Origin of the sequence: Agrobacterium sp. ST15.16.055 (assembly GCF_027956555.1) — a bacterium.
In the GTDB taxonomy this organism is placed as follows: Bacteria; Pseudomonadota; Alphaproteobacteria; order Rhizobiales; family Rhizobiaceae; genus Agrobacterium; species Agrobacterium salinitolerans.
The window spans coordinates 1-55,580 of record NZ_JAQKGN010000019.1 but is presented as its reverse complement, the minus strand read 5'-3'; the positions used below and the strand labels follow the sequence as shown (position 1 = coordinate 55,580).

Sequence of the window (55,580 nt, the reverse complement as noted above, 5' to 3'; positions counted from 1 at the left end):
TTTCGTTTCGTTGACGGTTCCCGCTCAGGCCCAGATGGCGTCTGGCCTCGATGGCCTGTCCGACGAACAGCTTCAGCAGGCGGTCAATTTCGTCATCGGCAATGCGATTTTCTCGCTTTATCACGAGGGCGCGCGCATGCTGATCTCGGATTTCGGAACGGCGCAGACGGCAAGTTCCCAGGCCCCGGCGGATCAACTCGCAGGAACGCTTATCCTCCAGGCCAACGAGGAGTGGCTCGACACCGCGCTCGTCAATGCCACGGACAGCTGGTATCTGGCGCGTGAGGCGCAGACCCTGCCTGAGCATGAAGCCCCGGTCTTCTCTTTGCTGGTGCCAGACAGGAGCCGTGATCGCAAAATGGCCTGCCTGATGGTTGGCCGCGACAAGGACGGTTACGGCGATCTGGCCGCCATGATGGGGCTCAACAATGCCGAATTCGACAAATGCGCCGCCGCCTATCCGGGCGTTGCGTCGGCGTGGGAGAATTTTCTCGCGCCCCACCGCAGCCAGGCGCCTTCCAGATTCTCCATCAGCTACATGCCGCCGCGCGACCCGGAACTTGAACCATACGCCATCATGATCAAGGAATCCAAAGTTCTCGATCTCATCAGCCGCAGTTTTAGCAGCTATGGCCTGAAAGGGGACGTCAAGCTGACGGCCAAATCCTGCGGCCGTCCCGACGTCTTTTGGTCGGCGGAAAAGCGCGAGATCACCTATTGTTATGAACTCGGCAAGTTCCAGGCGGAACTGATTGCCGATCATCTGCAGAACACCGTCACGGAAGACAAAGGTGCTGTAGGCGGGAAAATACCGACGGCAGCCGTTAATCTGGAGCGGGAAATCTGAGGGCAGATTGTCGGCCGCTGGCGATCTGGCTTCCTGATATGGGAGGAAAGTGCCGTGCTGCTGCGCCGTAAAAAGTATCCCCACCAACATTGCGCAGCGGTTCCTGCGCTGACATTTCCCTCACCCCCTCATTCCTGTTGCTTGTCACGGCAATCTAGCTGACGCGCGTCTGCGCGGCGAGAGAGTCTTTTTCAGCCCAAGGACTTGGGCTGGCTGGACTCCTGTGACGAGCACAGGGATGAGGGAGCGGGGAACAGACACTCCTTATCGGAGAATGGCACGCGTTACTCTCAATGGCGCTACTCAATTGCGCAGCGATATCTCCAAAAGCTCGGTATCGGCAAGCGGCTCCACCCAGGCCTCATAGGTGCCGACGGGCGAAAAACCCATCATCTGGTAAAGCTGCAATGCGCGCGGATGGTCGAGCGTATTCGTGGTCACCGTCACCCGCTGCGGATTGTCCTGCCAGGCGGCGTAAAGCGCTTGCAGAAGGAACCATTTGCCGACGCCCGCGCCGATCGCCTCTTCCAGTAGACCGAAATAGGAAAGCTCGGTCACCTCGTCGCTCGCCCTGTTCAGTTCGAAGAAACCGGCGGGCGCACCGTTCATATAAAGAACCGTAACGCTGTTTTTCGGATCGCGCAGAATGGCGGAAAGCTCGGCGTCGCTCATGCGCATGCGTTTTTGCCAGTGCCAGCGTTTCCCCACCCGCCAGTAGAGATAGCGGTAGAAGTGCAGGGGGATATTGTTGACCCGCATCAGCGCCGTCTGGATGTTCACGGGGATCGGCAGGCTGACCTTCGGCGGCGTCGTCATTTCGAGCTGCGTCACATGCGCCTTCAGCGGTCCGTGCGACAATGTGGGGATTGCATCCGCCGGACCGGTCACCACCGGCGTATCCTGCAATCCGCCCCATTCCGACCATGAGCCGTCATAAAGCGAATTATCCTTATGGCCGAGCGATTCCAGGGCTAGGGTGATGACAGCGGCGGTGACGCCCGAGCCGCAGCTCGTCACCACCGGCTTGGAAAGATCGATACCGGCATCGGTGACCATCTTGCGGATGGCGGTCAAATCCTTGAAGTGGCCGTTTTCGGAAAAGGCCGTTGCGGGCAGGCTGCGCGCGCCGGGCATGTGGCCGGAGCGCATGCCAGCACGCGGCTCGGCCTCGTCGCCGGTAAAGCGTCCGGCGCCGCGAGCGTCGGCAATCTGTTTTTCACCGCTTTCGACGATGCCGCGCATGGCGCCCAGCGACGTCACTCGCTTTTCGTTGAAGTCAGGCGTAAAGGTCGCCGGCTCGATTTCCGGCGTGCCGGTTTCGAGCGGCCGCCCTTCGCGTTTCCAGCCGTCGAGGCCGCCATCCAGCACATAGGCTTTGCGCACGCCCATCACCCGCAACATCCACCACACACGCGGCGCGGAAAAGAAGCCGGGACCGTCATAAACCACGATCGTATCGGTGTCGCTGAGCCCGAGCGAACCGGCCTGTTCCGCAAAGAATTCCGGCGAGGGCAGGGAGTGCGGCAGGCCGGTGGTGTGATCGGCGATCTTGTCCTGATCGAAAAAGACCGCACCGGGCAGATGGCCGGCTGCGAATTCTTCCACACCGTTGCGTTTGTGCGCCGGCAGATACCATGAGGCATCAACGAGACGAAACCCGGTCGTGCCGAGCTGCTTTTCCACCCAGTCCGACGAAACGACGAAACGGCTCTTATCCGTGCTCACGATGTCTCTCCTGATTTCAGGCAGCAGCTTCAGGCGCGCCGAAACGAATGCGGAACCGCCTGTTCTCCTTGCCCTTCTTTTCTATCTTGGCAATGTGAATATCGCCCACTTCCTGCGTTTCGGAAACATGGGTGCCGCCGCAGGGCTGGCTGTCGATACTGGAATTTTCGCCGATGCAGACGAGGCTGACCCGGCCAAGACCCATTGGCGGGCGCACATTCTTGGATTTGACGATGCCCGGATTGGCGGCAAGCTCCTCGTCGGTGATCCATTGCAGGAAGACGGGGTGGTTGGCTTTCACCAGCTCCATCAGCTTTGCGGTCACCTCGTCCTTGTCGATGGTTTCCGACATGTCGAAATCGACACGCGATTCATCCTCGCCGACCGCCGCACCGGTGATCGGCCATTGGCAGACGACGGAGAGCAGGTGGCAGGCGGTGTGCATGCGCATCAGCTTGTAACGACGCGGCCAGTCCACATGCAGCGTCAGTTTTTCGCCGACCTTGGGTGAAGGTTGGCCTTCGAGCGGCACATGGACGATCACGCTCTTGTCGGCACCGTTTCTGGTGATGCCGAGTTCGATGCGCGACCCATCGGCCCGCTCGAGAAAGCCGCTATCGCCCGGCTGGCCGCCGGAGGTGGCGTAAAAGCAGGTCTGGTCTAGCTCTATGCCGCCATCCTCATGCACCGCCGTGACGATCGCTTCTGCGGTGGAAAGATAAAAATCGTCACGGAACAGGGCATTCACAGGCATTTCGGCATTTCCTTAAACGGTTTCGTAGGGAACCGGAATCTCGCTCTTGGTCGCCAGCCACTGCGGCACGGGAAGCCCCTTTGAGCGCAGGAAATCCGGATTGAAGAGCTTCGACTGATAACGATTGCCGTAGTCGCAAAGTATCGTCACGATTGTATGCCCCGGACCGAGCTCGCGGGCAAGGCGGATTGCACCGGCAATGTTGATGCCCGAAGAACCGCCGAGGCAAAGGCCTTCTTTCGTGACCAGATCAAAGAGAATGGGCAAGGCTTCCGCGTCTGCAATTCGATAGGAAAAGTCCGGGGCGAAACCTTCCAGATTGGCGGTGATGCGGCCCTGGCCGATCCCTTCCGTGATGGAAGAACCTTCGGATTTCAGGACGCCGTGCTTGTAGAATTCGTAGAGGGCGGCACCTTCAGGATCGGCAAGACCGATCTTGATGTCGGGATTGAAATCGCGCAGGCCATCGGCCACGCCCGCAAGCGTCCCGCCGGAACCGACTGCGCAGATGAAGCCATCCACCTTGCCGTCTGTCTGGTCCCAGATTTCCGGGGCCGTCGTCTCAATATGCGCCTGGCGGTTGGCGATATTATCGAACTGGTTGGCCCAGATCGCGCCGTTCTCATCCGTTGCGGCAAGCTGTTTTGCCAGCCGGCCTGAAACCTTCACGTAATTGTTCGGGTTGGAATAGGGTGCTGCCGGAACCTCGACCAGCTTGGCGCCGAGAAGTTTCAGCGCATCTTTCTTTTCCTGGCTCTGCGTCTCGGGAATGACGATGACGGTCTTGTAGCCAAGCGCATTGGCGACCAGCGACAGGCCGATGCCGGTATTGCCGGCCGTCCCTTCCACGATGGTGCCGCCTGGGCGCAACTGTCCGCGCCGTTCGGCGTCGCGGATGATGTAGAGCGCGGCGCGATCCTTCACCGACTGGCCGGGATTGAGGAATTCCGCCTTGCCGAGGATTTCACACCCCGTTGCTTCAGAGGCAGCTTTCAGGCGGATGAGCGGCGTGTTGCCGATAGCACTGAGCGCAGAGGGATGAATGGTCATGATCGAGCCTTCTTGTCTGAGCGGAAATTAGGTGCCGTTATGTCCCGTTACAACCGCTTCAAGACAAGAAATTATCTTCCCGGCTTTGGCTTAGCCACGCAAAATTTTGCCGATACCCAGTTTTATGTGGCCTTCTTCACTGCGGCGTAGGCGGCGAGCGCTCTTTCGCGCGCCTTTGCGTGGTCGACGATCGGCAGCGGATAGATCTTGCCGAGTTCGATGCCCGCCTTTTTCAGCACATCCTTCGGCGCTTCGAACGGCTTGTGGATGTATTTCCGCTCGAGCTTTTCAAGCTCAGGCACGAAGCGGCGTACATAATCCCCGTCGCCGTCGAATTTCTCTCCCTGCAATATGGGGTTGAAGATGCGGAAGAACGGCGAGGCATCCGCCCCCGAGCCCGCCACCCATTGCCAGTTGGCGGCATTGGACGCCGGGTCGGCATCGACAAGCGTATCGCGAAACCATTTCTCGCCCTTGCGCCAGTCGATCAGCAGATGTTTGATGAGGAAGGATGCCACGATCATGCGCACCCGGTTGTGCATGATGCCGTGTTGCCACAATTGTCGCATGCCGGCATCGACAATCGGGTAACCCGTCATGCCGCGCGTCCAGGCCGTGAAGGACGTCTCATCATCCCGCCAGGGAAAGGCGTCGAAACTGTCGTTCCAGTTCTTTTCGTCCAGTTCCGGGAAATGGAACAGCAGGTGGTAGCAGAATTCCCGCCAGACGATTTCCTTGCGGAAACGGCTGATATCATTGGAGGCAATATGCCGCGAAAGCCCTTTCGTGGCGTGCCAGACGGCCGCCGGCGATATCTCGCCCGCGGCAAGATGCGGTGAAAGCAGCGACGTCGCGGGTTTTGCTGGAAAATCCCGGCCTTCTTCATAACCTTTCAGGGCACCATCGATGAAATCATCGAGTTTTTCCTGCGCACCGTTTTCACCGGGGGTCCAGATGTCACTGAAATCCTTTGCCCAGTCCGGCGTGGTGGGCAGCAGCTTCCAGTCGGCGAGTTTTTCGGACTTCGGCCAGACCTTGGGCGCCTTCAGGCTCTTTGGCGCATCCGCTGGCGCGTGTGGCTCTTCGCCGCCCTCCAGCGCCCGCCAGAAGGGCGTATAGACCCGGTAAGGCCCGCCGGATTTCGTCTGCAGCCGTGATGGCTCGTGCAGGAGATGCCCGGAAAAGCTGCGGACGGTCAGCCCGTCGTCGCGTAGCTTCTGTTTGAGCGCCTTGTCCGTGGCCATGCCGGCCGGATCATATCGGCGGTTCCAGAATATCGCGTCGGCGCCGGTTTCGGATATTAGCGCGCGCAACGTCTTTTCGGCCTCGCCGCTTAAAAGCAGAAGACGGCTGCCGGTTTTTTCCAGTGCGGCGGAAAGCGAGGCGACCGAATGATGAAGCCACCATTCCTGTGCGCCGCCCAGCGGGCCACATGATTCTTCCCTGATATAGACGGGGATGACCGGCCCCCCGTGCTCCACGGCGGCAAGCAAGGCGAGATTGTCCGAAAGGCGCAAGTCCTTGCGGAACCAGACGATTGCGGGGGAGACTGTTGTTGACATGAAGGGTCCCGGTTCACTTCCGCTTGAACGAGTGTTGAACCGCTTTGTTCCGCAAATCGGCTACAATGAAAAGATGGGGGCGCACGGTTTCTAGGGGGTTATTTTTTCGCCCTTGAAACCGCTGATAAAGGGAACCAACTGGAGGAGCCGGCGTTTGTCGCGGGTTAATAGAGCATGGAAGTGCAATCAATGTTGCTGAATGACGTTAAGTGGGAAAAGCCCGTTACCATCTCTCTTGAAAACGGCGCTCCCCGGATTTTCAACGGCGTTTACGACGCTTTCGATTTTCTCCAGCATGAATGGCCCAAACGGGGCGACAAGGTACATGAACAGGCGCTGCGCCTGTGCCGCGCCTCGCTGATGGGCGACGTAGCGGGAGAAATCGCCCGCACGGCCTTCGTCGCCGCCAGTCGGCAGGCGCAGTGCCTGGTGGAAGAGCCGGACAAAATCGCATCCTGAACGGATTTTCGGAACTGACGTGTAAAAGGCCACCCGCCAAAAACGGGTGGCCTTGTGTGTTGAGAGGGTGGGAACGGGGTTGTTTCGAATGTGGGATATGGCATCGTGCATACGAAAAGGCGAATGAGTGACGGCGATGAGCAACCACCACGGTTATATTGTTTTTCCCACGGCCCTCGGCCATTGCGGCCTGGCATGGGCGGGGCATGGTATCGCGCGTCTGCAATTGCCCGGCCCTGATGCCGGCGAGACAGAAAAGCTTCTCCTGAAGCGCCTGCCGTCCGCCTCTCTCGCTGTTCCGGAAACACGCACGCGTGAGGTGGTTGCAATGATCACCCGTTATTTTGGCGGCGAGGAAATCGATTTTACCACAGTCGAACTCGATCTCGCCGGGCAGGATCGTTTTTTCCTCGATGTTTACGCCGTTGCGCGGCAGATCGGCTGGGGCAACACGACGACCTATGGCGGCATCGTAAAGACGCTTGGTCTTGGTATGGAAAAGGCCCGCGATGTCGGTCAGGCCATGGCGAAAAATCCGGTGCCGCTGATCATTCCCTGTCACCGGGTGCTTGCCGCCGGCGGCAGGCTTGGCGGCTTCTCTGCGCCGGGTGGAACCACCACCAAATTGCGTATGCTGGATCTCGAAAATGCCGGCCGCAGCCGGGCCGATGAGGCGCAAGGCAGCCTGTTTTGAAGCAATGACAGATGAGCGCGCATGAATAGGCGTCTGATTTCTGCCCATTTCTCGTCAAATTGTCGCTAAATTGTCACAATACACGGGCGCCCTCTAACATAAGGGCGAAACGTTTGAAAGTATCCGCGTTAATTCTATCGGTTGCCTTGTCTTTTACAGTCGTTGCATCGGCCTCCGCCGGCATGCTGAACCAGGCAGAAAAATACACCGGGCTGCATGAGTCCAAAAATAACAAGAGCCTCAAGAACATTCTTGGCGCAAATCCACGTAGTACCCCTTGGTGCGGCCTTTTCCTGCATGCCGTCGCCAGCAAGGTCGGGCGGAAATCTCCAAAATCCTATGGGTTTGCGAAGTCCTGGAGATCCTTCGGCTATGCCGTGCCTGTCAGTCAGGCCAAGCCGGGCGATGTCGTTGTCATTCGCAACGGCCGTGGTTACCATGCCGGAATATTGAAAAGCATGAGCGGCAAGACGGCCAAGATTCTCGGCGGTAACCAGTCCGGCCGGGTGCAGGTGTCGAACTTCAATCGCAAGGCCATCGTTTCGGTCCGCCGATAAATCTCCTTGCATTTTTTGATAAAGGCGGGCTTTGACCCGCCTTTTCCTTTTTCAGGTCTAAGGCTGCTCTCTTGTGCCTGGTGCCGCGTCTCGCTGATCGTCGTCTTCCAGGTCGGTCGCCACGATAAAGGCGTCCTCATGCTGCCGCGCCGCCTGCCTGCGCGCGCGAAGGCTGATCGATTCATCCGGATAGATTTCACTGTCTTTAGACTTCAGATCGCTGTCGGTTTCAAAATCCGCCACGTCCTTTTGTCGAATATCGAGAGGTTCGGGACTTTTATGCCTGGCGCCGGTCATCGGAATTCTCCTGTTGTTATCGTGGAGCAAACGATCGGCCGCCGGGGCGGTTCCTTCGATGATCGCGAAATCCGCATCTACGGCTTTCGAAGGCGGAACAAATTCTAGCTTTTTCGGGTTTTCCATGGGCAGAATAAAGCCGGTGCCACGAAAAGAGGGAGGCCGTTATGGACCATGATCACGAAGCCGAAATCCGGGAAAGAGCCCGCGCAATATGGGAGAAAGAGGGAAGGCCGGAGGGTCATCACGAACGGCACTGGATGGAAGCGGAGCAGGAAGTCTCCAACAATGCCGGCAAGGCGAAATCTGCCAGCAAAAGCGGCGCAAAAAAATCCCCCACCGCTAAAACGCCGGCAAAGAAAACGAAGTCACCGGCTGTAAAGTCGCTTCAGAAAGAGCAGACGGCATCTCAGATGGACAAGGACGATGATTTGACCGAAAGCCTTGAAGAAAGTTTCCCTGCGAGCGATCCGCCAGCGCTTACCACGACAACCCGGGCAACCAAACGCGCACCGAAAAAAGCCTGAAGCCTTCAGGTATAAAACGCGATGCGTCTATCCGGCCGGGCGGAAAGCCATTTTAAGCTCTACATTATATGTTTTGAGAGAAAATGGCTCCCCGGGCCGGATAAATTTGAGCAACTTTAACGACCATAACGAAAACTATCCGTCAAGAAAGTACTTATCTTTCAGATGGATGCTTGACCATTTTGCCCATAGCGCTGAATATTAGCGCACACCCCAATAGCGGGGAAATTGTGGGGAAAGAAAATGGGGAGCCATACTAAGAACGTTCTAACCGTCAAAACGATCGCGGCGAGCAAGTCAACGAAGCTGCGCGACGGAGGAGGTTTGTATCTAGTCTCGAAAGGTACAGGCCGCTATTGGATTTTCAATTACACCTTCGCCGGCCTGCGCCGCGAGATGGGTCTTGGGCCGCTCCACACCGTCGGCCTGGCTGATGCAAGGGACAAGGCTGAGGCGGCGCGCCGGATGGTTCGCTCTGGTATCGATCCGCTCGCAGCCAAGCGCGAAGCCGAGGAAGTTTCACTGAAAGCAGTGACGTTCGGGGCATACGCCGACGCTTTTATCGATGCTGCGGTTAAGGCCGGTCGTTGGCGAGGCGCCAAGACAGAAGCCAGGTGGCGAAACCTTCTCACAAAACATGCGAGCCCGATACGGCCCAAGACGCTCGCGGCTATCCGCGTGCGGGACGTCGTCCAGGTGCTAGAGCCAATATGGGGCGATAAGCAAGAAACCGCTGAGAAGCTTCGTGAAGCAATTGAGCGTGTTCTCGATGCGGCGAAGGTTGAGGGTCACCGATCTGGCGACAATCCGGCAGCCTGGAAAGGCACGCTTGAGCACGTGCTACATAAACCCAACGAGCTTTCTAATCGCAATCATCATGCATCCCTGACTCATGCCGACGCGTCTGCATTCATGAAGAAGCTGGCTGAAGTGAGGGGTGTCGGCGCTCGAGCATTGGAGTTCACGATACTTACGGCAGCGCGATCTGGGGAGACGCGCGGTGCGGTCTGGGATGAGTTCGACCTTGATGCGAAGATATGGACTGTGCCGGCCGTGCGAATGAAGGGAGGCAAGTTGCATCGCGTGCCACTTTCGGAAAAAGCCGTTACGCTTCTGAAGGCGATGAAAGCTCAAGCTGTGAACGATCTCGTATTTCCTGGCGTGCGAGACAAGCGGCCTCTCTCAGACATGACGCTGGCTAAAGCACTAAAAGCCGCGGGGGCAGGGGCTTACACAGTACATGGCTTCCGAAGCACATTCCGCGATTGGGCAACCGAGGTCGCTCACGCGCCTAGGGAAATTGCAGAAGCTGCCCTTGCCCATGCTGTAGGAGATGTTGTGGAAAGGTCGTATGCGCGATCGGACGCCCTTGAGCGACGGCGCGCATTAATGGGGCAGTGGGCAGATTATCTTTACAAATCTTCGGCTACCGCTTCCCCTACGAACCCGACCGTAATCTGACTGAATTCCACCGTCCGACGGAGATCTGTGGAACCAGAAGCTGCGGGGCCGAACTCAAACGTGTTGGATCTGCCTTCCTTCACAAGAGTTATGGTCGCCCGAGGTTCCGGGCCAAACATTTTCACGCGGAGAGACATGTGCCCCGGAGCATCCTCGTGCGAACTGAATGCCGCTCGTTCTTTTGGGACTGATTCCAACATGTTGGCTAGCGCTTCCCCAAACGTGGATCCCAACGCATCAGCAGATATGTGCACTGTTTCCGCGACGCGACTAGGCGGAAGGCCACGGTAAGCTGTCACTATGCTGACTGCATCTTTGGGGTTGGCATCCCATGCGGTAGCAATGATCATGTTGGCAGCGTCCTGGTATGTCATCGAAGTGCTTCCGCGACCTCGCAACGCCCTGGTGCGATACCCTGCTTCCGCGAGGTATCGGTCGATAACTGTCACCGTCTCGATCGACGCCCCTATAGTGTCAGCCACCAATTCAATCAACTGTTTCTGCGATACCATCCAAGCTCTCCTTTGCGCCGTTTTTGCATATTTCATTAATGCGCGCAATACGGTATTGACTTTTATGTCAATAATGCGCATATTACATTAATAGAATGTTTTTGACCGAGAAGGGGGAACCATGAAGCACCAAAATGATAATGCACCAGCGCTCATTTCATTGAATGATGCGTGCAAAATGACATCCATGTCGCGGACAATGCTCAATCGCTATCGCTCTGAGGGGCGATTCCCCGTTGCGGTGGAATTGGGAGAACGCCGCGTGGCTTTCGTTCGCAGTGAAGTCACCGCGTGGGTACAAGCTAAGATCGACGCACGGGCGAGGGCGGCAGCATGAGCGACCAGTCAGCAAAGCTCGCCGCGTTCCTGTCCAAGGTGGGCCCCGATGCGGATCTCGCAGCCATGAAAACCGAGATCGCTGCGCTGTTCCCAGGCATCACGAAGGAGGAGTGGATGCGCGGATTTGCCATCCACGATGAATGCGTCATTCTTGATGCGGCAGAAACTTCAGGCCACGCCATCTCATTGAGTAACGAGATGGCAGCTATCGGTTGGCCGATCTAACGGCCGCCTAAACCAACCCCAAAATCATCATCAACTGCAACGTCCGGCGCTGCCGGCGAGAGGAGAACTATGATCTACGACATCGCCTCCATACCGACGCGGTATAACCATGTTCAGTTTCGATCGCGCCTTGAAGCTCGATGGGCCGCATTCTTCGACATTGTGGGGTGGAAATGGGATTACGAACCCCTAGACCTTCGTGGATGGACGCCGGATTTTCTAATCAGGGGGAAGGTTCCAGCGCTTGTCGAGGTTAAGCCCGTGCATTTCGCTGGTTTCGAACGGGTGGCAATGAACCAGGCGAAGGTGGCGGCAGAGAAGGCATTCAAGACGGCAAAATCGTTCCGTACCACCCCGGGCCATCAACCGTTTGAAATAATGGTGCTTGGCGCGGGACCTTTTATTAGTGAGAGCGCGTGGGCGCTGGGTGTGCTGGCTCTGGAACGGCAGCTGTCCGGCGTTGATATTGCCGACCTGCACAGTGGCTACGGACCTCGTGTCTTTGATTACGCAGCAAGATCGGGAAGCTTCCAATATCGCGTTGGCGGGCAGCACGATGGTGACCACCACATCAAACGGGTTGGCGATGATCGTCCTGTCGATCTTTGGAAGGAGGCAGGAAATAAGGTCCAATGGCATGCTCACCGATTGCGGGAGGTGGCTGCGTGACCGGCCTGTCGATCCAGTCCATCGAACCGGTCGAAAGGCCGGCTTCGTTTCCAGGCGCTGCCCGGACAATTGCGAAATTCACGGTCGAGCTCGACGGCGTCAGATTGTTCGGCTTGTTGCTGCGTGAATCGCCCGACGGATCACGCAGAATCGTCGCTCCAAACATCGCCGGTCGCCACTCAGTGACTTTCCGCCGCGATATCGCAGAGCAAATCACAGTAGCCGCATCGAACGCGCTTGGGGGCCGAATTGCCGAAACTGCCGAAAATCCAAATCGCTGATACTACGCCTTCATTCGATGAGGTCGCAGTTCGCGAGCACGTCATGATGCTCCATCAACTGGCGTCCGGTCTATCTGGAAAGTTTGTCGTCTCCACGTTCTTCGCGAATCCCACCGGGGAAGACAAGGCTGGTGGCGTCATCAGTCACCACGTAGTCGGTGACGTCGAAGGAACGATAGACGCTGTGATGGCGCACGCTGAAACGCCTAACGCGAATACCTACATTTGCCCGAATCTAATGAGGCCGACACTTGAGCGAGGCAAGAAGGGGGGCGAGAGCGACGTTATTGCAGTCCTGGCACTCGTAGCTGACCTGGATGATGACACGGGCCGTTCCGGCACAATGCCGACCGACCCGAACTACGTCGTAGAAAGCTCTCCCGGTAACTATCAATGTTTTGTGCTTCTCGATTCGCCGTTATCTGTTGCTGACGCAAAGCCTCTGGCTCGGTCGCTAAAGGTCGCCGCGAATGCAGATCACTGTACCGTCGACATGGCCCATGTTTGGCGCGTGCCAGGGACTTTGAACTGGCCGAACGCTAAGAAACTTGCCCGCGGGCGCCCCTCAAATCCAGCCCCTGTGGCTATCGCAGAGCTATGGGACGGCGAGGTAACAAAAGTCGAAGGCCTTCGCATCGCGCTTCAAGCGTGGTCGACGACGGAAACTTCATCATCGACTGTAACCATAGGCGAGCTGCCGAAGGCGTCCGATGTTGAAGTGAGTGAGACGTCTGCGGAAATGCTGGCCGCTGATGACGTCGGCGATCGTTCGGCACACGCCGCCAAGGTGGTAGAGCAATTGGCATTTGACGGCCTGGCGGCTGAGCAAGCGTGCGCGGCATTCCTGGCAGCTACCGGTGATTGGTTCGCCCGCTACGAAGGAAAAGACGCAGCGGCGGATTTTGCCCGACTTTGGGGAAAATTCGGTGCTCACCATGCAGAGGAGCGTAGGGCGGGAGCCGCGGCGGTTGCGGGTTTGGTGGCCAAGCGGACGGGAAAAGACCTCGTTGCCGCGAACGACAACGTGCCGAACGGCCCGACTTTTAGCATATTTGATTGGACCGTCGACCGCTTCAAAGGCGAGCCGCCGCAAGTTGAGTATCTCGTCGATGGTGTTATGCCTACAGGTGTGCCCGGAATGGTGTCGGCCATGGGCGACACCGGCAAATCCTACGCGATGCTGGAGCTACATCGGCGCGTCTCTTTTGGGTCGAGCATCTACGACAGTCCAATATTCGGCGGCAAGGTATTGGCGCGCGGCACATCGGTCATGATCACATCCGAGGATGACGCTGGAGAAGTTCATCGGCGCATCGCCGCTTTAGACCATAAGGAACACAGGTTTACGGAACTCGGTCGGAAGATGATCGTCGTGCCGCTTCCATCCGCCGGCGGCGCGCAGGCGTTTTGGAAGGATGACAAAAAGAAGGGGCTGCAAGAGACGGACAACTATCGGAGGATCTGCGATCAACTATTGGAAATCGATGATCTCCGGCTGGTGACATTTGATCCTTTGGCCAGCTTCGCGCATCTCCCACTCAACGAGGATCCTGCCGCAGGGCAGTTCGTTTGCTCGTCCATGTCCCGGCTTGCTACGGAGACGGGCGCAACGGTTTTGGTCGCGCACCACATGCGTAAAACGCAAAAACCTATCGAAACGCTGGGAGATGCGCGCGACAGCATTCGCGGCAGCACGGCCTTGGTTGACGGCCTTCGCCTGGCATACGCTATGTGGCCAGCGGAGGAGGTGAGGGCGCGGAAGGTCTGTAAAACAGTCGGCGTCGACTTCATGCCTGGAAAGGTCGTGTTGGGCGGCGTTGTGAAAGCAAACGGCGCCGCTCGGCGCGTCATCTCAACATATGTGCGAAATGACCATGGGCTGCTCGTCGACAAGACGGCGATGCTTGGCTCGGCGACGCCGCCCACCGGTGACCTAATCGGTGCCCTTGTCGTGACGATCGAAGCGGCAGCAAATGCCGGCGCGCCATTCACAAAGACAGGCGGAAGTGGCGTCTTCGAGATGCGTGAACGACTTCCAGACGAGTTGAAGGCTCTGTCGAAATCACGGCTTCACGGCCTAGTTGACGACGCCCTCGGCAAGGGCATGCTTGTCAGGGCGGCAGCGAAGGGCGAGAAGATCGCAAAGTGGCTTGATGTGCCGGGCGGATATTTCGCGACTGGGCTGGGTTCGTTCACAACCGGGGCAGTGCGGATTTGAAAGGAGAGGGTGGTCGAGAGGCCGCCCTTTCTCCTATGCTGGTCGGACGCCAGCGGCGATCTGTTTCGCCTTCACTGCCGCAATTTTTGCCGGGCGAACGAACAGTCGGTCTAGAAGATCAAGGGTAAGATCCTCGAGCGCCTCGGCCTCGTCCTTCGTGTATGGGTCAACTTCGTGCGTCGCATCGTTTCCGTCGAGGGCGGCGACGTCGGCTAATTCGACAATGTCTTTTTCGAGGATACCCATCTCGCCCAATGCTTTGATGCGAGGACGGAGAGCTTGCGCAGGCTGTTTTTTGGCCAATCGTTCGTCGTGCGTGTAGATATGCTTCGAGGCGACATCAAGCGTCTTCCGATACATTGCACCCGCGGCTTCGTACCACGTCATCTGGCGACATTCATTAGCCTCTCGAAAAAGACTGGCGATGCGCTCGGGAATGTATTCGCTCAGCTCCAGCGCCGTAGTTGCAATCCTAACTGCTGACTTTCCTACGCACAGATCCGGCAACTCGCCGCCATAAGCACTCGGTTTGTTTCCTGTGCCACTCATGTCAGCTTTGTAGACCGAAATGAGAGAGCAGACAGAGCACCTAGCCGAAACTTCCCAGAGATCACTTTTCGCATCGTGGCTCTCACCAACCTGGAAGTGCTGCGATCCTCTAACACCACATCTTACACAAGTCCTAACGAAAAAACCCATTATTGCGATCCTAAATTTTACGGTTGCGTGCAGTATTGAATCTGTCGCGCAAACTAGAAGTCGATATCGTCGGGGATCGGGTTCACCGGCGAGTAAACCCCGGATTCAGTCAATCGCTTTGCTATCAGGATATCGTCCCAGTTGAAGCAATCCTGATAGATCGGCGGATTGTCTACGTCATACCAATTCGAGTGCTTCTTCAATTTCAGCTCTCTGTCTATGATGTAGGGGTCGTCCTGAAATTCACACCCCGAAAAATCGCAACGTTCAAATCGATGCTTATCCACGGTCACCATGAATTCGTCGACAGTTCTGACCTTACAGAACTTGAATAAGCACGTGTCAAAAAGTCCCTTATTATGAGGAACTTCGATACCATGAACTCCAGCATCCTGAACCGAGAAGCGATCTTTCTCGATGATCGCTAAAGCGGACCGAGTAATTATCCCCCCAACGTAGAACTGATGGAGGAAGCCGCTGACGCCGACCCAGCGAAATTGTTTGGTAGGGGACGAAAATTTCGTGCGAATTGAACTCTTCATTCCCGACGCTGATGCTCTTTCAATCACTGCTCTTGCGAAGGAGATCACCGCATTCGAAGAATAATGCCGTGCTGCCTCCTCAGTCATTTCATTGTGGATGGAGCTATAGAAGTTGGCGGCCACATCGAGCGCCTGCGGCGAAAACCGTCTTTTGGGCTCGTTTATTACCACCTCAAGGCTCGCGAGGCCCGCTAATTGGTCATGTGGTTTGGAGTGGTCTCCAAGAAGCTTAGCGCCCTCTTGCAGCAACTTTGCGTAATTCGCATCGTCATTGGCATCATTCTGCGCCTTTTGCTGGTCGGCTTGCCTGGCGCTGACCAGTCCTCGCCATGCTATTGTAGAAAAAGTCACAAGTGCGAGATAGACGGTTGCGAACGGGACCACGATGTCAATTCGTTGTTTTGCTACCGCGAGATCATTCGGCGTTAATACCCAGGTGGCCACGAAAACGAACAGCACCAATCCGACAACGACAGAAGCAACAGCCAGTGAAAACCAGTTGTTCTCCGAGACGGTCGACCATTCGTTACTCTTCTCGTCTGGCGGCATAGCGGTTCCGGTTGATTCACACGTAATCTTGCTAGCGATGATAGCAAACGCGTTCGGAAGATGTAGCCGGATCGCCTCCGCCCTCCACAACAAAAACCCGTTCCCGGAAATTTCAGAAATGCCCGTTCCCATGGAAACGGGAACGGTAAGCTATTGATATCATTGAAAAACACGTTCCCATTCCTGGCGTTTCCAGCGCTTCCGGAAATGGCGTAACTATATGAATTCATTGACGTTCCCGCGTTCCCGGTCTCTACCCCTCCTACGGAGGGGAGGCGTCTGGGAACGCCATCCCCCGTAGAAGGATTAGAAACGAGCGCGACCTCGGTTCACTTGTCCTTTGCTTTTTCTCGATTGAGATACCAACCGAGCAGCACGGGTACGAGCGCCAAGACAAAGGGGTGAGCGAAAAATGCACTGATAGCTTCGGAGAATTCAGAATAGGACATTGCTGCCACCGCCTCTTGGGAAAGGTGTGAAGACCGATGTTGCTCAAGGCAGGTCTCCTGGCTCACGGATCACAGCATCAATTCCGGCCTTCCCAAAGCTTGCACTCTAGTGACCCAAATCGGAATTGCGCTCACCGCTTACAGTTGCGGGGGCAGCTTCGGCACTGCGCTAAGGCGCTCACCGAATTCCCGTCTTAGCTCCCGATCCTTGCGAATCGGAAGAACCTCGAACAGGTGATAGGAAAGGTGCGTCGCATCGATTGTCAATCATCGTGTCTCTTCAGCCGTAGCAACGTGCACCGGGCAAAAGGGCAGTAGTGGTACAACCCGGAACCGACATCACCCCATCCGCATTTTCGCAGATGAGGAGAACGCAGATGCCAGACAATGAAACGCAGCCATACACCGTCGAGCAACTGCAACAGGAATACTCGGTCAGTCTGCCAAAGGCTGTCGAGGTGATGGAACAGTTCCGAGGTGACCGGTCAAAAATAGACAAGTTCATGAAGCGGTGTCCGCACCGCGACGAGAACGAGCGCCAATGACAGAGGTCTGCGCTTAGCCGGTTTTTTGCGGCTCCGGTCTTGAACCCGGATTTGCTCCCACCAATATTTTTCGTGCTTCTTGTTCTGTTTGGATTGGAGGTAAGAAATGAACAGTCAAGACGTTTTGTTTCGAGCACCAGTTCGCGTCCGGTTACAGTGCGGACTCGAGAGAACATTCTTCAGCGTATATGATGCACTGGATTTTTTGGAAGCAGAGTGGCCGCTCCGACGCGGAGATCGTTACAAGAGGGCAGTTAACCGATGCAGGGCGGCTCTGGAATGGGCGGTGCCCTCCGAGGTCGCTCGTGAGGCTTTCATTTCGGCATGTCTTGAAGCCGGCATGCCGATGGTGTCAGCAAGTCCGGCGCCAATGCGCGAACACAGCCTTCACGCCACTGGATAGCAACACAGCCCCGCGGAAAGCGGGGCTTTTTTTTACGCCCAAAAATATTTCGCAAATCGACTGGCCGTTTTCGGCGCGTCCTCGGAAAGTATGTGTGTGGTTCACGTCGTGGCGCCTTTTTCTGTAGGCGTGGATCACAGAACCCGCCCCAAAACACTATATATATTTGCGCTGTGTGGAGCGCATCCTAATCATCGGAGGCTTCATGATCAGAACTCGCATCCAGAACATAGGTGGCCCATTTCCAGGCGCCGGATCGGCGCCGACGATGGTTCGCGACAAATGGCTGCCAAAGGACGGCCGTGCGGCTTTCGAGCGGCTGAACGACGAAGCCGCGATGCGCGGCACTGTTATTGATGCTGGCAGCCTCGTTGCCGCGAACGACAACTGTTTCGGGTTCGCGCCGGGCGGGTACGCGTGCAAGTGCATCGTATGCGATCGGGCATTCACTGGGGACAAGCGGGCATGGTGCTGTCAGCCGTGCAGCGTATCAAGCGGGGAGAACGCAGCGTGAAGGCAAAAGACTTTTCGAAACTTGCCGACCTTATCGCCGGCTATACCGCACCGGCTGCCAAGGCCGAGAATAAGGTTCGCCGTGCGGCCAACGACAACAAGCCCGTGCCCGACGTGCTGGCCTGGCCTGCATTGGAGAGGTTGGCGCATCGAGGCGATCTAGTTCGCGTGAAGGGGCTGCAGCGGTGGCGTGACCTAAGACATCCAGAAGACATTGTGACCCCCGATGAGGATGAGCAGTACGAGCCAGAAGTCACCATTGAGACCAGACCTTCTGAATCAGAGTTGATGGCTGCTGTTGTCCGCTTCCCCTAAAGTTTCCCAGCTGGCCTTTGACATGCAAGGCCAGCCAACTTGCCCCTGAGCGCCCTACGGCGACGGGGTCTTTTATCACCACAGGCCAGCGGGGCTTTCCGCTACCAACGGTTCCGAGCACCTAGTCATGCGCTCGCCTGCTGGCCGTTCATTGACTCTCGCTGCGCAAAATGAGAACGTAACGAGAACAAACGCGCATAAGCGCACAACCTGAGGAGAATGAAATATGAGAGACTTGAGTCCTGAGAAAAAACAAACGGTCGCGTTTGCGTTGATGGCCTTGTTTCATCGCGACCAAAATGACGAATTCAAAAGGGAAGAAGAAAAAATCAGCACTGATCGGATCGCTTCGATCGCCCACGATCTAGGTATTCCAGCAAAGATACTCGCAGGGGCGTACTTTGTCGAAGGATGCGCCAGCCCCAGTGACGGCTCGGATGTGGTCGACTTGTTTGACAAGGCTGTACTTGATGCCTGCGGCGACGAATATGCGATGGAGTTCGTGTCAGAGGTCTCTGGCTTCATCCAGCGCGTCCGTGAGTCCATTGGTCGGAAATAGCCGACATCGTATCCACGCCACCACAGCGCCAAGAAGGCCCGCCAGAATCACCAACTGGCGTGTCATCAAGGCGCAGACGGACCTGAACTAGAGGCTAACCCCTTCAAATAAGCCGAAGCGGGCTGCAGCCATTCAGCGCCCGGCACCTTAGACAAAGCTGGCACTATAAATGTGGCAGCCGCGCCGATAAGTAGCCATGCAGTACCACTTACCGCTCTTTTCCGAACCACTGTCCCAACGTCTTTCGCGAAATGCAAGGCGGACCTGATGACCACGGACATGGCGTTCTCAATTGTTCTAGCCAGAGACAGGAGGTCACGTTTATCAGTTTTTCCATCCTCCGCCCAACTAGCAACCGTTTCAAGCGCTTGGACGACGGCAGGGGATACGGATGGACTTTCGCGAAAGCTGACAATGAGTTCGCGGGTGCCGACGAGCATCCCATCAACAGTCTCACTGGTAAATGCAGACGAAGCTGCGTTTTCGCAGAAAACTCTCCAGTCCTCGAATTGGGACAACGTATTGAAAACCATCTCTACGTGACCCAACAAGAGGCCTGCTAATGATCCTGACAGTTCTCCTATGTCAGCGTTCACCATTCTTCCGCACAATTGGGCTTGCTGGCCGACTTGAACGACATTGCTATGCGATTCCAAAGTTTTTTGGAGGACTGCAAAGGCGTGCCGAAGCCTTGGAGATACGTTCGTTCCTTCAAGATCAGTATTTATGTGTTCGCCATGCTCGGCGGCAGATTGAAGCGCTGCCAGAGCTATATCGCGATCTCGTTCGCTTGACTGAAAAGGCTGGTCGATGACGACTAAAAGGTCGTTGTTGTAAGCAAATTGGAAAGCCGCGGTTTTTTGCCCTGGTGTCGATTCAAGCAGGTCGTCAGGTGTGACTTGATTGAGGCCAATCTTCAAGCCTGATGTAAGCCGTGAAAGGTAGGCGCTGTCTTCAAAGATTTCCGCCATTACTCGATACAAAGGGTCCGACGTCAGCAGAGTCGTTTTAGTACGAGCTGCGGCGTCGCCCAATTGGTCGATTTGAAAATCTAGCGCCTGTACCTCCGCGAAGCTTAACGCATCAGGTTTTGAAGATAGCCTACGGATATTCGATCTTAAGTGAGAAAAGCGCGTGAGCATACCACGAGCTGAATCTGGATTAGATGATGCTGACAGCACTCTACCCTCGGAACGACGCAGTCGCTCATCCAAATCGCGTAGGATATTCTGGAGTTTGTCCGTTTTCATTCAACCATCGCGCTCACGACACGTGAGCCACTATAGGCTAACGGAACAACACAAGTCACAACTCGTTTAATAACGCGAGCTTATCCACAAAATAAATCGCGCCAAAAGCGGGGAGAGAAAGTGGGGAATTTTTCAGAGGTATCAAAATCTTCAAGCAAATCATGCGCTTGCAAGAATAAATGGCTCCCCGGGCCGGATTCGAACCGGCGACCTGTCGATTAACAGTCGAATGCTCTACCGCTGAGCTACCAGGGAACGTCCACCGCTTGGCGCGGTGTGAGCGGGGTAATACAAATGCTTTTCCGATTTGCCAAGCGGTTTTTTCAAAAAAAACGCATTCCTCTTGTTTTATCTCGTCAGAGTCCCGATTTTCCGGGCTTATCGCCGATGAAAAAAATATCCACAGGCCAGATGTTAAAGGGCAGGATGGAATGAAATTTGGAATCGACCACAGAACACAGCGCCTCCATGTCGGAAAATGGAGCCTTGCCATGCCGCGTTCCCGCGTTGGCAGGATTGCGACGGGCTCGGCGCTGGTGGTGGGCGGAACGCTGGGTTTCCTGCCCGTTCTCGGATTCTGGATGATACCGCTTGGGCTCATTGTGCTTTCGCACGATCTCCCTGCGGTTCGCCGCCGGCGGCGACGGATGGCGGTGTGGTGGGCGTCGCGACAGAACCGCCGCGACACTCGCAATAACGGTCGGCACTAGGTCTTATGCGCCGATGGAGCTGCTGATCCCTTGGCCGGCCCACAGCGCCGCATAGGCGAGCGCCGCGAAATAAATCGATGTCAGTCCCAGGAAAAGATAGCCGCCAAGCACGGTGACGCCATCCCGCTGAATCATCCCGGCCGAAAAAAGCAGGATCGCAACGCCTGGAAGGGTGTTGGAGAAAGGAATGAAGCCAAGCGGCATCATCAGCAATACGCCCGCCGTCATCAGCGCAAGTCCGTTGATCCGGTTGGCGATGATGCCCGTCGTCAGCGCGGGAATGCGCGGGCGGATGAAAGCATCGAGCTTGGAGACAATGGCGATACCTTTTTGAAGTGCCGGGACGAGCTTTGCCGTCTCCATCTTCCGGTCAAGGATTTTCGCCGGCAGCCATGGCAGGCGGTTGAGGGTAATTGCCAGGCTGACAAGGATGATCGCCGCGCCAAAGACGGTGCTGACGCCGGGAATGGAAACCGGAATGAGAAAGGGCAGGGAAGCGATAGCGCAGATGAGCAACAGGCCCTGTTCGCCGATCGCTTCCATCAACTCGCGCAAAGTGATCGTCTGGCCCTGCAATTTTCCTATCAGCTTCTCAAGCGTCGTGCTGAGCTTTTCAGACGTATCAGTGAATGCGAATTCGTTCGTCATGCGTCGTCCCGGAAGTTGATTTAACTCCGGGATTGATACCATTCATCCGGCCCGATGCCTATCGCTGATAGAAACGAGCCTCTTCACATTTGGTCGTGCGGTTTCGCCCTGTTTAGTGCGAAACCCAGCTGCTGTATGCGCCTGCAAGAAGAACGACCAGCAGAATGACAAGTATGACCGGATTGATCGATGTAACGAAGTTTACATAGTCCATGATAACTTCCTCCTCTTTCCTCCACCTCTTATTCTACAGCAAAAAGGCGAGTTAATCTACCGCAGGGTGAAATTTTGCATTGCAACAACCGGCCTTCGGAATAGGCCGGAAATGCGCGTCTTTATGATTTTTTGCGATGCAAAAATAAATCTTCCAACATTTGCCATTCTCTTGCGTTGTCTCTAATCCTCATTCAGGGTTCGGTTCTCCGCCCTCCGGCAGCTGTCGGTAAACCGCATCAATAACTGCCGATATGCCTTGGCTCCTGCCTGCCTTCACTCCGCAACACTCTTCCCGGAGAAACCACATGCTGAAAAACATCTATGCCTGGACGATGGCGCTCGCCGCGCGCAAAACCGCCGTGTGGTGGCTGGCAATCGTGGCTTTCGTGGAGAGCTCCGTCTTCGTCGTGCCTGCGGATGTGCTTTTCCTGCCCATGGTGCTGGCAAAGCCGAAAAAGGCGATGTTTTATGCGCTCGTGGCAACTGTCGCCTCGGTTCTCGGCGGTATCGCCGGCTGGTTCCTCGGTCATTATGCCTTTGAGAGCATCGCCCGGCCCATTCTCGAATTTTACGGCAAGCTCGACAGCTTCGAGCATCTGAAGAACTCGGTGGACTACGAAACCATCGTTCTCCTGCTGGTGACATCGGGGCTCGCGCATCTGCCGCCGATCAAGGTCGTGACGATCCTTTCCGGCGCGGCCAATATCAGCCTTGGCCTGTTCATTCTTTCTGCCGTCGTCACGCGCGGCGCGCGCTTTTTCATCCTTGCCGGATTGCTGCAGAAATACGGGGAATCGGTACGTCATTTTATTGAGAAACGCCTTGGCGCCATCACTGCGGCGGCGGCCGCCGCACTCATCGCGGTCTATGCAGTTTACGTTTTCGTGCGTTGATCAAGCGCAATTTTTCTACTCTTACAATACTGTCGCAGAACTTTCAGCTTACTGTCAGAATCCACCTGTATCGGTTCTCTCGTCGAATAGGGGAACCGTTTTATTATGCGAAGATTCTGGAAGTGCTCGCTTTGGGGCATGGGTTTTGTTGTGCTCGCGGCAGGCTGTTATCTCTACGCCATTCAGCTCATGGGCAATTTTCACGAGGTTGTCGCAGGGCAGCTTTATCGCTCCAATCAGCCGAGCAATGAGCAGCTCGTCCGCTATACCAAAGATCACGGTATCAGGACGGTCATCAATCTGCGCGGCGCGAACGAATCCAAGGCCTGGTATCGCGATGAGGTCGAAACCGCCCGCGATCTCGGACTTAATCATATCGATTTCGGCATGTCGGCAAGCCAGGAGCTCGATATGAACAGGGTCAACGAACTGGTCGCCATCATGCGCGATGCGCCGAAGCCCATTCTCATTCATTGCAAGGCCGGTGCGGACAGGACAGGCCTCGCCACCGCGCTCTATCTCAGCCGCGTGGCAAAGCTTGACGAGGAACAGGCGGAAAGCCAGCTTTCCTTCCGCTTCGGCCATATCGGCATTCCCTATCTCTCGCAAACCTACGCCATGGACCGGACCTGGGAAAACGCGGAAAAGATGCCCATCGTCGACGATTTCGCCATCGCCTCTAACGAATATTGAATGTGTTATTGGCAGGCGACGCAGGCAAGGATGCCGGGCCGCCTGTTTCCGGTCTCCGGTCAGTTATTAAGCAGCCTATGACTCATCCCTTCGCCTCGGCAGCATCGGGACAAAATGGCGGGGGCGCGACGCCTTAGGTCCAATCGTCCCCCAGAGCACGTCCGGTTTAAGCGGAATCTGTGGACGTGCTCTCCCTTTTTGTTTTCACGCATTTCCGGACGTAAAACCGCTTCGCACTTTTACGGGAAATGCTCGAGCTCGCCGCATGTATCGTCGCGTCCAAAAGAGGCTGGCGAAGACGATTCTAATCGCGTCCGATATCCGGCGTCCATCCGCGCGTATATCCCTTTCCCATAATGGCGACCGCCAGGGAAAGCTGTTCCTGTAGATGCTCGATTTCGCCGAGAAGGGCTTCGACAGCCGCTTTCGCATTGCCGTCGTGACACTGGATGACATAGCCCGCTATGTCGTCAGGCCGTATGGGGGTGATTTTTCCAGCGTTGGACATATCGGATGACCTCTCTTTTGTTCACTAAATGTTCTAGTTTTAGCGAGGAGTCAACAACGGAGAGTCGACAAGGCAGTAGGGATTGCCTTTCGGTGGTCGGCGGCTTTACAGTGAAGACTGTATTTTCAAAAACTATGCGGAGAATGTTCTCCCTCACCACAATGGTCGCAGTACGGGATTTTGCCCCGGACCCCCAACGGTCCGGCGTCGAGCATTCGAACGTTAGTGGATGGACGGATCCTCGCCATCCAGAAAGCTGCGAATTCCGTCCTTCTCACACGTTGCCAGGAATTCTTCCCAGGCATCTTTATCGGTCGCGAAGGGTTCGTCCCAGGTGGTGACATCGTCATGCTCGCTGATGACTTCGAGCGTCCAATCCTGCTGGGTGCCGGCGGGCCGGTAGATATCAACCAAAACCGTGACGCCGTCGTCTTCAAACTCGCCCGAGAATTCCGAGTGTTCTATTTTCGTTTTTTTGGCCATCTCGGCGCACCTCATTCTCAGGCCTGGACAAATGTATAGCCGAATCCGGTCTTTTAAATTCGCGCATGGCGCGGGTTACCAGATGGCTGAAACAAATATAGCCAGCTCTGGGGGAACTGGCTATCTATCTGATTTTAATGGTCGGAGCGGCGGGATTCGAACCCACGACCCCTTGACCCCCAGTCAAGTGCGCTACCGGGCTGCGCTACGCTCCGAACCTGAAAGCCGTTTATATATAAGCCTGTTAGGGCGCAAGCGGAAAATGGTCTTTTCATAAAAAAAGGAGCAAAGGATGTGGATGGTAGAAGGGCTGAAGCAGTCCGGACGGGCGGTCGTCAAACGCATGACACATCCTCTTTCCATCATTGCCGGAACAAGCCGCCCGCTTCGGCGTTCAATCGCAGCGGAATTGAAACTCAGGGAGACGAACTATGTCTGAACTTGTCGTTGTTGGTTTTGACGGAACGGAAGTGGCCGACAGGGTGCTTCTGAAGCTTGCTGGCCTGAAAAAGGAATATCTGGTCGATCTGGAAGATGCCGTGGTTGTCGTTCGCGATGAAGACGGCAAGGTGCATCTGAAGCAGAGCGTCAATCTGACGGCGATAGGTGCAAGCTCCGGTTTCCTGTCCGGCGGCCTCTGGGGCGGCCTTGTCGGCCTGCTGTTCCTCAACCCGCTGGCGGGATTTGCCATCGGCGGCGCGATCGGTGCGGGCACGGGCGCTCTTGCGGGTTCGCTGACGGATTTCGGTATCGATGACGATTTCATCAAATCGCTCGGCGAGACCATTCCCAATGGTTCTTCGGCGCTGTTCGTGCTGATCCGCAAGGTGCAGCCGGAAAAGGTACTGGCGGAATTCGAAGGTCTGCGCGGACGTGTCATCAAGACGTCGCTGTCGCCGGCGCAGGAAGCGCAGTTACAAAAGGCGCTTTCCGGCGGAGCCGAACCGGCTGCCGCGCCTGCCGCCTGAACGGGCGTTGAAAGCGAGGCTGCGGCATGTTCCATGTCGCAGCCATCCGGGAATGCGGCTTACACGGTCAAAGTGCCGTTTTTCGCCTGTGGCCAGGTGAGATAATAATAGCGGCTGCCGACGCTGCCGAAAAACGCGTTGTCGCCAGAGATGGTATCGACATAGGCGCCGGTTTCGCTTCTCGCATAGGTCGAGCCGTCGCGTTTGAGATGGTCTTTCAGAAAGTCGCTCCATCCCGTCACGGCGATATTCATAGCAGGGCCGGAAGTGTTTTTTGTATCTGCGGCCACGTCCCAGGCTTTGACCTGCGCGCCTTCGGCGGGATCGGAGATGGTCAGCGTGCCGGCCGTCAAAGCCTCCAGCATGGCCTTTGCCTGCGAAGCCTTGTCCGGATCCGCGGTCAGTTCTTCCAGCGTCTCCTTCAGCGCCTTCATGAAATCGGCCTTGGTAATATCGCCGGAAGAAAGCCGGGTATCCGTGTCGTCGGTCTGCGTATCCTCGTTCGAGGTCTGGGCATATTGCGCCAGAAGCTGCGTGAGCCTGGTATTGGTGGACGAGGAGGAGTTGGTGGTGTCGAGCCCGTAGGAACCGAGCAGAGACGTCCGAGTGGAGGATGAGGACGTGACGGCGGGATTGTCTTCCTGCTCCTTGATGGCCTTGAGGGCCATTCTGGTTGCGGTGAGGCGTGTGGACAGGTCGATGGAGGAGACCATTGCGCTAGCTGTTTCCTTGATCGGGCGATACGCATCATTCGTACCGAACCGGCTCGGCGGGCATCGATCCCGCCTTTCGTCTCCTCTCATAAGAAGACCGGGCGAATCCCGGCCGCGTTCGGCTTGGGATGCACTCGGTCTTAATGGCCGGACTTTGCGCGACGCTTGCGGATCAGTTCTCCTGAACGGAGACGCCGTTCGGGCCGATGTTCATCTCGATTCCCTTCGGCTTGCTCTCCTCGTGCCAGACATAGATGCCGAGACCGGCAATGACCACGATGAGGGCGCCGATAATGAGATAGAGATTATTGGTCTGCGTCATAAGATGTCTCCCCTTTTGACAATCGGAATCGGGGGCTAAACGCATGAAATGGTGTAAGGTTCCGTAAGGGTAGGTCTTTACGCGGCGCGTGCGCGGCGGCGCAGGCTTTCACGTTTTTCCAGCGCCATGCACCCCCACAATATGCCGAGCAGCAGGAAGAAATGCCGCCAGTGGTCGGTATCGATGACGGCGCCGATCATCACATGTCCCACGAAAGTAACCCAGGAAATGATGAGGAACGGCTGCCAGGGGCGTGGCCGCAGCAGATGCCTGAAACCGGCGGCAACGGTCCAGCAGATCAACACGAGATAGATCACGAAGCCGAACCAGCCATGCGTCGTCAGGCTCTTCAGCCAGATATTATGTTCGGCAGCGGGAAAGATATTGTCGAACACCATCGGGCCAATGCCGAGGGGATGATCCATTGCGAGCAGGAAGCCGAGATAGTGGCGGGCAAAACGGCCGAGATGCCCACCATCATAGGATTGCACCGCAGAGGCGCGGCTAAGGAACAGATCGGCCACCTGTTTGAACTGCAGCGCAATGATAATAGCCGCGACCATGAGGCCCGCGGCGACGAGAAACAACACGAGTATCTTCAGACGGAAGGCGGCCGTTCGTTCTTTCAGCAGCATGACGAAAACGAGGAGGATGGTGGAAAACAGAAACAAGCCCCAGGCCGCGCGCGAGAATGACAGAAAAATGCCGAGCGACAGGATGAGTAGCCCGACGATCCGTAAAGGCGCATGCATCGCCTTGCCGGTGAGGAGGCCGTAGATCAGATAAAGCGACGGGGTCACCAGAAAGGGGCCGAAAACATTCGGGTCCTGAAATGCGCCCTTGGCGCGGTCGTAGAGGGTGAAGACCTCGAAACCCGGAATGGCGTGGAAATATCCGATGATGCCGAGCAGGGCGGTGATCAGCGCCGCTGCAAGCCAGGCCCGGAAAATCAAAAGCAGCCGCTGATATTTGTCCTCGATGATCGCCGCGTAAAAAACCGATGTCAGCGCCAGAAAGGTCGAGACGGCGAGATAAAGCGGTCCTTCATCCAGATCGGCCATGGTGGTGAGCGAAAGATAACCGCCGACATTGAAGGCAAGCAGCAGGCACAGAAGCAGGACGACGGTGCGCGAAAGGCGAAGGCCGAGCAGGAACCAGAGCGCCACCTGTCCCACCATCATCAACTCATAAGGCGCCGGCTCGGAGATGACGAAGCCGGAAAGGAACACGCCAAACGCGATGAAGAACGCACCGATGAGCCGCATGGTGGCCAAAGGTGCGTCAAAACCCGCCGCGTGCTGGTAACCGGTGTGGGTCAATAGGCGTTTTCCGATTTCAGCAGCCGTATCGGCGTGAGGAACAGAATCTTCAAATCGAGAAACAGCGACCAGTTCTCGATGTAATAGAGATCATATTCGGTCCGGAACTTGATCTTGTCGCCATGGTCGATCTCGCCGCGCCAGCCGTTGATCTGCGCCCAGCCGGTGACGCCGGGCTTGACCTTGTGGCGTGCGAAATAGTGCTCCACCACCTCGGTATATTTCAAGTCGCCCGTCTGGGCGTGAACGGCATGCGGGCGCGGCCCGACGAGCGAAAGATCGCCGTAAAGAACGTTGAAAAGCTGCGGCAATTCGTCCATCGAGGATTTGCGCAGGAAGCGGCCGACGGGCGTCACGCGCGGGTCGTTCTTTGTCACGGCCTTTTTCGCGGTCGGGTCGGCGAGCTCCGTATACATGGAACGGAACTTCCAGACATTGATCGTCTCATTGTTGAAGCCGTGGCGCTTCTGCTTGAAGAGGATCGGGCCTTTCGAGGTGGTTTTCACGGCAATTCCCGCCCCCACCATCACCGGCCATAAGAGGGCGATGCCGATGAGGCTGAAGGTGATGTCGAACACCCGTTTCGCCACCGAATCCCAGTCGCGGATCGGCTTGTCGAACACATCGAGCATTGGCACCTTGCCGACATGGGAATAGGCACGGGGGCGGAAACGCAATTTATTGGCATGCGCCGCAATGCGGATATCGACCGGCAGCACCCAAAGTTTGCGCAGAAGCTGGAGAATGCGCGCCTCGGCGCTGAGCGGCAGGGCGATGATCAGCATGTCCAGCTTCGTCAGGCGGGCGAACTCCACCAGCTCCGCAAAGGTTCCGAGTTTGGGATAACCGGCGACAACTTCGGGGGAGCGGGCGCTTTTCCGGTCGTCGAAGATGCCGCAGATGCGTATATCGTTGTCGGACTGCTGCTCCAGCGAGCGGATAAGGTCCTTGGCGGTATCGCCGCCGCCAACGATGACGGCGCGGCGTTCCATGACGCCGTTGCGGCCCCAATGACGAATGGCGAAACCGAGGATCATCCGCCCGGCGAAGATCGCGACCGCAGCCGTTGCATACCAGACGCCAAAGGCTTGCCAGGAATGCAGCGCATCGGGAAAGAAAAGGAGAAGGAAACAGGCAATTCCCACGAAGGAGAGGCACACCGCGCCCTGAATGCGGGCGAACATCTTCAGCGGCGTGCGCAGCGTCGGAAGCTGATAGCAGTCACCGGCCTGCAACAGAAACACGCAGAGCGCCGCCCCCAATACGCCGCCGCCGAAAACCGACAGAAAGGTTTCGAGACCGCGATCGGCCGCGATGCCGTTGACGATGGCGGCGATGACGACGAGCATCGTGAATTCCAGAAGCCGCAATTGCCCGATCACCATATTGGGCGAATGGTTGCCGGCGCGAAGCTGGTTGGCGATCTGCCGTGCAAGCGGATTGAGAACGACCGTTTCGGACGCCGAAGACCCGCCGGCTTCATGGTCAGAGAGTTTCTTGCGCAATGACGCCAGATCGAATTGCATTCTGTCCTTGTCAGTCTTGGTCATTGCCTTGGTCCGCACCCTCCAGCACATCGGCCTGAAAATCGCATTGAATTTTCGAACGGAACGATGCGCAACCTCAAAGTGGCAGAGCGCCTTTTATGCATCCGAATGGGCGCACGCGCTCTACGAGCAGGAAACTAGCCGAAACATGCTAAGAAACGTTTATGATGATTTTCTACAGGATGGCCGGAATATACAATTAAAAATCGTGTTTTTGAAATGACTATCAGGTGGATAACAGGCCGCGATAGAGTTTCATCATCTCATCCGCCATGACCGGGGTTGAAAATTTCGCTTTGAAGCTGTCGGGACGAGGCATGATCCGCTGCGCCCAGTCGGCGTCCTCGGCATCCTTGACCATGATCCGCGCCAGCGCGTCGGCGTCACCAGCCGGTACGAGCGCTTCGCTGTCTTCTCCGAGGACTTCGGGAATGCCACCGACATGTGAGGCAATGACCGTCTTTCCCGACGCAAGCGCTTCCAGCACGATATAGGGCATGGCTTCGGCGCGCGAAGGCACCACCACCGTCGTCGCCAGTTCGAAGGCCTGTCTGGCGGGCATGGCCGCATGCATGGAAATACGCCGGGAAAGCCCAGCCTTGTCGATCATCGCCGCATATTTGTCCCTGTCCGGTCCGTCGCCGACAATCACGCCGGACATGGGCTTGCCGAGACTGCGTTCCATCTTTGCAAATGCCGTGATGAAGACATCCGGCCCCTTGAGATCGCGCAACATGCCGATATAGAGAAAACGGGCTGCGTCTTCGCGCGCGGGTACGGTTTCGAACTCGCTTTCCTGAACGCCGTTATAGATCATCGCGGTGCGGGTGCGCGGCCTGCCGACCTTGGCTTCATACGTCGCCTGCTCGAAATTGCAGACGAAACAGAGCGCATCGGTGAAATGTTCCTGGAACCGCTCCAGCCGCAGGAAGAGCTGCCCTTTGAGGCTGTTTCTGGCGTAATGCAGGCTGCCGCCATGCGGTGAATAGAGGCGGGCTACGCGATACCTGTTCGCCCGCAGGAGTGAGCCGATCAGCCGGGCAAGAGCGCCACCCTTGGCGCTGTGTCCGTGCAGAATGTCCGGCCGCAAACTTTTGATGTGCTTGTAGGATTTCCACAGCGCCATGAGGTCGCCGGGGCTGATGGACCGCCTGATGGGCAGGCGGGTGAGGCCGAGTTCCAGCATCGGGGTGATCTGTGCGAAGAGCCGCTCCTCATGCGCGCCGCCGGTGGAACTGTCGCAAACGATGCCAACCTTGTGGCCCTGCTTCACATGTTCTTCGATGAGGTCGCGCACATGGCGGAAAACACCGCCCACCGGGGAGCGGAAGCAATGAATGATACGCAAGGGAGGGCCGTCATCCAACACGTGCGCCACTCCGTTCTTAGAAGAAGCGTTCACGCACATAGACGGTATCACCCGCCAGAATGGGCGCGGTGATCCCGATCCGGCCGGTCATCACCTCGGCGTTGATCTTGCGGGTAATGTCGACATCGGCCTGATTGGCGCGCGGAGTAAAGCCGCCGGCAATGGCTATGGCGTTTTGCGCGGTCATGCCCGGCACATAGGAATATTGGCCGGGACGACCGACTTCGCCCATGATGAAGACCGGGCGATAACGGTCGATCTCGATCGTCACGTCTGGATCGCGAAGGTAACCCTGCCGCAATTTGGCGGCTATGGCGGCTTCGAGCTGCGGCAGCGTCTTGCCGCGTGCGGGAACCTGACCGACGAGCGGGAAGGCGACATAACCGGCCTGGTCGACCGTATAGGTGTTGGTCAGCCCGGCCTGCTCGAACACGTTGATGCGCAGCCTGTCGCCGCTATCGACATGATAGGGTTGCAGCGCAGCCTCGTTAAAGGACCTCGGCGCGGGTTGATATGCCGTGCAGCCGGAAAGGGCCGTCAAAACGGCGAGCGTCAGTGCGGTGACATGTCGTGATCCGGCGAGCGGCATCTCATCTGGCTCCGAGTCGATCTTTGATCATTCTTATCGTTCTGTTAGGGTTAATGTGCGGTAAACAGCCGGCGCGAGCGATGGTAATATCGGCTTTATTTCGTCGGATTCTCCGGGATTAACTGTTGTGTTACCCGCAAGACTTAAGCTTCGCGAAAATTGACCATCTATATTTGAACGCCCGAGGTTTGTCTCGGTTACGGAGCCTGCATGAACGGCGATCGCATTGACGACAGGGATGTGGATATCGATCTTGCGCAGCTTGTCGCAGCCATATGGCAGCGCAAGGGGCGGATCGCGGCGATCACGCTTCTGGCCGGAGGCACCGCCTTCGTGATCTCAAGCATGATGTCGCCCGCCTATAAGGGCGAGGCGCGCGTGCTCATCGAATCCCGCACGGCCTCCTTCGGCGCCTCGCAGCAGTCCAATGCGCCCGCCGAGCCGGTTCTTGATGAATTGACCGTTTCCAGCCAGGTGCAGATCCTGCAATCGGTCGATCTCATCAAACAGGTCGCGAAAGACATGAAGCTTTATGAGCTTGATGAGTTCGATCCGGAGGCCCATCCTTCGCTCATCTCGCAGCTGCTGGTCGCCGTCGGCGTCAAGAAGGACCCGCTTCAGGTGTTGCCCGAGGAGCGGGTGCTGACGGCCTTCCGGGAAAAGCTGCAGGTCTATCAGGTCGAAAGTTCGCGCGTCATCACTGTCGAGTTTTCCTCGCAGGACCCGAAGCTCGCCGCCGCCATCCCCAATGCGATGATGAAGGCCTATATCGCCCTGCAAAGCGGCGCAAAGCTGGATACAAGCACGGAAGCGGCGCGCTGGCTGGAGCCGGAAATCGCCAATCTGCGCGAAAAGGTGCGCGAGGCCGACAGGAAGGTTGCGGATTACCGCGCCTCCGCCGATCTTCTCTCGGCGGGGCAGGGCGAAACGCTTGCCACCCGCCAGCTCAGCGATATCTCCACCGAACTTGGCCGTATCCGTGGCGAGCGCGCCAATGCGGAAGCGCGGGCGGAAGGCGTGCGCAGCGCGCTTGCTAACGGCCGTCCGCTTGATACTTTCCCCGATGTCGTTGGTTCCCCGACGATCCAGAGGCTGAAGGAAAACGAGACGACGATCCGCAGCCAGATTTCCGATCTCTCGTCTTCGATGCTGGAAGGCCATCCGCGCATCCGTGCGCTGCGCAATCAGCTTGACGGCATACAGCGGCAGATTCAGGAAGAAACCCGCAAGGTGCTGGCAAGTCTCGAAAACGAGGCCAATGTTTCGCGTCTGCGGGAACGGCAACTGGTTCAGCAGCTGAACATGCTGAAATCGGAAAGCGTTCGTGCCGGCGAACAGCAGGTTGGTCTCAACGATCTGGAGCGGGAAGCTTCTGCGCAAAGGCAGCTTCTGGAAACCTATCTTGCCCGTTACCGCGAAGCGACTTCGCGCGCCGGTTCGGTGGATTCCACGCCGGCCGATGCGCGCGTCATCTCGACGGCGGTGGAACCGCGCGAACCCTATTTCCCGAAGACCGGCGCCATCACCATCGTCGTGACGTTGGCGGCCTTTCTACTGTCCTGCATCGTCGTCATGCTGGTGGAGCTTTTCACCGGCCGGGCCTTGAAGCCGTTGGGCAGGAACCAAGTTCCGCCGCTCTCCGATCCGCCTTCTCCTTCCCGTTCCCCAGCCGATCCGGACAAAACGACGGACGTGTCGGAACAGCCTGTAGTCGCGCGCCATGAAGCCATTCAGCCTGCTGTGCGAGCCATGCCGGTCGCCGCATACCAGCCCGTTGCCGAAGAGGAAGAACGGCGTGTACCGGCCGCCGCCGCTGCGGCCGCCATACCGGCCTTGCCGGTGGAGGATGTCACGGCCGCGAAAGAGGAGGCAGTGGAGGAGGAGGTCGACGCCAATGACGACTTCTCCATTAGCGCCGTTGCAGGTTTCCTGGCTACCCGCCTTGCCAAGCCGGTCGCCGCGATCGTGTCTCCGGCCGGTGATAGCGGTTCGACCACGACCGTCATGCTGGCGCGTGCTCTGTCCGAAATGGGTCGTTCGGTCGTTCTCGTCGACATGACGGCGTCAGCCTGTCCGACGCGATTGATGGCGCCGGAGGCTGGACTTCCCGGTGTGATGGACCTTCTGGCGGGCGCGGCCGCCTTTGGTGAAACCATTCACGGCGACCGCCTGTCCGACGCCCATATTGTGCCGCGTGGCAATGCGCAGCCGCGCGAGGCCATGCGTGCGATTGACCGTCTGACGATGATCCTCGGCGCGCTCTCCGACGCTTATGATACCGTCCTCGTCGAGTGCGGCGCGGTACAGATCTCGAGCCTCGGGAAAATGCTGCGCAACCTGCCGGCGGAAATTATCGTCTCGGTTCCGGGCAAGGATAGCGAATTGTTGGAAAAGACGCTCGGTGAACTGGTTGCCGAGGGTTATGGACAGGCGCTGCCGCTTACCGGCATGCGCAAGCCGGACCATCTGAGCGCGGCCTGAGGCGCCGCATACCTACAGCGCCGGCAACTCAGTCGGCGGCGCTGTCCATCTTCGGCCGTCCGGCGCGAAACCGCTGTATCAACGCATAAAGCGCCGGATTGGATTTGATCAGGCTCTTCGTCCGGGCGATGGCGACATAGGCCGAGGCCGCAACGCGACCCTTCAACGTCACCGGCAGGAATATATCGTGCTGCACGGTGAAAAGCGGGCACCAACTGCGCTTGTAGAGCTGGTCGCCGACGCCGAAATCGAAGATTGCCGCCTTTTCGCGGCAGGCCCTTTCGATCATCAACCAGAACAGCAATTCACCGGGGCTGAGTTCCGAAACGGATTCATCGATCGAACCGAACTGGCAGATGATGTGATCCTGCTTGCGTGAAAGGCCGGCTATCGCGGCGATGACGCCCTCGTTTTCGCCATGCAGGCGAATGGCGTGCAGCTCCAGCAGGCTGTCCGTGCCTGTCTGTGGGAAATTGGCGAGATCGTAGAAGAAATCCTTCACCGATTGATCGCGAAACACATCCGGAATGCCCTGCGAGGCGAAACGGGCGGCCTTTTGGCGGAAAAACGCCTGCAACATTTCGCATTTTTCCTGTGACGATTGCGCGATCACATGGCTGTAGCCGCCCATTTCCTCGGCCCTTCGGCTCTGGATACGGAATTTCTTTCGTCGCCTCTTGGCATTGACCTGCCGAAGCGTGGCCTCGAAACTTTCGAGCAGGGGAAGCTGGAAGGCCGGATTCTGGTTCTCGACGGAAGCAAGATGCGAGAGGGGATTGGTCCTGTCGCGCCACCTCAGCGGTATGTTCTGCAAAGCCAGAATATCGGCTCGACCATGCAACAGCTTCCGCGCCTCCCGGGCAATCGCCGCCGCGATTTCCTGTCCGGCCTGTCCGGCAAAGGAGGGGTCGAAAAGCCCCGTATTGATATTGTTGAAACGGCCGCCGGGAAAACGCGCCTTGCGAACGCCGCCTTCCACTACGATTTCGAGAGGCAGCAGAAAGATCGTCTTGCCGCGTTGCCGGCCGCGAAGCGTAAGGAGCGCGCTATCCTGCGTTTGTGCCCAGATGGAGCACCAGCCGAAACTCTGATGCGGCGAATTGAGCGGATCGTTTTCCAGCCGCTCCCAGTCGACGCGGATGGTGGAGGCGTCATCGACCAGATCAATCAACAGACGATCAGCACCCCGCCGCTCGTTTTGCACGGCGGTCGGCGCTTGCTCGTCGCTGATAAAGACCGGCCCCTCAGCCGCCATCCACTCTCTCCGGTTGTTTCGGTCGGACTATATCGCTGAGCGGCAAACAATCGGTTTATAAAATTGCGACCTCAGGGTGTCATGCAATGGCCGGCGCTTAACCCTGTTTTTTGGGTCCGGCCATCCATTTGATGATCAGCATCGCCGGCAGAACCCACAGGATTCCGGTCAGCACGAAATAAGCGAGATGCACCCACCAGGGCGATTGCGCCAGCGCCGCCGATGCAATGGCCGTCGCTACCACGGCGTAAACGACGACGAGGCAGATGATGACGATAGTGCCGATGAGCGATCTGAGGCGAGGGTGCATGAAATCTTCCGTGATTGAACAACTGACCGACTATACCGCCGCGACCGGATGCCGCAAACCCTGAGGCCTTGTTTTGTGGTGCCGGTTGGGGCTAATCAACATGACTGTATGAGGGAGACCTGAAAGATGCGTTCGAGCGGCATGACGATGGCAAATGGTTCTGCGGACATGGTGGTGGAGGCTGCCCTGCAGAAACAGGGGAAGAACCGCCGCCTGCTGCGCATCTGGCTTCGCGTCGTGCTCTTCACGCTCTTCTGTCTGGTCCTCGTCGGCGGCGCCACGCGGCTTACCGAATCCGGCCTGTCGATTACCGAATGGAAGCCGATCCATGGCGCCATTCCGCCGCTTTCCGTCGCCGAATGGGAAGAGGAATTCCAGCTCTACAAGCGCATTCCCCAATATCAGGAAATCAACAAGGGTATGTCGCTCGACGAGTTCAAGACGATTTTCTGGTGGGAATGGGCGCATCGCCTGCTTGCCCGCACCATCGGCCTCATCTTCGCTTTGCCGCTCGCCTTCTTCTGGCTGACCGGCCGCGTCGAAAAGCGCCTGCGCCTGCCGCTCGTTGGCCTTCTGGCGCTTGGCGGTTTTCAGGGCTTCATCGGCTGGTGGATGGTATCGTCAGGCCTCGTCAACCGCACAGATGTCTCGCAATATAGGCTTGCTACGCATCTGACCATTGCCTGCCTCATCTTTGCCGGCTGCATGTGGATATTGCGCGGCCTGTCGCACCACTCGCCCGACGCCGCCGATGAAAAGACGGGCAGGGGCTTTGCCGCGCTGCTGACTGTGCTCTGTCTCTTCCAGATCTATCTCGGCGCATTGGTGGCGGGGCTGAATGCCGGCCTTTCCTACAATACCTGGCCGCTAATGGACGGCTCACTGGTGCCGGGCGATCTCTTCCTGCAACAACCCTGGTGGATCAACCTCTTCGAGAACCCCAAGACGGTGCAATTCGTCCACCGCCTCGGCGCCTATACGCTGTTTGCCGCCACGCTTTGGCATATGGTGTCGATGGCCCGCGCCTTGCCCAGTACGCCACACGCCCGCCGGGCGGTGCTGTTCTTCGTGCTCGTCTCCATTCAGGCGGGGCTCGGCATCACCACGCTGCTCATGCACGTGGATATTCATGTGGCGCTCGCCCATCAGGGCATGGCGCTGATTGTGCTGGGTTTCGCCGTCGCCCACTGGCGCGGTTTCATTGGCGAATATCCGGCCCCCGTTGCGGTCGAAGTCAGGGACTGAGGCGGCTTAGAACTGCCCGAGCACCGTTTTGATGGCGGCCGCGACGGCGAGTTCGTTGTCGCGCTCTTCCGCATTGCCGTCCTCTTCGTGCCACGCAGCGGAAAGGCAGCCATAAGCGAAAGCATATTGCAGCAATAGCTTTTCGTCCCGTTGCAGGGCCTTCGCAAAAATCGCTGCCATTGAGGCGATACGCGCCTCGCTGCGGGTAAGGTCGAAACGGTCGAGTGGGTTGGAGAACATATTGGCGACATCGAGGGCCGCATCGCCAATCAGGCCGGCCGGGTCGATGATGATCCAGCCGCGATCGCTGTGCATGATATTCTCATGGTGCAGGTCGCCATGCAGCGGCTTGATATCCCGCTGCTGGTCGATCAGCGTCTGCGCAAGCCTTGCTGCCGCGACAAAGGGGCTGTCGACGCCGTCGGAACGATCCTGTTCGGCCTTGCGGAACAGGCTTTCGAAATAGAGCGGCAGCGTCAGCAGGCTGGACGGCGGCGGCTGTGCGGATGGCTGGTGATATCTGAGCAGAACCTCAGCGGCGATTTCCGTCGCGGAATTGTCGTTGCCGTCGCGAAACAGCACGTCGCGAAGGGTCTCCTTGCCAGCATGTTCCATCAGCAGAATAGGGTCGGAACGGTCGAGCAGTTCGACGCAGCCGATCCCCGCACGCCATGCGATGAAATCCGCGCCGCGAAGGCTGTCTTTCAGTACCTTCTTTTTCAGAACCTTGGCAATGGCAAGGGAGCCGTCCTTGCGCGTCAGTTCGTAAACGACGCCGGCCGGTGTATCGGCGATGCGTTTTGCGGCCTCGATATTCCACGAGGCCGGAAAAGACGGCGTATTGCTGCTCATGCCGAGAGCATCAACTCCATGTTTTGCACGGCTGCACCCGATGCGCCCTTGCCGAGATTGTCGAGCAGCGCCACGAGATTGATATGCTCACCGCCCGGCGTACCGAAGACGAAGAGCTTCATCGTGTCCTTGCCCGCCAGTTCTTCCGCATCGATGCGGGAAAGCCCCTTGCTTTCGGTAAGCGGCACGACGCTGACGATGTCCTGACCCGCATAATGGGCGGAGAGAGCCACATGGATGGTTTCAGTGGTCGTGCCTTCCGCAAGGTCCGCAGCAAACAGCGGAACCTGCACGATCATGCCCTGCGGGAAACGTCCGACGGAGGGTGCAAACAGCGGTGCGCGGTCGAGCTGGCCGTGAATGGTCATTTCCGGCACGTGCTTGTGCTTGAGCGTCAGGCCATAGAGGAAATTATTGGCGCTGATGGCGTCATCGCGGCTCTGGTCTTCCATCTGCGCGATCATCTGCTTGCCGCCGCCGGTATAACCGGAAACCGCATTGACGCTGACCGGATAACCGTCAGGCAGGAGGCCTGCGGCGCGCAGCGGGCGCAGAAGGGCGATCGCGCCGGTCGGATAGCAGCCCGGATTGGCGACGAGGCGGGCGGAACGAACCTTCTCGCCCTGTTCCTTATCCATTTCGGCAAACCCATAGGCCCAGTCCTGATGGACACGATAGGCGGTCGAGGTATCGATAATGCGGACATTGTTATTGCCGGCCACCATCGAGACCGCTTCGCGGGAAGCATCGTCCGGCAGGCAGAGGATCGAAATGTCGGCATTGTTGAGCATATCCTCGCGCATCGCCGCATTGCGGCGCTCGGCCTCGGGTATGGACAGCAGCTCGATATCGCGGCGACCGGCAAGGCGCGTGCGGATCTGCAGACCCGTGGTGCCGTGTTCGCCATCGATGAAGATCTTCGCTGTCATGTCCTTGTCCTGACTTTTCAGAGTGTTGCGAGGGTATTCGGAATCAGTTTGGCAAGCGCCGTTATCTTTGTCAGCCAGCCTTCGCCAGCCGTTCGGCACGCAGGCCAAGCATATACATTGCAACGGTCGCTCCGGCAATGGCGGTAATATCCGCATGGTCGTAGGCGGGCGCGACCTCCACCACGTCCGAGCCGCGAATATCGAGCTGTCCAAGCCCGCGCAAAACGGAGAGAATTTTCGCACTGGTCGGCCCGCCAGCGACTGGCGTGCCTGTTCCCGGCGCAAATGCGGGATCGAGGCAATCGATATCGAAGGTCAGATAAGCGGGCATGCCGGCCGTGTGCTTGACGATCAGCGAGGCGATATCGCTTGCCCGCATTTCCTCCACCTCATAACCATGGAGAATGCGAATGCCGAAATCGTCGGGCGCATGGGTGCGGATGCCGATCTGGATCGAGCGGTCGGGGTCGATCAGCCCGTCGCGCACGGCGCGCGCCACGAAGGAGCCGTGGTCGATGCGCTTGCCGTCGTCGAACCAGGTGTCCTGATGTGCGTCGAACTGCACCAGCGCCAGCGGGCCGTGCTTCGCGACATGCGCCTTCAAAAGCGGCCAGGTAATGAAATGATCGCCGCCGAGCGTCAGCAGATAATCTGTCTTGGAGATGATCTTTCGCGCTTCCTTTTCGATCGTATCAGGTGTCTTCCAGTGATTGCCGTAATCGAGCAGACAGTCGCCGTAATCTATGGTCGGCATTTGGGCAAAAAGATCACGCGCGAAAGGATATTGTGGATCATTGTCGAAGATCGCTGAAGCCCGGCGGATCGCCTGCGGCCCGAAACGGGCGCCCGGCCGATTGGAGGTGGCAGCGTCGAAAGGAATGCCCCAGATGGCCGTCGATACACCCTTGAGGTTCTTGGTATATTTGCGCCGCATGAAGGAGAGGACGCCCGCATGGGTCGGGTCGGTGGCGGCCGATGTCAGGGTCGTTGCGGTGAAGGCATGGTCGATGGTTTTGGACGGCATTGATCACCCCATTGCGATTTGCGCCGAGGTTGCTGTCTTCCTGCTAAAAAAACAAGGGAGGCGATTATGAAAAAAAAGGCGGAGCCGAAGCCCCGCCTTTCGAAGTTCTGAACGAACCGTTCTGAGAAGCGATTAGCGCTTGGAGAACTGGAACGAACGGCGGGCCTTGGCCTTACCGTACTTCTTACGCTCGACAACGCGGCTGTCGCGGGTCAGGAAGCCACCCTTCTTCAGAACGGAGCGCAGGCCCGGTTCGAAGTAGGTGAGGGCCTTGGACAGACCGTGACGAACGGCGCCGGCCTGACCGGACAGACCACCACCGGCAACGGTGGCGATGATGTCGAACTGACCCGTGCGGGCAGCGGCGACGATCGGCTGCTGAAGGATCATCTGCAGAACCGGACGGGCGAAATACGTGGTGAAATCGCGGCCGTTGATGATGATCTTGCCAGAACCGGCCTTGACCCATACGCGGGCTACGGCGTTCTTGCGCTTGCCGGTCGCGTAGGAGCGGCCGAGGGTGTCAACCTTGCGGACATGCACGGGAGCCGAAGCTTCCGATGCCGGGGCGAGGTCTTTCAGAGAGGAAAGATCGGCCATTATCAGGCGCTCCTTACGTTCTTCTTGTTAAGCGCGGCCACGTCGAGAACGGTGGGCTGCTGTGCTTCGTGCGGATGGTTCGAGCCGGCGTAAACGCGCAGGTTCTTCATCTGGCGACGGCCGAGCGGGCCGCGCGGGATCATGCGCTCGACGGCCTTTTCAACGACGCGCTCCGGGAAGCGGCCTTCGATGATCTGGCGAGCCGTACGCTCCTTGATGCCACCCGGATGACCGGTGTGCCAGTAGTACTTCTTGTCGGAATACTTCTTGCCGGTGAGGGCAACCTTTTCCGCATTGATAACGATGACGTTGTCGCCATCATCAACGTGGGGGGTGTAGGTAGCCTTGTGCTTGCCGCGCAGGCGGGTTGCAACGATGGTGGCGAGGCGACCAACAACGAGGCCTTCGGCGTCGATGATGACCCACTTCTTCTCCACCTCAGCGGGCTTCTGAACGAAAGTAGACATGAATTTCACTTTCTAACGTGGACCCGTCATCCTCTTGCATGAAGAGCATACGGGCGTTTCTTGTTGCTTGGTTTGGTTGCCGTGAAAGACAACCGCAAATGACCCAATTCCGGCTGGAATCCGATCTGGCGCGCTTATACGGTGCGCGAACGAAAGCGTCAATATGACGGATTTTGGAGGCCGTAAAAATAAGATAGAAAAAACAATGACTTGATAATGGGGTATTATTTTACCTCATCAAGCGGGGCCGTTTTACCCCAGTCGCATCACCAGAACGCCTGCTGCAATGATGCCTCCGGCAAGATAACGCCAGACGCTGGCGCGTTCCTTCAGGATCACCACGGAGATCACCAGTGCAAAGAGAATGGAGGTTTCCCGGAGCGCCGCGACGACCGCGACAGGCGCCTTGGTCATGGCGTAGAGCGCCAGTCCGTAAGAGAGAATGGAGCCGCCGCCGCCGATCAGTCCGCGCCGCCAGTTGCGCCGGGCATGGTTTGCGACCGGGCCCACACCGCGCCGGTAAAGGGCAAAGCCGAAAAGCAGCACGGGCGGCAGAAGCGACATCCACAGCGTATAGGAGATGGCGTTGCCGGAAAGCCTTGCGCCGACACCGTCGACGAAGGTGTAGGATGCGATCACGAAGGCGTTGAGCAGGGCGACCATGATCGCCTTTGCGCCGCCGCGCCGCGCCTCGAAAGCGAGCGTCAGGATGCCGACTGAGATGACGGCGATGCCGGCAAGCGCCACCGGGCTCAAAATCTCGCTCAGGAACAGACTGCTCGTCGCAGCGACGATCAGGGGCGCCACGCCGCGCATGACGGGGTAGACAAGGCCGATGTCGCCGATCGTATAGGCGGCGGCGACAAGCCGGAAATAGGCGAATTGCAGAACGGCCGAAGCGATCAGGAAAGGAATGGCGACCGGAGCTGGAAATGGCAGGAAAGGTAGAAACGGCAGCGAACAGGCCGCAGCGCCAGCCGCGATCAGCGAGGCGTCCAGCGATTTGTCGGATCCGGCTTTGACCAGCGCATTCCATCCGGCATGCAGCATCGCGCCCATGAGCACCAGAAGAAGAATGTCAAATGTCACAATAGAGACTCGCTCGCGGGCTACTTTGGGCAACCTACAGCATCGGTTTGAAAACCGGAATCGATTTTCGCTACGCGCGGCAAGCCTTTCCCAATTGTTCGCGTACACGTTTTGCGCGGTGGAGCCGTCCGCAAATAGCCTGTGATTGCGGCGGATACTGCGACGCGCGTAAACTTTATGCTTTGTGCATGTCACGGATCAGTGGAATGATTTTGCGTCGTGGCGATATGGCCTTCTGCTCACAATTTCATCCGCCAGATGGAGGTAGGAGCGTCGCATGCACAGCTTCTAGTTTCGCGTCGGGATCAATTTTCGCTTAAAATACTACCTGTTTTGTCAAATATCCTGATGGATATCCGACGGCTCCTCGGGCTCTAACTGTATCAATCGGGGGGAGGCGAGCATGAAAAAAAATTTCAAATCTCTCCTGAATCAGGCTCTGTAACGTTGCAGGTTCGAATAAGGATTGATTTACTGAATAACTTTTTGAAAATTAGATATGTCTAATTTTCTTGCGAACGGAATGAAAACAAACAGGAGACGAAGGGCGCATGAATTTCACGCTAATGTTGTTTAAGCCCGCATTTGCGACAATTCGCGTCATTTCGAAAACTGGGCAAGAATAGTCAATAAAACTGGCGTTCTGGCGTTTGGTGAAATCATTTTGCGTGAACGAAAAAAGCGCCTCTTCGCGACATGGAGTCTGCGGTAATGGCGGTCAAACAGATCGGCAGGGGGTCAAGAAAGCGAAGAACCTTCCTAGATGGAAAGGACGGGCGCAACCGGCAGCGTCAGGAATGCGTCGGTGGAATTATGCATGAGACGCCATGCTCGGGCGCTTTTAAATGGCGCACCTGCATTGGTATTCTTCAAACCATGCGATGCTCCAGAAGGGATAAGTTGACATGCAGCATGATAGTTATGAACCCGAGTACCTCAGAAAAATTCTGACTGACGTCAAAACCATCGCCCTGCTGGGTGCTTCTCCCAATCCCGACAGGCCCAGCCACGGCGTGATGCGCTTTCTGCTGTCCAAGGGGTATCGCGTGTTTCCGGTCAATCCTGGCCAGGCGGGCAAGGAGATATTGGGGCAGAAGGTCTATGCCAAACTCGCCGATATTCCCGAGCCGGTGGACATGATCGACGTTTTCCGGGCGCCGGAATATTTGTTGGCCATTGTCGAAGAGGCGATATTGCTGCCTGACCGCCCTTCGGTGATCTGGGGCCAGCTCTCCGTTCGCGATGACAATGCCGCCGCCAAGGCGGAAGCCTATGGCATGGACATGGTGATGGACCGTTGCCCCGCAATTGAGTATCCGCGTCTCAATATTGCGCGATAGTTGGTACGGATTGCACTTATCATTTGCCGCCAAGGCATTATGATCCCTCCAAAATTCCAATGGAGGAAACATCATGCCGAGCAACAATCCCGGTTTTTCGACGCTGGCCGTTCACGCAGGCGCGCAGCCTGATCCGACCACCGGCGCGCGCGCCACGCCCATTTATCAGACCACGGCCTATGCTTTCCGCGATGCCGATCACGCCGCCGCTTTGTTCGGATTGAAAGAGTTCGGCAATATCTACACCCGAATCATGAATCCCACCCAGGCGGTTCTGGAGGAGCGCGTGGCGGCGCTCGAAGGTGGCACGGCGGCGCTTGCCGTTGCTTCCGGCCACGCGGCGCAATTGCTGGTGTTCCACACGCTCATGCAATCCGGCGATAATTTCGTCGCGGCCCGCCAGCTTTATGGCGGCTCGATTAACCAGTTCGGCCACGCCTTCAAGGGTTTCGACTGGCAGGTGCGCTGGGCAGATGCCCCAGATCCGGCAAGCTTCGAGGCGCAGATCGATGATCGTACCCGTGCCGTCTTCATCGAAAGCCTCGCCAATCCGGGCGGTACTTTCGTGGATGTCGCCGCAATCGCCGATGTCGCCCACCGCCACGGTCTGCCACTCATCGTCGACAACACCATGGCGAGCCCCTATCTGCTGCGGCCGCTGGAACACGGCGCTGACATCGTGCTACATTCGCTGACGAAATTCCTTGGCGGACACGGCAATTCCATGGGTGGTATCATTGTCGATGGAGGCACCTTCGACTGGTCGGCGACGGACAGATTTCCGGCGCTGTCGCAGCCGAGGCCGGAATATTCCGGCGTCGTGCTGCACCAGACCTTCGGCAATTTCGCCTTCGCCATCGCCTGCCGTGTTCTGGGATTGCGGGATCTCGGCCCGGCAATCTCGCCCTTCAATGCCTTTCTGATCCTGACCGGCATAGAGACGCTGCCGCTGCGCGTTCAGCGCCATTCCGACAATGCGCTCGCCGTCGCGAAATGGCTGAAGGCACATCCCAAAGTCGGCTGGGTGCATTATGCGGGCCTGGAGGACAGCGACAACCATGCCATCCAACAGCATTATTCGCCGAAGGGGGCGGGCTCCGTCTTCACTTTCGGCGTCAAGGGCGGTTATGCGGCCGGCAAGGCGTTGGTGGAAGGGCTGCAGCTTTTTTCGCATCTCGCCAATATCGGCGATACACGCTCGCTCGTCATCCACCCGGCCTCCACCACTCATGCGCAGTTGACGCCGGAACAGCAAACGGCCGCCGGCGCCGGGCCGGATGTGGTGCGCTTGTCGATCGGCATTGAGGACGTCAAGGACATCATCGCCGATCTCGAACAGTCCTTTGAAAAAATCTGAGGACCTGCCGCGATGACAAATCTTGTGTCTTTTGAAAGCAGTGTGGTTGAGGTGGAGCACGGCGCGCCCGCGCCGGAAAGACTGATATCAGGTGATCCCAAATTCACGACATGGAATCTCGAAGAGGCTCCCGGCGGCATCTATGCCGGCATCTGGCAGTCTACGCCGGGCAAATGGCGGGTGGTCTATGATGAATGGGAATATTTCAGCATTCTCGAAGGCCATTCCATCCTGACCGAAGACGGCGGCACACCGCGCGATCTGAGGCCGGGTGACAGGATTGTCCTGCGCCCGGGCTTCACTGGCACCTGGGAGGTCGTGGAAACCACGCGGAAGGATTACGTCATCCGGCTGTGAGGCCGGATGCTCCGTTCGAATACTTTAACAGTCAGATTTCACCACGCCAGGTCGAGCCGCTCCAGACCATGGAAATGATAGACGTCCTTCACCTTGGGCGGCTCGGCGATCTTCAGGCCCGGCAGACGTTTGAAAAGCAGGGGCAGGGCGAGATTGAGTTCCAGTCTTGCAAGTGGTGCGCCGATGCAGAAATGGATGCCGGCGCCGAAGGAGACGTTGGCGCCTTCGTTGCGGTCCGGCTGGAAGGCCAGAGGATCGGAAAATTTCGCCGGATCGAGGTTGGCGGCGGCCAGGATGAGGCTGACCTTGTCGCCACGCCTGAACTGCACGCCATCGATCTCGACCGGTTCGAGAACCCAGCGTTGGAAAATATGCACCGGTGCACAGATGCGCAGCGTCTCCTCCACTGTCCGCTCGGTTGCCGTCTCGTCGCGGAACAGGACCTCTGGGGAGATGCCGCTTTCCAGAATGATGCGCACGGAATTGCCGATCTGGTGTACGGTCGCCTCGTGCCCGGCATTCAACAGCACGATGGTGGTGGAGACGAGCTCATCGTCGGTCAGATACTGGCCCTTGTGCTGCGTATGGATCATGTGGCTCAGCAGATCGTCTTTTGGCTCCGCCCGACGCTCTGCGATCACGCTGCGTACATAGTCTGAAAATTCATGCGCGGCCCTGTCGGCCAGAAGCTCGTCCTCGGGCGTGCGCTTGAACATGTACATGCCGACATAGGCATGCGACCATTTCAGAAGCTGCGGCCCCATTTCCTCGGGAATTCCGATCATACGGGCGATCATCGTCACCGGGATGATATCGGCATAAGACGAGAGCAGTTCCGTTTCGCCCTTGCTTTCGAAGGCGTCGATGAGGCGGTTGGCGAGTTCCTCTATTTCCGGCTTCATCTTGTCGACGTGCCGCGACACGAAGGCGCGGTTGATGAGCGTGCGCAGCCGTGTGTGCTCCGGCGGCTCGAGCTCCAGAAGCGAATGCTGCTCGGCGGCGTCGAAATGCTTCACATGTTCCAGCGGCTGCGGCAGGCCGATTTCCTCGCGGCTAGCCACATGCAGTATCTGCCGTCCGAAGCGGCGGTCGCGCAGAACGGCGCTGACATGGTCGTAACCGGTGAAGAACCATTGCCGCTGCTCTTCCCAGTAGAAAGTGGGACATTGCGCGTGCAGGGCCGCATAAACCGGGTTCGGATCGTTGTAGAAGGCCGGGTCGCGGGCATCGAGGGAGATGCGGCGGGTGGCGTGGTCGATTTTGAGAAAGGGAAATGTCGCTGTCATGCCCATGGTCTATTCCGCGCGCGGCGCTTTGGGAAGGGAGACAAATCCATTGCGATAACTCTGCGCATGTCACTGAATGGTTACATCATCACCGGCCGGCGATGGCAGATATCCGGTTCAGCGCCGCCACCTGGCGGTCGGCATTGTTGTCCATCGGATTTTCGTCGCGGTCCGAAGCTGGCACGACGACATTGGCCGAATTGACATGGATGACGGTCCGGTTGCGCCCGGCCTTCTTGGCGGCATAAAGCGCGCGGTCGGCTTCTGTCATCATCGTATTCAGGTCGGCATCCTTGATCATGGCTTCCGATATGCCGACGCTGGTGGTCACCTCGATACCTTCACCGCGCGAACTGATCTTCGAAAGGCGCAGATTGCTGCGGATGGCTTCCGCAAGCGCCGCGGTGCTGGAAGAGCTTTCCACTTCGGCAACCAGGGCGAATTCTTCGCCGCCCATCCTGACGAAAAGCCCGCGATCGCCGATCGTACGCTGTGCGATATTACAGAAATGCACGAGGACCGCATCGCCGGACTGGTGGCCGTATCTGTCGTTTATCTTCTTGAAATGGTCGATATCGAACAGCACCAGCGCCACGTAACGGCTGGAGGCCGGCGACTTCTTCTTGATGCGCTCAAACTCCTCCAGCAGGCCGCGACGGTTAAGAACGCCGGTCAGATGATCGGTCATGGCGAGCCGGTGAAGGCGCGTTTCTGTGTCTTCCATGATGATCTTGGCACTGATCATGATGATGGCCGTGAAGCCGAGCATGCCGGAAAAGGCGAGCGCCGATGTCAGCGGAATAGCGTTGGGGGCCGCGGCATTGGCCGGTATGACGATGGATGCGACAAACGCCCCGGCAAAAGCCTGCATGATCAGAATTGCGGCCAAAACCCGGCGGCTGCGTGAGGCGCGCGCCTTGCTGGCCAGAAGGACGCCGGCGAGCATGAAATAACCGGTGGCGGCACTGGCGTGATAGAGCAGGATGCGGGGCACCATATTTTCACGCACGGGCGGCAGGAACATTCCGGCGATCCACAGCAGAGCCGGAATGGCGACCCAGCCGCCGATTTTCCGCTGTTCGAAGCACAGCAGGCCCGCAAGCCAGAACCCGAAGGCGGAAAGTGCGAGCGTATTGCCGACCTGGATGGACAAAAAACTGGAAATATCCCCACGAAGCGCCACCATTACCGTGCCGATGCCCGTGGCGAGGAAACCGGCCGCGAAATAGAGATTATGCCGGCGGGAAGGGCGGTGCAGCCACAGCGTTCCCAAAAGCACGGCAAGGGTGAGCGTCTCCGCCGCCCACAGTAGCGTGCTCGTCTTTGCATCCAGCATTGCAAAATCCTATCTGCGCCATAATGCGGTAAAAGCGGGCCCTTCCGCACGAGGTGCGTTATGCCCGCTGGAATTGTTGAGCTGCCATTTCGCCCGGATGGGCCCATTCCCCAACGGGAACCGGAAATTCGCTGGCCAGTATCGGCAGCAAATACTAACGAGTTCTTGCCGGTGAGAAGTTATATCTGTGCATGGCGGGCGATTTTTGCCGTCGTCGCGCGCCATAGTAAAAAAATGGTGGCAGCGTGGGAAAGAGGCCCGGCTGGCGCCGCCCGGTCCGAAAGCCCTGTCAACCTCGGCCTGAAAGGCCTGCAAACGCTGTTGAGCCGTTAAGGATATGCGGCTTCGTGTCTTGAAGTACGGGGCAGGGACACTCTATGTAGGGAGTATGAAGGTTAGAAGTGATTCCGGAGCGGCTTTCCGCGAAGGGCAGAGTTTGACAAAGGACGGACATGAAAAATCCAGTTGATACCGCCATGGCTCTGGTGCCGATGGTCGTTGAGCAGACCAATCGCGGCGAACGCTCCTACGACATATTTTCCCGTCTTCTCAAGGAACGCATCATTTTCCTCACCGGCCCGGTGGAAGACCAGATGGCGTCGCTCGTCTGCGCGCAGCTGCTTTTCCTCGAGGCTGAAAACCCCAAGAAGGAAATTGCGCTCTACATCAACTCGCCGGGTGGCGTCGTGACCGCCGGTATGGCGATCTACGACACGATGCAGTTCATTCGCCCTGCGGTCTCGACGCTCTGCGTCGGCCAGGCCGCGTCCATGGGCTCGCTGCTTCTCGCCGCCGGTGAAAAGGGAATGCGCTTTGCGACCCCGAACGCCCGCATCATGGTTCACCAGCCTTCCGGCGGTTTCCAGGGGCAGGCATCGGACATCGAGCGCCACGCCCGCGACATCATCAAGATGAAGCGCCGTCTCAATGAAGTCTACGTGAAGCACACCGGCCGTACGCTCGAAGAGGTTGAAAAAACCCTTGATCGCGACCATTTCATGGATGCAGACGAGGCGAAGGACTGGGGCGTGATCGACAAGATCCTGACCTCGCGCCAGGAAATCGAAGGCGCCGTCGCGAATTGAGGCGCGCCGCTTTTGACGTTTGTTTGAAGCCGCAAAAGTAATTTCGGGGCTTTCAACCGCAACAGAAAGCGATATTAGTATATATAAAGGCTATGTTGAGTTTTTATGACGTAGCTAGGTTTGATGGGGAATTCGTTGCAGCCGGGTATCAGCTCATGTATCTGATACCGGTTAGTACCCCGGGAAACGAGGCGGATACGGCGATGCACCCCAAGGGCTGCCGTATCTGCGGGCGGTAAGTTGACCGCGATCCGTTTGGCGGACCTGCGGCGTGCTGGAAGGAAAGAGATATGAGCAAAGTCAGCGGCAGCAACGGCGGCGACTCTAAGAATACACTCTATTGTTCATTCTGCGGCAAGAGCCAGCACGAAGTCCGGAAACTCATTGCCGGACCGACGGTGTTCATCTGTGATGAATGCGTCGAATTGTGCATGGACATCATCCGCGAGGAGAACAAGACGTCTATGGTGAAGTCGCGCGAGGGTGTGCCCACCCCGCAGGACATCATCAAGATCCTCGATGAATATGTTATCGGCCAGAAGCAGGCGAAGAAAATCCTGTCCGTGGCCGTTCACAACCATTACAAGCGCCTTGCGCACGCCTCCAAGAACGGCGATGTCGAGCTGGCGAAGTCTAACATCATGCTCGTCGGTCCGACGGGTTGCGGCAAGACCTATCTTGCCCAGACGCTCGCTCGCATCATCGACGTTCCCTTCACCATGGCGGACGCAACGACGCTGACCGAAGCCGGCTATGTCGGCGAGGACGTGGAAAACATCATCCTGAAGCTGTTGCAGGCTGCGGATTACAATGTCGAGCGCGCCCAGCGCGGCATCGTCTATATCGACGAAGTCGACAAGATTTCCCGCAAGTCGGACAACCCGTCCATCACGCGCGACGTGTCGGGCGAGGGCGTTCAGCAGGCGCTTCTGAAGATCATGGAAGGCACGGTCGCTTCCGTTCCGCCGCAGGGCGGCCGCAAGCATCCGCAGCAGGAGTTCCTGCAGGTGGATACGACCAATATCCTGTTCATCTGCGGCGGCGCATTCGCCGGCCTCGACAAGATCATCTCGGCCAGAGGCGAAAAGACCTCGATCGGCTTCGGTGCGACCGTCAAGGCGGAAGACGATCGTCGTGTGGGCGAAGTGCTGCGCGAGCTGGAGCCGGAAGATCTGGTGAAGTTCGGCCTCATTCCGGAATTCATCGGCCGTCTGCCCGTTCTGGCGACGCTGGAAGACCTGGACGAAGATGCGCTGATCCAGATCCTGTCTGAGCCGAAGAACGCGCTGGTCAAGCAGTATCAGCGCCTGTTCGAGATGGAAGATGTCGAGCTGACCTTCCACGAGGACGCGCTGCGCGAAATCGCTCGCAAGGCGATCACCCGCAAGACCGGTGCCCGCGGCCTGCGCTCGATCATGGAAAAGATCCTGCTGGACACCATGTTCGAACTGCCGACGCTGGAAGGCGTGCGCGAGGTCGTCATTTCCGACGAGGTCGTCAGCGGTGTCGCCCGTCCGCTCTACATTTATGCGGACCGCCAGGAAGAAAAGACCAACGTTTCGGCCTGATCGGCTGATGCAATGTTGGAAGAGATCAGGGCCCGCATCCGTGCGGGCCTTTTCTGTTTGAGCGACCTCACGAAACTTGCGTCTAACTTGACGAAGCCCGATTTTGCGTTTGGAGCGGATTGCGCTTTGCTGATAAAGTCTTACAACTGATTTGCAGCGCGTTATGACGGAAATGTGAATTCCGTCGGCGACCCGGTTCCTGGCCCTTGAGGATAACCGGAATGTCGGGAGTATGAGCCAGCGCTGGGTTTTGTTGAATTTCACGGTCTTGGCGCTCTGCTGGACCGTCTGTTCCGGCGACTTGAAATCGGTGTTTCGAAACTCCACTTTCAGTCTCGAGAAATGAATGCGCCGGATGCCCCAAGCTGTCCGGCAAAGTGTCCCGAAAGGGACCATGGAAAGGAAATGATATGACGAACATCACGTCTGCGGCATCTGGCGGTACCTATCCGGTACTTCCCCTGCGCGACATTGTCGTTTTCCCGCATATGATCGTTCCCCTGTTCGTCGGGCGGGAAAAATCCATCCGTGCGCTCGAGGAAGTCATGGGTTCGGACAAGCAGATCATGCTTGTCACCCAGATCAACGCCAGCGACGACGATCCGGCACCGGAAGCCATCCATAAGGTCGGCACGGTCGCCAATGTCCTGCAGCTCCTGAAGCTTCCCGACGGCACCGTAAAGGTGCTGGTGGAAGGCAAGGGCCGCGCCCAGATCGACAATTACACCGGCCGCGAGGATTTCTATGAAGCCTCCGCGACGCCTTTGCAGGAGCCTGCCGAAGATCCGGTCGAGATCGAAGCGCTTTCGCGTTCGGTGGTGTCCGAATTTGAAAGCTACGTGAAGCTCAACAAGAAGATTTCGCCCGAGGTTGTCGGCGCTGCTGGCCAGATCGACGATTATTCGAAGCTTGCCGATACGGTCGCTTCGCACCTGTCGATCAAGATCACCGAAAAGCAGGAAATGCTGGAAACCGTCAGCGTGAAGCAGCGGCTTGAAAAGGCGCTCGGCTTCATGGAAGGCGAAATTTCCGTGCTGCAGGTCGAGAAGCGCATCCGTTCGCGCGTCAAACGCCAGATGGAAAAGACCCAGCGCGAATATTACCTGAACGAGCAGATGAAGGCGATCCAGAAGGAACTCGGCGACGGCGAAGACGGTCGTGACGAAATGGCCGAACTGGAAGAGCGCATCGCCAAGACCAAGCTTTCCAAGGAGGCCAAGGAAAAGGCCGAGGCGGAAATGAAGAAGCTTCGCCAGATGAGCCCGATGTCGGCGGAAGCCACAGTCGTGCGCAACTATCTGGACTGGCTGCTGGGTCTGCCCTGGGGCAAGAAGTCGAAGATCAAGACCGACCTCAATGCGGCCGAGACGATCCTTGATCAGGATCACTTCGGTCTGGACAAGGTCAAGGAGCGCATTGTCGAATATCTGGCCGTACAGGCCCGTGCTTCCAAAATCCGCGGTCCTATCCTGTGCCTCGTCGGTCCTCCCGGCGTCGGCAAGACCTCGCTTGCCAAGTCGATCGCCAAGGCGACCGGCCGCGAGTATGTCCGCATGGCGCTGGGCGGCGTTCGTGACGAAGCGGAAATCCGCGGTCACCGCCGTACCTATATCGGCTCCATGCCCGGCAAGATCGTCCAGTCGATGAAGAAGGCCAAGAAGGCGAACCCGCTCTTCCTGCTCGACGAAATCGACAAGATGGGTATGGATTTCCGTGGCGATCCGTCGTCGGCACTGCTGGAGGTTCTCGATCCGGAACAGAACTCCACCTTCATGGATCATTACCTGGAAGTGGAATACGACCTGTCCGACGTGATGTTCGTGACCACGGCCAACACGCTGAACATTCCCGGCCCGCTGATGGACCGCATGGAAGTGATCCGCATCGCCGGTTACACGGAAGACGAAAAGCGCGAAATCGCAAAGCGTCACCTGTTGCCCAAGGCGATCAAGGAGCATGCCCTGCGTCCAGAAGAGTTCTCGGTCACCGATGATGCCCTGATGGTCGTCATCCAGCAGTACACCCGCGAAGCGGGCGTGCGCAGCTTCGAACGCGAGCTGATGAAGCTGGCGCGCAAGGCTGTCACCGAGATCATCAAGGGCAAGGTCAAGTCCGTGGAAGTCACCGCTGCAAACGTTCCCGACTATCTGGGCGTGCCGCGGTTCCGCCATGGCGAAGCCGAGCGTGAGGATCAGGTCGGTGTCGTCACCGGTCTAGCCTGGACGGAAGTCGGCGGTGAGTTGCTCACCATCGAAGGCGTGATGATGCCGGGCAAGGGCCGCATGACGGTTACTGGCAACCTCAAGGAAGTGATGAAGGAATCCATTTCGGCGGCGGCCTCTTACGTCCGTTCGCGCGCCGTGGATTTCGGCATCGAACCGCCGCGTTTCGACAAGAGTGACATCCACGTTCACGTTCCAGAAGGCGCAACCCCGAAGGACGGACCGTCTGCCGGTGTTGCCATGGCAACTGCCATCGTCTCCATCATGACCGGTATTCCGGTCTCCAAGGATGTGGCGATGACGGGCGAGATCACGCTTCGTGGTCGCGTGTTGCCGATCGGCGGCCTGAAGGAAAAGCTGCTTGCGGCTCTGCGCGGCGGCATCAAGAAGGTGCTGATCCCGGAAGAAAACGCCAAGGATCTGGCGGAGATTCCGGATAACGTGAAGAACGAGATGGAAATCATTCCGGTGTCGCGTATGGGCGAGGTTATCAAGCACGCTCTCATCCGCCAGCCGGAACCCATCGAGTGGGACGGCAGCATCGAGACGCCGGTGATCGCAACCGTCGAAGGTGTTGATGACGGCAACCAAACCATCGCCCATTGATAGATGCATCGTCGCAAAGGCGGGAATCGCCTTTCGCGGCGGGCAGCGCATAGAATCAATGCGTTAGGTGTCGGAGTGCGTGCCCGGTGCTCAGCTCTGCGCAACTGATGCCAAATTGGCACGAATATGTGGAAGGCCGGCAGAAATGTCGGCCTTTTTTGTGAAAAAAATCGCAGACCCCTTGTTTTTCAGGCGATTCCAGCGCTTTTGAGTTGCTGCGCGCGGATGCGAATGTATTCTGCGTCGGCTTAATTTTAGTCGTTTCAAACCATTGAAAGGGGTGGAAACATGAACAAGAACGAGCTCGTCTCTGCTGTTGCCGAAAAGGCTGGTCTCACGAAGGCAGATGCTGCTTCCGCTGTTGATGCCGTATTCGAAACCGTACAGAACGAACTGAAGAGCGGTGGCGACATCCGTCTCGCTGGCTTCGGCAGCTTCTCCGTTAGCCGTCGTGAAGCCTCCAAGGGTCGTAACCCTTCCACGGGTGCTGAAGTCGATATCCCGGCTCGCAACGTACCGAAGTTTTCCGCAGGCAAGGGCCTGAAGGACGCCGTCAACTCGTAAGGTTTCCGGAAAGCTGCAACGCCCGGCGGCGGGCGGGCGGCTTTTCAGGTTCACGAGGAAACATGTTTTGATGCCCTGACGCCGTCACATCGACGCTAAAGCGGGTGGTGTTTCGAAACGCGGAATGTGCGCATAAACGCGAAAGCCCGGCTCCAGCAGTCGGGCTTTTTGATTCTCCCGCAAGGAAATGTCATGCCACTGTCATGTCTTTGACGCAGAAGCCATGGGGTATTTCTGGACCCAAGGGGGATTAAAATGGCGTTCCGATTTTCTCAAATGGCTTTGACTGCAGCTCTGCTTGCGTCCGCGGCCATCCCGGCCGCTGCCGAGCCGGTTTTCAACCGCATTGCATCGTTCCCGGTGGCGAAAAACCTTCCCGCGGACAAGGACGCCAAGTCTGTCACTTCGGCTGAAATCATCACCGCCAGCGAAGACGGCAAGACGCTGATTTATTCGGACAGCCCGCTTGGCGGCATCGGTTTCATCGACATCACAGACGCCAAGGCTCCAAAGGCCGGCGGCGCATTGTTGCTGGAAGGCGAGCCGACCTCCGTTGCCGTTGCCGGTCTCAAGGTACTGGCTGGCGTCAATACGTCGGAAAGTCGTGCCAAGCCTTCCGGCAAGCTGGTGACGGTCGATCTCGCCACGAAGAAGGTTGAGGCAAGCTGCGACCTCGGCGGCCAACCCGATTCCGTCGCCGTTTCCCCGGACAAGACCTTTGCCGCCATCGCGATCGAAAACGAGCGCGATGAAGAGGTGAACGAAGGCGCCCTGCCGCAGATGCCAGCCGGTTACCTCGTTACCGTCGGCCTGAAGGATGGTGTTGCCGACTGCGCGACTCTGAAGAAGATCGACGTTACCGGTCTCGCTGAAATTTCCCCGGAGGATCCGGAACCGGAATTTGTTTCCATCAACGCCAATGGCGAGATCGCGCTGACGCTGCAGGAAAACAACCATATCGTCATCATCGACGGCAAGACCGGCACCGTGAAGACGCATTTCTCTGCCGGCACCGTCAATCTGGAAGGCATCGATACCAAAACCGATGGACAGCTGAAGTTCACCGACAAGCAGGAAGGCCGCAAGCGCGAGCCGGATGCCGTGAAGTGGCTGGACAATGACCGTATCGTCATCGCCAATGAGGGCGACTGGCAGGGCGGCTCGCGCGGCTTCACCATCTTCGACAAGACCGGCAAGCTTCTTTATGAGGCCGGCACCTCGCTCGAGCACGCGGTTGCCGCCATCGGCCACTATCCGGAAAAGCGTTCCAAGGCCAAGGGGATCGAGCCCGAGGGTCTGGAAGCGGCGACCTTCGATGGTCAGAAGTATTTCTTCGTGCTTGCCGAGCGCGCCTCCGTTGCCGCTGTTTACAAGGATACCGGCGCAGAGCCGCAACTGACCCAGCTCCTGCCTTCGGGAATTTCGCCGGAAGGCGCAGTCGCCATCCCGTCGCGCAACCTCCTAGCCACGGCCAATGAGGTCGATCTGATCGAAGACGGCGGCGTCCGCTCGCATGTCATGATCTATGAGCGTGCTGAAGGCGAAGCAGCCTATCCGCAGCTCGTCTCCGCGACAGTCGATGGTGCGCCGATCGGTTGGGGTGCGCTCTCGGGTCTGGTCGGCGATGCCGAAAAGCCCGGCATTCTCTATGCCGTGTCCGATTCGGTCTATGGCAATCAGCCGTCGATCTTTACCATTGATGCGACGAAAAAGCCTGCTGTCATCACCAGCGTGCTGCGCGTCAAGCGTGACGGCGTCGCCGCTCAGAAGCTTGATATCGAAGGCATCACGCTGGACGGCAAGGGCGGTTTCTGGCTGGCCTCTGAAGGCGATAGCGCCAAGCTCGTTCCGCATGCGCTTTATAACGTCAACGCCAAGGGTGAAATCAAGGCCGAGATCGCGCTGCCCAAGGAACTGCTCGCCAGCGATACCCGCTTCGGTTTCGAAGGCGTGACGATGATCGGTAAAGGCGACGATGCGACGCTGTGGATGGCCGTGCAGCGTGAATGGGGCACGGACGAGAAGGGCTTCGTCAAGCTCGTCTCCTATAATCCGAAGTCCAAGGAGTGGGGCGCTGTGCGTTACCCGCTCGACAAGACCGAGGCAGGCTGGGTCGGCCTTTCTGAAATCACCGCGCAGGGCGACTATGTCTATATCATCGAGCGCGACAACCAGATCGGCGACAAGGCCAAGATCAAGAAGCTCTACCGCGTTGCTATCGCCGACCTGAAGCCGGGCAAGATCGGCGGCGAGCTGCCGCTGGTGACCAAGCAGGAAGCCCACGACTTCCTGCCCGACCTCAAGGCCCAGACCAACGGCTACGTCGTCGACAAGCTGGAAGGCTTCACCTTTGACAAGGCTGGAGCGGCCTATGCCGTGACAGACAATGACGGCGTCGATGATTCCTCCGGCGAGACGCTGTTCTTCAAGGTTGAGATGAAGGCGATCAACTGATTGCGCCGAACTGTATCGAAAAAAGAGAAAAGCCGGGCGATGCCCGGCTTCAGACCGCTGACAAACCCGTCGATATTTTCGGCGGGTTTTTTCTTTTTCGGGATGATGACGTTTTGTTGTCGTCTTTTGCGGGTGAACGGGAGATAAGATGAGCCTCGTTTCCTCATCCCCAGG

At 57.7% G+C, this 55,580-nt stretch carries 57 protein-coding genes, 2 tRNA genes and 1 riboswitch (1 of these 60 running past the window's edge); of the genes, 29 read left to right on the top strand and 30 right to left on the bottom strand.

Going from position 1 to position 55,580, the window contains the following annotated elements; genetic code table 11:
* A protein-coding gene (locus PL599_RS20820) for a DUF4344 domain-containing metallopeptidase (protein ID WP_269824232.1) crosses the window boundary here: on the top strand, positions 1–847 show its 3' portion. The gene continues 35 nt to the left of window position 1, outside the view; only the last 847 of its 882 coding nucleotides appear in the window; the start codon falls outside the window, past its left edge; it ends in the stop codon at positions 845–847.
* A 303-nt stretch (positions 848–1,150) separates the two neighbouring features.
* On the opposite strand, the gene sseA is transcribed toward PL599_RS20820, so the two are convergent.
* The 4 genes from sseA to PL599_RS20800 all read right to left on the bottom strand — a co-directional run bounded on the left by sseA (position 1,151) and on the right by PL599_RS20800 (position 5,938).
* Complete coding sequence (gene sseA, locus PL599_RS20815; protein WP_269824233.1) at positions 1,151–2,572, bottom strand: 3-mercaptopyruvate sulfurtransferase; 1,422 nt, start codon at positions 2,570–2,572, stop codon at positions 1,151–1,153.
* A 16-nt stretch (positions 2,573–2,588) separates the two neighbouring features.
* A complete protein-coding gene (locus PL599_RS20810) occupies positions 2,589–3,326 on the bottom strand; it encodes an alanyl-tRNA editing protein (RefSeq protein WP_269824234.1) in 738 nt (245 codons plus the stop codon).
* A 12-nt stretch (positions 3,327–3,338) separates the two neighbouring features.
* Positions 3,339–4,376 carry a cysteine synthase A gene (locus PL599_RS20805; protein ID WP_191217783.1) on the bottom strand — a complete coding sequence of 346 codons (1,038 nt, stop codon included), beginning with the start codon at positions 4,374–4,376 and terminating at the stop codon, positions 3,339–3,341.
* A gap of 122 nt (positions 4,377–4,498) precedes the next feature.
* Positions 4,499–5,938, bottom strand: coding sequence for a cryptochrome/photolyase family protein (locus tag PL599_RS20800; RefSeq protein WP_269824235.1), 1,440 nt, complete (start codon positions 5,936–5,938; stop codon positions 4,499–4,501).
* Between the two features lie 189 nt (positions 5,939–6,127).
* On the opposite strand from PL599_RS20800, the gene PL599_RS20795 reads away from it, so the two are divergent.
* From PL599_RS20795 to PL599_RS20785, 3 genes are all read left to right on the top strand, one after another.
* The gene (locus tag PL599_RS20795) at positions 6,128–6,397 is read left to right on the top strand and encodes a DUF982 domain-containing protein (protein WP_162520436.1); all 270 of its coding nucleotides are present in this window, start codon (positions 6,128–6,130) and stop codon (positions 6,395–6,397) included.
* Positions 6,398–6,533: 136 nt separating this feature from the next.
* Entirely contained in the window at positions 6,534–7,091 is a 558-nt protein-coding gene (locus PL599_RS20790; RefSeq protein ID WP_269824236.1) for a methylated-DNA--[protein]-cysteine S-methyltransferase, read from the top strand.
* 113 nt (positions 7,092–7,204) lie between these two features.
* Positions 7,205–7,648 carry a TIGR02594 family protein gene (locus PL599_RS20785; protein WP_077982484.1) on the top strand — a complete coding sequence of 148 codons (444 nt, stop codon included), beginning with the start codon at positions 7,205–7,207 and terminating at the stop codon, positions 7,646–7,648.
* A 57-nt stretch (positions 7,649–7,705) separates the two neighbouring features.
* On the opposite strand, the gene PL599_RS20780 is transcribed toward PL599_RS20785, so the two are convergent.
* Positions 7,706–7,945 carry a hypothetical protein gene (locus tag PL599_RS20780; protein WP_077982958.1) on the bottom strand — a complete coding sequence of 80 codons (240 nt, stop codon included), beginning with the start codon at positions 7,943–7,945 and terminating at the stop codon, positions 7,706–7,708.
* 167 nt (positions 7,946–8,112) lie between these two features.
* Between PL599_RS20780 and PL599_RS20775 the strand changes: the two genes are divergently transcribed.
* The 7 genes from PL599_RS20775 (at position 8,113) to PL599_RS20745 (ending at position 14,177) form a co-directional block, all read left to right on the top strand.
* Positions 8,113–8,472 (top strand): DUF2934 domain-containing protein, encoded by a 360-nt coding sequence (locus PL599_RS20775; RefSeq protein WP_269824237.1) that lies wholly within the window; start codon positions 8,113–8,115, stop codon positions 8,470–8,472.
* Positions 8,473–8,715: 243 nt separating this feature from the next.
* A complete protein-coding gene (locus PL599_RS20770; protein WP_269824238.1) occupies positions 8,716–9,933 on the top strand; it encodes a tyrosine-type recombinase/integrase in 1,218 nt (405 codons plus the stop codon).
* A 633-nt stretch (positions 9,934–10,566) separates the two neighbouring features.
* Positions 10,567–10,782 (top strand): helix-turn-helix transcriptional regulator, encoded by a 216-nt coding sequence (locus PL599_RS20765; RefSeq protein ID WP_269824239.1) that lies wholly within the window; start codon positions 10,567–10,569, stop codon positions 10,780–10,782.
* On the top strand, positions 10,779–11,009 hold the full coding sequence (locus PL599_RS20760) for a hypothetical protein (RefSeq protein ID WP_271359859.1): 231 nt from the start codon (positions 10,779–10,781) through the stop codon (positions 11,007–11,009). Before PL599_RS20765 ends, PL599_RS20760 begins: the two co-directional genes overlap by 4 nt.
* Before the next feature lie 69 nt (positions 11,010–11,078).
* Positions 11,079–11,678: a hypothetical protein gene (locus PL599_RS20755; protein ID WP_271359858.1), complete on the top strand. Its 600-nt coding sequence runs from the start codon at positions 11,079–11,081 to the stop codon at positions 11,676–11,678.
* On the top strand, positions 11,675–11,959 hold the full coding sequence (locus tag PL599_RS20750) for a hypothetical protein (protein WP_271359857.1): 285 nt from the start codon (positions 11,675–11,677) through the stop codon (positions 11,957–11,959). The genes PL599_RS20755 and PL599_RS20750 overlap by 4 nt, the downstream gene beginning before the upstream one ends.
* On the top strand, positions 11,928–14,177 hold the full coding sequence (locus PL599_RS20745) for an AAA family ATPase (RefSeq protein WP_271359856.1): 2,250 nt from the start codon (positions 11,928–11,930) through the stop codon (positions 14,175–14,177). The genes PL599_RS20750 and PL599_RS20745 overlap by 32 nt, the downstream gene beginning before the upstream one ends.
* Positions 14,178–14,210: 33 nt before the next feature.
* On the opposite strand, the gene PL599_RS20740 is transcribed toward PL599_RS20745, so the two are convergent.
* On the bottom strand, positions 14,211–14,726 hold the full coding sequence (locus PL599_RS20740) for a DUF4145 domain-containing protein (protein ID WP_271359855.1): 516 nt from the start codon (positions 14,724–14,726) through the stop codon (positions 14,211–14,213).
* Positions 14,727–14,929: 203 nt separating this feature from the next.
* Positions 14,930–15,967: a hypothetical protein gene (locus tag PL599_RS20735; RefSeq protein WP_271359854.1), complete on the bottom strand. Its 1,038-nt coding sequence runs from the start codon at positions 15,965–15,967 to the stop codon at positions 14,930–14,932.
* A gap of 479 nt (positions 15,968–16,446) precedes the next feature.
* A riboswitch (cobalamin riboswitch) is annotated at positions 16,447–16,660 on the bottom strand.
* 133 nt (positions 16,661–16,793) lie between these two features.
* Here PL599_RS20735 and PL599_RS20730 point away from each other — a divergent pair.
* The 4 genes from PL599_RS20730 (at position 16,794) to PL599_RS20715 (ending at position 18,751) form a co-directional block, all read left to right on the top strand.
* A complete protein-coding gene (locus PL599_RS20730) occupies positions 16,794–16,961 on the top strand; it encodes a hypothetical protein (RefSeq protein WP_271359853.1) in 168 nt (55 codons plus the stop codon).
* Between the two features lie 106 nt (positions 16,962–17,067).
* Positions 17,068–17,364 carry a DUF982 domain-containing protein gene (locus tag PL599_RS20725; protein WP_271359852.1) on the top strand — a complete coding sequence of 99 codons (297 nt, stop codon included), beginning with the start codon at positions 17,068–17,070 and terminating at the stop codon, positions 17,362–17,364.
* Between the two features lie 465 nt (positions 17,365–17,829).
* Positions 17,830–18,192 carry a hypothetical protein gene (locus PL599_RS20720; RefSeq protein ID WP_271359851.1) on the top strand — a complete coding sequence of 121 codons (363 nt, stop codon included), beginning with the start codon at positions 17,830–17,832 and terminating at the stop codon, positions 18,190–18,192.
* A gap of 226 nt (positions 18,193–18,418) precedes the next feature.
* Positions 18,419–18,751, top strand: coding sequence for a hypothetical protein (locus PL599_RS20715; protein ID WP_269824267.1), 333 nt, complete (start codon positions 18,419–18,421; stop codon positions 18,749–18,751).
* Positions 18,752–18,816: 65 nt separating this feature from the next.
* Here PL599_RS20715 and PL599_RS20710 read toward each other — a convergent pair whose 3' ends face one another.
* Both PL599_RS20710 and PL599_RS20705 read right to left on the bottom strand, forming a co-directional pair.
* Positions 18,817–20,001, bottom strand: coding sequence for a hypothetical protein (locus PL599_RS20710; protein ID WP_269824268.1), 1,185 nt, complete (start codon positions 19,999–20,001; stop codon positions 18,817–18,819).
* 180 nt (positions 20,002–20,181) lie between these two features.
* Positions 20,182–20,256, bottom strand: a tRNA-Asn gene (locus PL599_RS20705).
* A 176-nt stretch (positions 20,257–20,432) separates the two neighbouring features.
* Between PL599_RS20705 and PL599_RS20700 the strand changes: the two genes are divergently transcribed.
* Positions 20,433–20,711, top strand: coding sequence for a hypothetical protein (locus PL599_RS20700; protein ID WP_173988834.1), 279 nt, complete (start codon positions 20,433–20,435; stop codon positions 20,709–20,711).
* Positions 20,712–20,714: 3 nt separating this feature from the next.
* Here PL599_RS20700 and PL599_RS20695 read toward each other — a convergent pair whose 3' ends face one another.
* Positions 20,715–21,359: an exopolysaccharide biosynthesis protein gene (locus tag PL599_RS20695; protein ID WP_077982481.1), complete on the bottom strand. Its 645-nt coding sequence runs from the start codon at positions 21,357–21,359 to the stop codon at positions 20,715–20,717.
* Between the two features lie 521 nt (positions 21,360–21,880).
* Here PL599_RS20695 and PL599_RS20690 point away from each other — a divergent pair.
* Both PL599_RS20690 and PL599_RS20685 read left to right on the top strand, forming a co-directional pair.
* Entirely contained in the window at positions 21,881–22,468 is a 588-nt protein-coding gene (locus PL599_RS20690; protein WP_077982480.1) for a YqaA family protein, read from the top strand.
* 138 nt (positions 22,469–22,606) lie between these two features.
* Positions 22,607–23,161 carry a dual specificity protein phosphatase family protein gene (locus PL599_RS20685; protein ID WP_269824285.1) on the top strand — a complete coding sequence of 185 codons (555 nt, stop codon included), beginning with the start codon at positions 22,607–22,609 and terminating at the stop codon, positions 23,159–23,161.
* A 304-nt stretch (positions 23,162–23,465) separates the two neighbouring features.
* Here PL599_RS20685 and PL599_RS20680 read toward each other — a convergent pair whose 3' ends face one another.
* The 3 genes from PL599_RS20680 to PL599_RS20670 all read right to left on the bottom strand — a co-directional run bounded on the left by PL599_RS20680 (position 23,466) and on the right by PL599_RS20670 (position 24,367).
* Positions 23,466–23,669 (bottom strand): hypothetical protein, encoded by a 204-nt coding sequence (locus PL599_RS20680; RefSeq protein WP_269824269.1) that lies wholly within the window; start codon positions 23,667–23,669, stop codon positions 23,466–23,468.
* 222 nt (positions 23,670–23,891) lie between these two features.
* The gene (locus tag PL599_RS20675) at positions 23,892–24,152 is read right to left on the bottom strand and encodes a hypothetical protein (RefSeq protein ID WP_077982477.1); all 261 of its coding nucleotides are present in this window, start codon (positions 24,150–24,152) and stop codon (positions 23,892–23,894) included.
* Positions 24,153–24,290: 138 nt separating this feature from the next.
* A tRNA-Pro gene (locus PL599_RS20670) sits at positions 24,291–24,367 on the bottom strand.
* 216 nt (positions 24,368–24,583) lie between these two features.
* Here PL599_RS20670 and PL599_RS20665 point away from each other — a divergent pair.
* Positions 24,584–25,120: a DUF1269 domain-containing protein gene (locus tag PL599_RS20665; RefSeq protein ID WP_142912597.1), complete on the top strand. Its 537-nt coding sequence runs from the start codon at positions 24,584–24,586 to the stop codon at positions 25,118–25,120.
* A 59-nt stretch (positions 25,121–25,179) separates the two neighbouring features.
* Here PL599_RS20665 and PL599_RS20660 read toward each other — a convergent pair whose 3' ends face one another.
* From PL599_RS20660 to uppC, 6 genes are all read right to left on the bottom strand, one after another.
* Positions 25,180–25,833, bottom strand: a complete 654-nt coding sequence (locus tag PL599_RS20660; protein WP_269824270.1) for a hypothetical protein — start codon at positions 25,831–25,833, stop codon at positions 25,180–25,182.
* Between the two features lie 172 nt (positions 25,834–26,005).
* Positions 26,006–26,155, bottom strand: a complete 150-nt coding sequence (locus PL599_RS20655; protein ID WP_003521552.1) for a hypothetical protein — start codon at positions 26,153–26,155, stop codon at positions 26,006–26,008.
* A gap of 77 nt (positions 26,156–26,232) precedes the next feature.
* Entirely contained in the window at positions 26,233–27,474 is a 1,242-nt protein-coding gene (gene uppF, locus PL599_RS20650) for a polysaccharide biosynthesis O-antigen ligase family protein UppF (protein WP_077982473.1), read from the bottom strand.
* Positions 27,471–29,024: a polysaccharide biosynthesis glycosyltransferase UppE gene (gene uppE, locus PL599_RS20645; protein WP_269824271.1), complete on the bottom strand. Its 1,554-nt coding sequence runs from the start codon at positions 29,022–29,024 to the stop codon at positions 27,471–27,473. Before uppE ends, uppF begins: the two co-directional genes overlap by 4 nt.
* Before the next feature lie 223 nt (positions 29,025–29,247).
* Positions 29,248–30,390 (bottom strand): polysaccharide biosynthesis type 4 glycosyltransferase UppD, encoded by a 1,143-nt coding sequence (gene uppD, locus PL599_RS20640; protein WP_269824272.1) that lies wholly within the window; start codon positions 30,388–30,390, stop codon positions 29,248–29,250.
* Positions 30,391–30,406: 16 nt separating this feature from the next.
* On the bottom strand, positions 30,407–30,979 hold the full coding sequence (gene uppC, locus PL599_RS20635) for a polysaccharide export protein UppC (protein WP_271359850.1): 573 nt from the start codon (positions 30,977–30,979) through the stop codon (positions 30,407–30,409).
* A 210-nt stretch (positions 30,980–31,189) separates the two neighbouring features.
* Here uppC and uppB point away from each other — a divergent pair, with 210 nt between their 5' ends.
* Complete coding sequence (gene uppB, locus PL599_RS20630) at positions 31,190–33,460, top strand: polysaccharide biosynthesis protein UppB (RefSeq protein ID WP_269824274.1); 2,271 nt, start codon at positions 31,190–31,192, stop codon at positions 33,458–33,460.
* 28 nt (positions 33,461–33,488) lie between these two features.
* Here uppB and uppA read toward each other — a convergent pair whose 3' ends face one another.
* Positions 33,489–34,715: a polysaccharide biosynthesis GNAT family N-acetyltransferase UppA gene (gene uppA, locus PL599_RS20625; protein WP_269824275.1), complete on the bottom strand. Its 1,227-nt coding sequence runs from the start codon at positions 34,713–34,715 to the stop codon at positions 33,489–33,491.
* 97 nt (positions 34,716–34,812) lie between these two features.
* Positions 34,813–35,025 carry a DUF2842 domain-containing protein gene (locus PL599_RS20620; protein ID WP_020811154.1) on the bottom strand — a complete coding sequence of 71 codons (213 nt, stop codon included), beginning with the start codon at positions 35,023–35,025 and terminating at the stop codon, positions 34,813–34,815.
* A 141-nt stretch (positions 35,026–35,166) separates the two neighbouring features.
* Here PL599_RS20620 and PL599_RS20615 point away from each other — a divergent pair, with 141 nt between their 5' ends.
* Entirely contained in the window at positions 35,167–36,270 is a 1,104-nt protein-coding gene (locus PL599_RS20615) for a COX15/CtaA family protein (protein ID WP_269824286.1), read from the top strand.
* Positions 36,271–36,276: 6 nt separating this feature from the next.
* Here the strand turns inward: PL599_RS20615 and PL599_RS20610 are convergent, their stop codons facing one another.
* The 6 genes from PL599_RS20610 to PL599_RS20585 form a co-directional block, all read right to left on the bottom strand.
* Positions 36,277–37,122: an aminoglycoside phosphotransferase family protein gene (locus PL599_RS20610; protein WP_269824276.1), complete on the bottom strand. Its 846-nt coding sequence runs from the start codon at positions 37,120–37,122 to the stop codon at positions 36,277–36,279.
* The gene (gene argC, locus PL599_RS20605) at positions 37,119–38,051 is read right to left on the bottom strand and encodes an N-acetyl-gamma-glutamyl-phosphate reductase (protein WP_269824277.1); all 933 of its coding nucleotides are present in this window, start codon (positions 38,049–38,051) and stop codon (positions 37,119–37,121) included. Before argC ends, PL599_RS20610 begins: the two co-directional genes overlap by 4 nt.
* A gap of 70 nt (positions 38,052–38,121) precedes the next feature.
* Complete coding sequence (speB, locus tag PL599_RS20600; protein WP_077982463.1) at positions 38,122–39,075, bottom strand: agmatinase; 954 nt, start codon at positions 39,073–39,075, stop codon at positions 38,122–38,124.
* Positions 39,076–39,207: 132 nt separating this feature from the next.
* A complete protein-coding gene (gene rpsI, locus PL599_RS20595) occupies positions 39,208–39,675 on the bottom strand; it encodes a 30S ribosomal protein S9 (protein WP_003521540.1) in 468 nt (155 codons plus the stop codon).
* Positions 39,676–39,677: 2 nt separating this feature from the next.
* On the bottom strand, positions 39,678–40,142 hold the full coding sequence (gene rplM / locus PL599_RS20590; RefSeq protein ID WP_077982462.1) for a 50S ribosomal protein L13: 465 nt from the start codon (positions 40,140–40,142) through the stop codon (positions 39,678–39,680).
* A 252-nt stretch (positions 40,143–40,394) separates the two neighbouring features.
* Complete coding sequence (locus tag PL599_RS20585; RefSeq protein WP_269824278.1) at positions 40,395–41,231, bottom strand: EamA family transporter; 837 nt, start codon at positions 41,229–41,231, stop codon at positions 40,395–40,397.
* A 905-nt stretch (positions 41,232–42,136) separates the two neighbouring features.
* Here PL599_RS20585 and PL599_RS20580 point away from each other — a divergent pair.
* The 3 genes from PL599_RS20580 to PL599_RS20570 all read left to right on the top strand — a co-directional run bounded on the left by PL599_RS20580 (position 42,137) and on the right by PL599_RS20570 (position 44,285).
* The gene (locus tag PL599_RS20580; RefSeq protein WP_269824279.1) at positions 42,137–42,571 is read left to right on the top strand and encodes a CoA-binding protein; all 435 of its coding nucleotides are present in this window, start codon (positions 42,137–42,139) and stop codon (positions 42,569–42,571) included.
* Between the two features lie 73 nt (positions 42,572–42,644).
* Complete coding sequence (locus PL599_RS20575; RefSeq protein WP_271359849.1) at positions 42,645–43,928, top strand: O-acetylhomoserine aminocarboxypropyltransferase; 1,284 nt, start codon at positions 42,645–42,647, stop codon at positions 43,926–43,928.
* A 12-nt stretch (positions 43,929–43,940) separates the two neighbouring features.
* Entirely contained in the window at positions 43,941–44,285 is a 345-nt protein-coding gene (locus PL599_RS20570; protein WP_269824280.1) for a cupin domain-containing protein, read from the top strand.
* 38 nt (positions 44,286–44,323) lie between these two features.
* On the opposite strand, the gene PL599_RS20565 is transcribed toward PL599_RS20570, so the two are convergent.
* Together PL599_RS20565 and PL599_RS20560 are read right to left on the bottom strand one after the other, a co-directional pair.
* A complete protein-coding gene (locus PL599_RS20565) occupies positions 44,324–45,577 on the bottom strand; it encodes a cytochrome P450 (protein WP_269824281.1) in 1,254 nt (417 codons plus the stop codon).
* A gap of 82 nt (positions 45,578–45,659) precedes the next feature.
* Positions 45,660–46,907 (bottom strand): GGDEF domain-containing protein, encoded by a 1,248-nt coding sequence (locus tag PL599_RS20560; protein WP_077982457.1) that lies wholly within the window; start codon positions 46,905–46,907, stop codon positions 45,660–45,662.
* A 452-nt stretch (positions 46,908–47,359) separates the two neighbouring features.
* Between PL599_RS20560 and clpP the strand changes: the two genes are divergently transcribed.
* The 5 genes from clpP (at position 47,360) to PL599_RS20535 (ending at position 55,406) form a co-directional block, all read left to right on the top strand.
* Complete coding sequence (gene clpP, locus PL599_RS20555) at positions 47,360–47,992, top strand: ATP-dependent Clp endopeptidase proteolytic subunit ClpP (RefSeq protein WP_004441299.1); 633 nt, start codon at positions 47,360–47,362, stop codon at positions 47,990–47,992.
* 290 nt (positions 47,993–48,282) lie between these two features.
* Positions 48,283–49,560 carry an ATP-dependent Clp protease ATP-binding subunit ClpX gene (clpX, locus tag PL599_RS20550; RefSeq protein ID WP_063951205.1) on the top strand — a complete coding sequence of 426 codons (1,278 nt, stop codon included), beginning with the start codon at positions 48,283–48,285 and terminating at the stop codon, positions 49,558–49,560.
* A gap of 410 nt (positions 49,561–49,970) precedes the next feature.
* Complete coding sequence (lon, locus tag PL599_RS20545) at positions 49,971–52,388, top strand: endopeptidase La (protein ID WP_077982456.1); 2,418 nt, start codon at positions 49,971–49,973, stop codon at positions 52,386–52,388.
* A 288-nt stretch (positions 52,389–52,676) separates the two neighbouring features.
* Positions 52,677–52,952, top strand: a complete 276-nt coding sequence (gene hupB / locus PL599_RS20540) for a DNA-binding protein HupB (protein ID WP_003496481.1) — start codon at positions 52,677–52,679, stop codon at positions 52,950–52,952.
* A 255-nt stretch (positions 52,953–53,207) separates the two neighbouring features.
* Entirely contained in the window at positions 53,208–55,406 is a 2,199-nt protein-coding gene (locus PL599_RS20535) for an esterase-like activity of phytase family protein (protein WP_271359848.1), read from the top strand.
* Here the strand turns inward: PL599_RS20535 and PL599_RS20530 are convergent.
* Positions 55,322–55,580 (bottom strand): hypothetical protein (locus PL599_RS20530; protein ID WP_271359847.1); only part of this gene is annotated, 259 nt, incomplete at its 5' end. The genes PL599_RS20535 and PL599_RS20530 overlap by 85 nt on opposite strands.

Excerpts from the sequence above, each read along its gene's own strand:
- PL599_RS20805 (WP_191217783.1), bottom strand. The coding sequence starts at position 4,376 with ATGACCATTCATCCCTCTGCGCTCAGTGCTATCGGCAACACGCCGCTC.
- hupB (WP_003496481.1), top strand. The coding sequence starts at position 52,677 with ATGAACAAGAACGAGCTCGTCTCTGCTGTTGCCGAAAAGGCTGGTCTC.
- PL599_RS20735 (WP_271359854.1), bottom strand. The coding sequence starts at position 15,967 with ATGCCGCCAGACGAGAAGAGTAACGAATGGTCGACCGTCTCGGAGAAC.
- PL599_RS20675 (WP_077982477.1), bottom strand. The coding sequence starts at position 24,152 with ATGGCCAAAAAAACGAAAATAGAACACTCGGAATTCTCGGGCGAGTTT.
- PL599_RS20565 (WP_269824281.1), bottom strand. The coding sequence starts at position 45,577 with ATGGGCATGACAGCGACATTTCCCTTTCTCAAAATCGACCACGCCACC.
- rplM (WP_077982462.1), bottom strand. The coding sequence starts at position 40,142 with ATGTCTACTTTCGTTCAGAAGCCCGCTGAGGTGGAGAAGAAGTGGGTC.
- PL599_RS20560 (WP_077982457.1), bottom strand. The coding sequence starts at position 46,907 with ATGCTGGATGCAAAGACGAGCACGCTACTGTGGGCGGCGGAGACGCTC.
- PL599_RS20780 (WP_077982958.1), bottom strand. The coding sequence starts at position 7,945 with ATGACCGGCGCCAGGCATAAAAGTCCCGAACCTCTCGATATTCGACAA.
- PL599_RS20710 (WP_269824268.1), bottom strand. The coding sequence starts at position 20,001 with ATGAAAACGGACAAACTCCAGAATATCCTACGCGATTTGGATGAGCGA.
- PL599_RS20790 (WP_269824236.1), top strand. The coding sequence starts at position 6,534 with ATGAGCAACCACCACGGTTATATTGTTTTTCCCACGGCCCTCGGCCAT.
- PL599_RS20610 (WP_269824276.1), bottom strand. The coding sequence starts at position 37,122 with ATGAGCAGCAATACGCCGTCTTTTCCGGCCTCGTGGAATATCGAGGCC.
- PL599_RS20720 (WP_271359851.1), top strand. The coding sequence starts at position 17,830 with ATGGTGCTGTCAGCCGTGCAGCGTATCAAGCGGGGAGAACGCAGCGTG.
- PL599_RS20690 (WP_077982480.1), top strand. The coding sequence starts at position 21,881 with ATGCTGAAAAACATCTATGCCTGGACGATGGCGCTCGCCGCGCGCAAA.
- PL599_RS20570 (WP_269824280.1), top strand. The coding sequence starts at position 43,941 with ATGACAAATCTTGTGTCTTTTGAAAGCAGTGTGGTTGAGGTGGAGCAC.
- PL599_RS20810 (WP_269824234.1), bottom strand. The coding sequence starts at position 3,326 with ATGCCTGTGAATGCCCTGTTCCGTGACGATTTTTATCTTTCCACCGCA.
- PL599_RS20700 (WP_173988834.1), top strand. The coding sequence starts at position 20,433 with ATGAAATTTGGAATCGACCACAGAACACAGCGCCTCCATGTCGGAAAA.
- PL599_RS20695 (WP_077982481.1), bottom strand. The coding sequence starts at position 21,359 with ATGACGAACGAATTCGCATTCACTGATACGTCTGAAAAGCTCAGCACG.
- uppA (WP_269824275.1), bottom strand. The coding sequence starts at position 34,715 with ATGGCGGCTGAGGGGCCGGTCTTTATCAGCGACGAGCAAGCGCCGACC.
- PL599_RS20760 (WP_271359859.1), top strand. The coding sequence starts at position 10,779 with ATGAGCGACCAGTCAGCAAAGCTCGCCGCGTTCCTGTCCAAGGTGGGC.
- PL599_RS20715 (WP_269824267.1), top strand. The coding sequence starts at position 18,419 with ATGAGAGACTTGAGTCCTGAGAAAAAACAAACGGTCGCGTTTGCGTTG.
- argC (WP_269824277.1), bottom strand. The coding sequence starts at position 38,051 with ATGACAGCGAAGATCTTCATCGATGGCGAACACGGCACCACGGGTCTG.
- PL599_RS20685 (WP_269824285.1), top strand. The coding sequence starts at position 22,607 with ATGGGTTTTGTTGTGCTCGCGGCAGGCTGTTATCTCTACGCCATTCAG.
- PL599_RS20680 (WP_269824269.1), bottom strand. The coding sequence starts at position 23,669 with ATGTCCAACGCTGGAAAAATCACCCCCATACGGCCTGACGACATAGCG.
- PL599_RS20660 (WP_269824270.1), bottom strand. The coding sequence starts at position 25,833 with ATGGTCTCCTCCATCGACCTGTCCACACGCCTCACCGCAACCAGAATG.
- PL599_RS20655 (WP_003521552.1), bottom strand. The coding sequence starts at position 26,155 with ATGACGCAGACCAATAATCTCTATCTCATTATCGGCGCCCTCATCGTG.
- PL599_RS20580 (WP_269824279.1), top strand. The coding sequence starts at position 42,137 with ATGCAGCATGATAGTTATGAACCCGAGTACCTCAGAAAAATTCTGACT.
- PL599_RS20730 (WP_271359853.1), top strand. The coding sequence starts at position 16,794 with ATGCCAGACAATGAAACGCAGCCATACACCGTCGAGCAACTGCAACAG.
- PL599_RS20755 (WP_271359858.1), top strand. The coding sequence starts at position 11,079 with ATGATCTACGACATCGCCTCCATACCGACGCGGTATAACCATGTTCAG.
- clpX (WP_063951205.1), top strand. The coding sequence starts at position 48,283 with ATGAGCAAAGTCAGCGGCAGCAACGGCGGCGACTCTAAGAATACACTC.
- lon (WP_077982456.1), top strand. The coding sequence starts at position 49,971 with ATGACGAACATCACGTCTGCGGCATCTGGCGGTACCTATCCGGTACTT.
- speB (WP_077982463.1), bottom strand. The coding sequence starts at position 39,075 with ATGCCGTCCAAAACCATCGACCATGCCTTCACCGCAACGACCCTGACA.
- PL599_RS20795 (WP_162520436.1), top strand. The coding sequence starts at position 6,128 with ATGTTGCTGAATGACGTTAAGTGGGAAAAGCCCGTTACCATCTCTCTT.
- PL599_RS20725 (WP_271359852.1), top strand. The coding sequence starts at position 17,068 with ATGAACAGTCAAGACGTTTTGTTTCGAGCACCAGTTCGCGTCCGGTTA.
- PL599_RS20615 (WP_269824286.1), top strand. The coding sequence starts at position 35,167 with ATGACGATGGCAAATGGTTCTGCGGACATGGTGGTGGAGGCTGCCCTG.
- PL599_RS20620 (WP_020811154.1), bottom strand. The coding sequence starts at position 35,025 with ATGCACCCTCGCCTCAGATCGCTCATCGGCACTATCGTCATCATCTGC.
- uppE (WP_269824271.1), bottom strand. The coding sequence starts at position 29,024 with ATGACCAAGACTGACAAGGACAGAATGCAATTCGATCTGGCGTCATTG.
- PL599_RS20535 (WP_271359848.1), top strand. The coding sequence starts at position 53,208 with ATGGCGTTCCGATTTTCTCAAATGGCTTTGACTGCAGCTCTGCTTGCG.
- PL599_RS20665 (WP_142912597.1), top strand. The coding sequence starts at position 24,584 with ATGTCTGAACTTGTCGTTGTTGGTTTTGACGGAACGGAAGTGGCCGAC.
- PL599_RS20575 (WP_271359849.1), top strand. The coding sequence starts at position 42,645 with ATGCCGAGCAACAATCCCGGTTTTTCGACGCTGGCCGTTCACGCAGGC.
- rpsI (WP_003521540.1), bottom strand. The coding sequence starts at position 39,675 with ATGGCCGATCTTTCCTCTCTGAAAGACCTCGCCCCGGCATCGGAAGCT.
- PL599_RS20740 (WP_271359855.1), bottom strand. The coding sequence starts at position 14,726 with ATGAGTGGCACAGGAAACAAACCGAGTGCTTATGGCGGCGAGTTGCCG.
- PL599_RS20775 (WP_269824237.1), top strand. The coding sequence starts at position 8,113 with ATGGACCATGATCACGAAGCCGAAATCCGGGAAAGAGCCCGCGCAATA.
- uppB (WP_269824274.1), top strand. The coding sequence starts at position 31,190 with ATGAACGGCGATCGCATTGACGACAGGGATGTGGATATCGATCTTGCG.
- PL599_RS20800 (WP_269824235.1), bottom strand. The coding sequence starts at position 5,938 with ATGTCAACAACAGTCTCCCCCGCAATCGTCTGGTTCCGCAAGGACTTG.
- uppC (WP_271359850.1), bottom strand. The coding sequence starts at position 30,979 with ATGCCGCTCGCCGGATCACGACATGTCACCGCACTGACGCTCGCCGTT.
- PL599_RS20765 (WP_269824239.1), top strand. The coding sequence starts at position 10,567 with ATGAAGCACCAAAATGATAATGCACCAGCGCTCATTTCATTGAATGAT.
- clpP (WP_004441299.1), top strand. The coding sequence starts at position 47,360 with ATGAAAAATCCAGTTGATACCGCCATGGCTCTGGTGCCGATGGTCGTT.
- PL599_RS20770 (WP_269824238.1), top strand. The coding sequence starts at position 8,716 with ATGGGGAGCCATACTAAGAACGTTCTAACCGTCAAAACGATCGCGGCG.